This is a genomic window from Paraburkholderia sp. RL17-347-BIC-D, from assembly GCF_046027915.1.
Lineage (GTDB): Bacteria > Pseudomonadota > Gammaproteobacteria > Burkholderiales > Burkholderiaceae > Paraburkholderia.
This window is the reverse complement of the sequence record NZ_JARESS010000011.1, coordinates 115344-172856: the sequence shown is the minus strand read 5'-3', so window position 1 is coordinate 172856 and position 57513 is coordinate 115344. Positions and strand designations below refer to the sequence as shown.

49 protein-coding genes and 7 pseudogenes (2 of these 56 running past the window's edge) are annotated in these 57513 nt (G+C 62.1%); 20 read left to right on the top strand and 36 right to left on the bottom strand.

Annotation, left to right across the window (positions count from 1 at the left end):
• Positions 1 to 547: the final stretch of a cobaltochelatase CobT-related protein gene (locus P0D96_RS17495; protein WP_408314589.1), read on the top strand. It extends 1199 nt beyond the left edge of the window; the window shows 547 of its 1746 coding nt (coding positions 1200-1746); its start codon lies off the left edge, out of view; it ends in the stop codon at positions 545 to 547.
• Between the two features lie 27 nt (positions 548 to 574).
• On the opposite strand, the gene P0D96_RS17490 is transcribed toward P0D96_RS17495, so the two are convergent.
• Positions 575 to 1408, bottom strand: a complete 834-nt coding sequence (locus P0D96_RS17490; protein ID WP_408180184.1) for a class II glutamine amidotransferase — start codon at positions 1406 to 1408, stop codon at positions 575 to 577.
• Positions 1409 to 1584: 176 nt separating this feature from the next.
• The gene (locus P0D96_RS17485; protein ID WP_132377277.1) at positions 1585 to 2262 is read right to left on the bottom strand and encodes a MarC family protein; all 678 of its coding nucleotides are present in this window, start codon (positions 2260 to 2262) and stop codon (positions 1585 to 1587) included.
• Positions 2263 to 2625: 363 nt separating this feature from the next.
• On the opposite strand from P0D96_RS17485, the gene P0D96_RS17480 reads away from it, so the two are divergent.
• The 3 genes from P0D96_RS17480 (at position 2626) to P0D96_RS17470 (ending at position 4635) form a co-directional block, all read left to right on the top strand.
• Positions 2626 to 2841 (top strand): DUF3311 domain-containing protein, encoded by a 216-nt coding sequence (locus P0D96_RS17480; RefSeq protein ID WP_132377278.1) that lies wholly within the window; start codon positions 2626 to 2628, stop codon positions 2839 to 2841.
• Positions 2838 to 4310: a sodium:solute symporter family protein gene (locus P0D96_RS17475; protein ID WP_132377279.1), complete on the top strand. Its 1473-nt coding sequence runs from the start codon at positions 2838 to 2840 to the stop codon at positions 4308 to 4310. Before P0D96_RS17480 ends, P0D96_RS17475 begins: the two co-directional genes overlap by 4 nt.
• 106 nt (positions 4311 to 4416) lie before the next feature.
• On the top strand, positions 4417 to 4635 hold the full coding sequence (locus P0D96_RS17470) for a SymE family type I addiction module toxin (protein WP_408180186.1): 219 nt from the start codon (positions 4417 to 4419) through the stop codon (positions 4633 to 4635).
• A gap of 59 nt (positions 4636 to 4694) precedes the next feature.
• Here the strand turns inward: P0D96_RS17470 and P0D96_RS17465 are convergent, their stop codons facing one another.
• From P0D96_RS17465 to P0D96_RS17455, 3 genes and pseudogenes are all read right to left on the bottom strand, one after another.
• Positions 4695 to 5333: an immunity 26/phosphotriesterase HocA family protein gene (locus P0D96_RS17465; protein WP_408180187.1), complete on the bottom strand. Its 639-nt coding sequence runs from the start codon at positions 5331 to 5333 to the stop codon at positions 4695 to 4697.
• A 244-nt stretch (positions 5334 to 5577) separates the two neighbouring features.
• Positions 5578 to 5772 (bottom strand): annotated as a pseudogene (locus tag P0D96_RS17460) (RHS repeat-associated core domain-containing protein); the annotation flags it as partial.
• A gap of 204 nt (positions 5773 to 5976) precedes the next feature.
• A complete protein-coding gene (locus tag P0D96_RS17455) occupies positions 5977 to 6126 on the bottom strand; it encodes a tyrosine-type recombinase/integrase (protein WP_408285923.1) in 150 nt (49 codons plus the stop codon).
• Between P0D96_RS17455 and P0D96_RS17450 the strand changes: the two genes are divergently transcribed.
• Positions 6110 to 6331, top strand: coding sequence for a SymE family type I addiction module toxin (locus tag P0D96_RS17450; protein ID WP_408180189.1), 222 nt, complete (start codon positions 6110 to 6112; stop codon positions 6329 to 6331). The genes P0D96_RS17455 and P0D96_RS17450 overlap by 17 nt on opposite strands.
• Before the next feature lie 296 nt (positions 6332 to 6627).
• Here the strand turns inward: P0D96_RS17450 and P0D96_RS17445 are convergent.
• A pseudogene (locus tag P0D96_RS17445) lies at positions 6628 to 7167 on the bottom strand (glycohydrolase toxin TNT-related protein); the annotation flags it as partial.
• 207 nt (positions 7168 to 7374) lie between these two features.
• Positions 7375 to 7524 (bottom strand): tyrosine-type recombinase/integrase, encoded by a 150-nt coding sequence (locus P0D96_RS17440; protein WP_408285923.1) that lies wholly within the window; start codon positions 7522 to 7524, stop codon positions 7375 to 7377.
• Here P0D96_RS17440 and P0D96_RS17435 point away from each other — a divergent pair.
• Complete coding sequence (locus P0D96_RS17435) at positions 7508 to 7729, top strand: SymE family type I addiction module toxin (protein WP_408180189.1); 222 nt, start codon at positions 7508 to 7510, stop codon at positions 7727 to 7729. The genes P0D96_RS17440 and P0D96_RS17435 overlap by 17 nt on opposite strands.
• 296 nt (positions 7730 to 8025) lie before the next feature.
• Here P0D96_RS17435 and P0D96_RS17430 read toward each other — a convergent pair whose 3' ends face one another.
• The 5 genes and pseudogenes from P0D96_RS17430 to P0D96_RS17410 form a co-directional block, all read right to left on the bottom strand.
• Positions 8026 to 12174 (bottom strand): glycohydrolase toxin TNT-related protein, encoded by a 4149-nt coding sequence (locus P0D96_RS17430; protein WP_408314520.1) that lies wholly within the window; start codon positions 12172 to 12174, stop codon positions 8026 to 8028.
• 87 nt (positions 12175 to 12261) lie between these two features.
• Positions 12262 to 12693 carry a DcrB-related protein gene (locus P0D96_RS17425; protein WP_408314518.1) on the bottom strand — a complete coding sequence of 144 codons (432 nt, stop codon included), beginning with the start codon at positions 12691 to 12693 and terminating at the stop codon, positions 12262 to 12264.
• Positions 12694 to 12863: 170 nt separating this feature from the next.
• Positions 12864 to 14681: pseudogene (locus tag P0D96_RS17420) on the bottom strand (type VI secretion system Vgr family protein); the annotation flags it as partial.
• A 175-nt stretch (positions 14682 to 14856) separates the two neighbouring features.
• A pseudogene (tssF, locus tag P0D96_RS17415) lies at positions 14857 to 16744 on the bottom strand (type VI secretion system baseplate subunit TssF).
• A gap of 15 nt (positions 16745 to 16759) precedes the next feature.
• Entirely contained in the window at positions 16760 to 16927 is a 168-nt protein-coding gene (locus tag P0D96_RS17410) for a hypothetical protein (RefSeq protein WP_408314517.1), read from the bottom strand.
• A gap of 408 nt (positions 16928 to 17335) precedes the next feature.
• Between P0D96_RS17410 and glgA the strand changes: the two genes are divergently transcribed.
• Entirely contained in the window at positions 17336 to 18925 is a 1590-nt protein-coding gene (gene glgA / locus P0D96_RS17405) for a glycogen synthase GlgA (RefSeq protein WP_408314515.1), read from the top strand.
• A gap of 52 nt (positions 18926 to 18977) precedes the next feature.
• On the opposite strand, the gene P0D96_RS17400 is transcribed toward glgA, so the two are convergent.
• The gene (locus tag P0D96_RS17400) at positions 18978 to 19133 is read right to left on the bottom strand and encodes a hypothetical protein (protein WP_408314594.1); all 156 of its coding nucleotides are present in this window, start codon (positions 19131 to 19133) and stop codon (positions 18978 to 18980) included.
• On the opposite strand from P0D96_RS17400, the pseudogene P0D96_RS17395 reads away from it, so the two are divergent.
• Both P0D96_RS17395 and P0D96_RS17390 read left to right on the top strand, forming a co-directional pair.
• A pseudogene (locus P0D96_RS17395) lies at positions 19069 to 19395 on the top strand (DUF1254 domain-containing protein); the annotation flags it as partial. The gene P0D96_RS17400 and the pseudogene P0D96_RS17395 sit on opposite strands and share 65 nt — an antisense overlap.
• Positions 19396 to 19508: 113 nt before the next feature.
• Positions 19509 to 20240, top strand: a complete 732-nt coding sequence (locus P0D96_RS17390; protein WP_408180194.1) for a DUF1254 domain-containing protein — start codon at positions 19509 to 19511, stop codon at positions 20238 to 20240.
• Between the two features lie 71 nt (positions 20241 to 20311).
• Here the strand turns inward: P0D96_RS17390 and P0D96_RS17385 are convergent, their stop codons facing one another.
• Complete coding sequence (locus tag P0D96_RS17385) at positions 20312 to 21958, bottom strand: FAD-binding oxidoreductase (protein ID WP_408180195.1); 1647 nt, start codon at positions 21956 to 21958, stop codon at positions 20312 to 20314.
• 465 nt (positions 21959 to 22423) lie between these two features.
• Between P0D96_RS17385 and P0D96_RS17380 the strand changes: the two genes are divergently transcribed.
• Positions 22424 to 23086 carry a glutathione S-transferase family protein gene (locus P0D96_RS17380; RefSeq protein WP_408180196.1) on the top strand — a complete coding sequence of 221 codons (663 nt, stop codon included), beginning with the start codon at positions 22424 to 22426 and terminating at the stop codon, positions 23084 to 23086.
• Positions 23087 to 23125: 39 nt separating this feature from the next.
• On the opposite strand, the gene P0D96_RS17375 is transcribed toward P0D96_RS17380, so the two are convergent.
• On the bottom strand, positions 23126 to 23980 hold the full coding sequence (locus P0D96_RS17375; protein WP_408180197.1) for a phytochelatin synthase family protein: 855 nt from the start codon (positions 23978 to 23980) through the stop codon (positions 23126 to 23128).
• A gap of 229 nt (positions 23981 to 24209) precedes the next feature.
• Here P0D96_RS17375 and P0D96_RS17370 point away from each other — a divergent pair, with 229 nt between their 5' ends.
• Positions 24210 to 24431, top strand: a complete 222-nt coding sequence (locus P0D96_RS17370; protein WP_408180198.1) for a DUF1289 domain-containing protein — start codon at positions 24210 to 24212, stop codon at positions 24429 to 24431.
• Between the two features lie 9 nt (positions 24432 to 24440).
• Here the strand turns inward: P0D96_RS17370 and P0D96_RS17365 are convergent, their stop codons facing one another.
• The 4 genes from P0D96_RS17365 to P0D96_RS17350 form a co-directional block, all read right to left on the bottom strand.
• Complete coding sequence (locus P0D96_RS17365) at positions 24441 to 25505, bottom strand: GGDEF domain-containing protein (RefSeq protein WP_408314512.1); 1065 nt, start codon at positions 25503 to 25505, stop codon at positions 24441 to 24443.
• 40 nt (positions 25506 to 25545) lie between these two features.
• The gene (locus P0D96_RS17360) at positions 25546 to 26274 is read right to left on the bottom strand and encodes a hypothetical protein (RefSeq protein ID WP_408314510.1); all 729 of its coding nucleotides are present in this window, start codon (positions 26272 to 26274) and stop codon (positions 25546 to 25548) included.
• Between the two features lie 750 nt (positions 26275 to 27024).
• Positions 27025 to 27369 carry a cupredoxin domain-containing protein gene (locus tag P0D96_RS17355; RefSeq protein WP_132377293.1) on the bottom strand — a complete coding sequence of 115 codons (345 nt, stop codon included), beginning with the start codon at positions 27367 to 27369 and terminating at the stop codon, positions 27025 to 27027.
• 33 nt (positions 27370 to 27402) lie between these two features.
• Complete coding sequence (locus P0D96_RS17350) at positions 27403 to 28347, bottom strand: metallophosphoesterase family protein (protein WP_408314509.1); 945 nt, start codon at positions 28345 to 28347, stop codon at positions 27403 to 27405.
• A 386-nt stretch (positions 28348 to 28733) separates the two neighbouring features.
• On the opposite strand from P0D96_RS17350, the gene P0D96_RS17345 reads away from it, so the two are divergent.
• Entirely contained in the window at positions 28734 to 29480 is a 747-nt protein-coding gene (locus P0D96_RS17345; protein WP_408314507.1) for an SDR family NAD(P)-dependent oxidoreductase, read from the top strand.
• A 108-nt stretch (positions 29481 to 29588) separates the two neighbouring features.
• On the opposite strand, the gene P0D96_RS17340 is transcribed toward P0D96_RS17345, so the two are convergent.
• The 6 genes from P0D96_RS17340 to P0D96_RS17315 form a co-directional block, all read right to left on the bottom strand.
• Entirely contained in the window at positions 29589 to 31772 is a 2184-nt protein-coding gene (locus P0D96_RS17340; protein ID WP_408314505.1) for a M1 family metallopeptidase, read from the bottom strand.
• A gap of 591 nt (positions 31773 to 32363) precedes the next feature.
• On the bottom strand, positions 32364 to 33362 hold the full coding sequence (locus P0D96_RS17335) for an aldo/keto reductase (RefSeq protein ID WP_408314503.1): 999 nt from the start codon (positions 33360 to 33362) through the stop codon (positions 32364 to 32366).
• Positions 33363 to 33475: 113 nt separating this feature from the next.
• Positions 33476 to 33688 (bottom strand): hypothetical protein, encoded by a 213-nt coding sequence (locus P0D96_RS17330; protein WP_408314501.1) that lies wholly within the window; start codon positions 33686 to 33688, stop codon positions 33476 to 33478.
• A gap of 36 nt (positions 33689 to 33724) precedes the next feature.
• Entirely contained in the window at positions 33725 to 34363 is a 639-nt protein-coding gene (locus tag P0D96_RS17325; RefSeq protein WP_408314500.1) for a glutathione S-transferase family protein, read from the bottom strand.
• 39 nt (positions 34364 to 34402) lie between these two features.
• Positions 34403 to 34852, bottom strand: a complete 450-nt coding sequence (locus tag P0D96_RS17320; RefSeq protein ID WP_408314498.1) for an SRPBCC family protein — start codon at positions 34850 to 34852, stop codon at positions 34403 to 34405.
• Positions 34849 to 35184 carry an ArsR/SmtB family transcription factor gene (locus tag P0D96_RS17315; RefSeq protein WP_132377301.1) on the bottom strand — a complete coding sequence of 112 codons (336 nt, stop codon included), beginning with the start codon at positions 35182 to 35184 and terminating at the stop codon, positions 34849 to 34851. The genes P0D96_RS17320 and P0D96_RS17315 overlap by 4 nt, the downstream gene beginning before the upstream one ends.
• A 160-nt stretch (positions 35185 to 35344) precedes the next feature.
• On the opposite strand from P0D96_RS17315, the gene P0D96_RS17310 reads away from it, so the two are divergent.
• On the top strand, positions 35345 to 36250 hold the full coding sequence (locus tag P0D96_RS17310; RefSeq protein ID WP_408314497.1) for a LysR family transcriptional regulator: 906 nt from the start codon (positions 35345 to 35347) through the stop codon (positions 36248 to 36250).
• Between the two features lie 23 nt (positions 36251 to 36273).
• Here P0D96_RS17310 and P0D96_RS17305 read toward each other — a convergent pair whose 3' ends face one another.
• The 4 genes from P0D96_RS17305 to P0D96_RS17290 all read right to left on the bottom strand — a co-directional run bounded on the left by P0D96_RS17305 (position 36274) and on the right by P0D96_RS17290 (position 41018).
• Entirely contained in the window at positions 36274 to 36888 is a 615-nt protein-coding gene (locus P0D96_RS17305) for an HAD family hydrolase (RefSeq protein WP_408314496.1), read from the bottom strand.
• Between the two features lie 181 nt (positions 36889 to 37069).
• On the bottom strand, positions 37070 to 38221 hold the full coding sequence (locus P0D96_RS17300; protein WP_132377304.1) for a branched-chain amino acid ABC transporter substrate-binding protein: 1152 nt from the start codon (positions 38219 to 38221) through the stop codon (positions 37070 to 37072).
• A 137-nt stretch (positions 38222 to 38358) separates the two neighbouring features.
• Complete coding sequence (locus tag P0D96_RS17295; protein ID WP_408314587.1) at positions 38359 to 39588, bottom strand: NAD(P)/FAD-dependent oxidoreductase; 1230 nt, start codon at positions 39586 to 39588, stop codon at positions 38359 to 38361.
• On the bottom strand, positions 39588 to 41018 hold the full coding sequence (locus P0D96_RS17290) for an amino acid permease (protein ID WP_408314494.1): 1431 nt from the start codon (positions 41016 to 41018) through the stop codon (positions 39588 to 39590). The genes P0D96_RS17295 and P0D96_RS17290 overlap by 1 nt, the downstream gene beginning before the upstream one ends.
• 294 nt (positions 41019 to 41312) lie before the next feature.
• On the opposite strand from P0D96_RS17290, the gene P0D96_RS17285 reads away from it, so the two are divergent.
• Together P0D96_RS17285 and P0D96_RS17280 are read left to right on the top strand one after the other, a co-directional pair.
• Positions 41313 to 42716, top strand: a complete 1404-nt coding sequence (locus tag P0D96_RS17285; protein ID WP_408314492.1) for an aminotransferase-like domain-containing protein — start codon at positions 41313 to 41315, stop codon at positions 42714 to 42716.
• A 120-nt stretch (positions 42717 to 42836) separates the two neighbouring features.
• On the top strand, positions 42837 to 43922 hold the full coding sequence (locus P0D96_RS17280) for a TIGR03118 family protein (protein ID WP_408180943.1): 1086 nt from the start codon (positions 42837 to 42839) through the stop codon (positions 43920 to 43922).
• Positions 43923 to 43974: 52 nt separating this feature from the next.
• On the opposite strand, the gene P0D96_RS17275 is transcribed toward P0D96_RS17280, so the two are convergent.
• The 3 genes from P0D96_RS17275 to P0D96_RS17265 all read right to left on the bottom strand — a co-directional run bounded on the left by P0D96_RS17275 (position 43975) and on the right by P0D96_RS17265 (position 48186).
• Entirely contained in the window at positions 43975 to 44949 is a 975-nt protein-coding gene (locus P0D96_RS17275) for a hypothetical protein (protein WP_408314490.1), read from the bottom strand.
• A 442-nt stretch (positions 44950 to 45391) separates the two neighbouring features.
• Complete coding sequence (locus tag P0D96_RS17270; RefSeq protein WP_408314488.1) at positions 45392 to 46756, bottom strand: sigma-54 dependent transcriptional regulator; 1365 nt, start codon at positions 46754 to 46756, stop codon at positions 45392 to 45394.
• 266 nt (positions 46757 to 47022) lie between these two features.
• Complete coding sequence (locus P0D96_RS17265; protein WP_408314486.1) at positions 47023 to 48186, bottom strand: epoxide hydrolase family protein; 1164 nt, start codon at positions 48184 to 48186, stop codon at positions 47023 to 47025.
• A 152-nt stretch (positions 48187 to 48338) separates the two neighbouring features.
• Here P0D96_RS17265 and P0D96_RS17260 point away from each other — a divergent pair.
• A pseudogene (locus P0D96_RS17260) lies at positions 48339 to 48531 on the top strand (LrgB family protein); the annotation flags it as partial.
• Here P0D96_RS17260 and P0D96_RS48805 read toward each other — a convergent pair.
• Positions 48501 to 49044, bottom strand: a pseudogene (locus P0D96_RS48805) (porin); the annotation flags it as partial. The pseudogenes P0D96_RS17260 and P0D96_RS48805 overlap by 31 nt on opposite strands.
• A 134-nt stretch (positions 49045 to 49178) precedes the next feature.
• Here P0D96_RS48805 and surE point away from each other — a divergent pair.
• Entirely contained in the window at positions 49179 to 49958 is a 780-nt protein-coding gene (gene surE / locus P0D96_RS17250; protein WP_408180948.1) for a 5'/3'-nucleotidase SurE, read from the top strand.
• A 40-nt stretch (positions 49959 to 49998) separates the two neighbouring features.
• Here the strand turns inward: surE and P0D96_RS17245 are convergent, their stop codons facing one another.
• Positions 49999 to 50955 (bottom strand): DUF4148 domain-containing protein, encoded by a 957-nt coding sequence (locus tag P0D96_RS17245; protein ID WP_408314484.1) that lies wholly within the window; start codon positions 50953 to 50955, stop codon positions 49999 to 50001.
• A gap of 221 nt (positions 50956 to 51176) precedes the next feature.
• Positions 51177 to 52076 carry a DMT family transporter gene (locus P0D96_RS17240; RefSeq protein ID WP_408314482.1) on the bottom strand — a complete coding sequence of 300 codons (900 nt, stop codon included), beginning with the start codon at positions 52074 to 52076 and terminating at the stop codon, positions 51177 to 51179.
• 347 nt (positions 52077 to 52423) lie between these two features.
• Here P0D96_RS17240 and P0D96_RS17235 point away from each other — a divergent pair, with 347 nt between their 5' ends.
• The 3 genes from P0D96_RS17235 (at position 52424) to P0D96_RS17225 (ending at position 57329) form a co-directional block, all read left to right on the top strand.
• The gene (locus tag P0D96_RS17235) at positions 52424 to 54730 is read left to right on the top strand and encodes a PA14 domain-containing protein (protein ID WP_408180951.1); all 2307 of its coding nucleotides are present in this window, start codon (positions 52424 to 52426) and stop codon (positions 54728 to 54730) included.
• 213 nt (positions 54731 to 54943) lie between these two features.
• Complete coding sequence (gene treA, locus P0D96_RS17230; RefSeq protein WP_408314480.1) at positions 54944 to 56617, top strand: alpha,alpha-trehalase TreA; 1674 nt, start codon at positions 54944 to 54946, stop codon at positions 56615 to 56617.
• Between the two features lie 124 nt (positions 56618 to 56741).
• Positions 56742 to 57329, top strand: coding sequence for an alpha-ketoglutarate-dependent dioxygenase AlkB family protein (locus P0D96_RS17225; protein WP_408180953.1), 588 nt, complete (start codon positions 56742 to 56744; stop codon positions 57327 to 57329).
• Positions 57330 to 57344: 15 nt separating this feature from the next.
• Here P0D96_RS17225 and P0D96_RS17220 read toward each other — a convergent pair whose 3' ends face one another.
• A protein-coding gene (locus tag P0D96_RS17220; protein WP_408180954.1) for a carbonic anhydrase crosses the window boundary here: on the bottom strand, positions 57345 to 57513 show its 3' portion. Its footprint extends 551 nt past the window's final position; 169 of the gene's 720 nt are visible here — the last part of the coding sequence; its start codon lies beyond the right edge, outside the window; it ends in the stop codon at positions 57345 to 57347.

The following is a 57513-nucleotide window of genomic DNA, read 5'->3' as shown; positions in this document are numbered from 1 at the left end:
CGCGCGCCAGTGCGCGGCCGCCTTGTGCGATGCGCTGACGCAGTTGTCGTTCGATTGCGAAGTGCTCGGTTATTGCTCGGTCGAATCCGCGCCCATGAAGCAGCTCTACGAGCGTCAACGCGCCGCCGGCGCGGATTTACGACGCTATAACCGCTTCGTCGAACGGCTCGATCTGAAGGTCTATAAGCGCTTCGGCGCGACGGACCTGAGCGGGATCGCCGCGATCGACTGCGGCCACGAGAATCCGGACGGCGAGGCGCTGGCGTGGGCCGCGACGCGGCTTGCCGACCATCAGGCCGAACGGCGCATCCTGATGATGTTCTCCGACGGCTACCCGTCGACCGGCGACGGCGATCCGCAGGTTTTGCGCAGCGATCTGCGCGAACGCGTCGCGGCCATCGGCAAGCGCGGCATCGAGCTTGTGGGGATCGGCGTGCTGACGGACGCAGTCGAGGACTTCTATCCGCACAATGTGGTGGTCAGCCGCCTCGCCGAACTGCCGTCGACGGTGTTCTCCGTGTTGAGCTCGATGCTGCTCACGCGTTGATGCCGGCGCTCACGCGGCTCTCAGCGCTCACGCCGACTGCGGCTTGAACGGATACCGTTCGATTTCACCGCCGCGCGCCACCACCGCCGTGCTCTCCGGAATCTCCTGCCACCAGCCCGGCAGGTCGGCGAGCGGTTCGGACAGCACCAGAAACGCATTCTCGCCGGCCGCCTCGATGCGTGGATCGTCGGGATACAACGCGTGCAGTTGCTGAAACGAGCTGCTGTGAAAGAGCGAGCGCGACTGCCCTTCGCTCGAATAGCGCACTGCGACGATCTGCTCGCCGTCGGTGGCGCACACGGTCATGTTCAGCGGTTCGTCCACGCCATGCTTGCGGCCGGTGTCCTCGACGAAGGCCACCATCCGCTCGAGCGCGGTGACCGGCGCCACTTCCAGGCCGAAGGTCAGCGCGAGGAAAAACATCACCTCGGAATCGGTCGAGCCTTCAATGGACGGAAACAGATCGGGGTCGATCGCCACCATCAGATCGCGGCGCACGGCCGGATAGTTGCGTATCAGGCCGTTATGCGCGAAGAGCCAGCGGCCATAGCGGAACGGATGACAGTTGGTTTCCTGCGAAGGCGTATCCGTCGCCGCGCGTATGTGCGCGACGAACAGCGGCGCGCGGATCGCCCGCGCCGCTTCGCGCAAATTGCGGTCGCTCCACGCCGGTTGAATGCAGCGGTAGCGAAACGGAATATCGGTCGGCTGGCCGTACCAGCCGATGCCGAAGCCATCGCCGTTGGTCGTGGTCTGGCCGAGCCGCGAATGCAGGCTCTGGTCGATCAGGGAGTGTTTGGCGTTGAACAGCACCGTTTCGAGCTGAATCGGGTTACCTGTATAAGCGAGCCAGCGGCACATGAGGTTTTCTCCTGTCGACCAGAGTTGGCGCTTTAGCGCCTTACTCTGGTCCCATGCACTTGCTGCGGTCGACCAGAGTTGGCGCTTTAGCGCCTTACTCTGGTCCCATGCACTTGCTGTGGTCGACCAGAGTTGGTGCTTCAGCGCCCCGGCGCGGCGTGCCGCCGGGTACACATCTACTTCACTACCGGCTGCATCGTCGCGATCGGAATCAGGAATTCGGAGAAGCCGGTCAGCATGATCTGCACACCGATGCACAGCAGCAGAAAAGAAGATACACGCATCGCGACCTTGGTGCCCTCCACGCCGAGGTACTTCGCGAACACCACCGCGCGGCTATAGATCAGATAAACCGTCACGGCCACCGCCAGCGAGATCACCACCGACGCGATGCTCGAAATCACAAACTCGGAGAGCTTATGCGTGCGGTTCGCGGTCAGCGCGACAGCCGTGGCGATCGAGCCCGGCCCGGTGGTCAGCGGAATGGTGAATGGGAAAAACGCCTTCGACATCGCATTGTCCGCGTCCACCCGCTTGACCGCCGGCTGCTCGGCCGGTTGCGTGTCGGGCGCATTGAGCATCTGCCAGCCGCCCACCGCGACGGCGAGCCCGCCGCCGATGCGCAGCGCCTGCATGGAGATGCCGAAGAAATGCAGGATCGGCGTGCCGATGAAAAACGCCACCAGCAGCACGCACATCACGTTGATGGCGATTTTGCGGGCGAGCGCGGTGCGCTCCTCCGTGGTCAACGAAGCAGTCCGGTCCAGGAAAACGAAAGCAATGCCGATTGGGTTGATGATGCTGATCAGCCCGGTAAAGCCAAACAGAATGTCCGAGATCAGACTTTCGACCATATGCGTTCCGTGTCGAGCGGCGGCTCGGGTGGCTCCACTGCGCACCCGGCATGCTGCGCCATGTTGATGAAACCGGACTCTCTCTCCGGCGCTCCAGATGATGCTCGCGCTGCGTGGCGAGATGATATCGCGGCGCGCCAGGGAAACCGTAAAAAAGCCAGCCACCAGCGCGCGTGCCGCGGCGCGCCTCACTATGCAGCCCGTCTTGCAGCGCAGCAACCGACCCCATAAAGATGCGCCCGCAACTTTCAGAAAGCCTACACTTTTTTGACCTGCTTTACGGGACCAAAGCATCCGGCATACAGTCCCCAGCGAAGCCGCACTTTCAACGAGACGTACTTACCGGTTCGAGGAGTTGCCCCCATGTTGCTTCGTGTACTTGCCGCGCTGCCGTTCATCGGCATTCTGCTCGGTGTTCCGTTTGTGAATCGTGTCGAGCCGCTGATGCTCGGCATGCCGTTCGTGCTGGCCTGGATCGTCATGTGGGTGGTGCTCAGTTCGATCATCATGGCGATCGTCTACCGTCTGGATCCGTCCAACCGTCAGCTCGCCGCCGATGGCGAGGAGGCTAGTTCATGAGCGCACTCATCATCATTGCTGCGATTACGCTGTTTGCGCTCTACCTGGGCGTGCGCGCCAAGCGCGGCCACGACATGAGTCTCGAACAATGGACCGTGGGCGGCCGCAGCTTCGGCACCGCCTTCGTGTTCCTGTTGATGGCCGGTGAAATCTACACGACCTTCACCTTCCTCGGCGGCAGCGGCTTTGCTTATGGCAAGGGCGCGCCGGTCTATTACATCCTGGCGTACGGCACGCTTGCGTACATCCTCTCGTACTGGATGCTGCCGCCAATCTGGCGTTACGCGAAGAATCACCGCCTCGTCTCACAGCCGCACTTCTTCGCGCGCAAGTATGAAAGCCCGGCGCTCGGGACGCTTGTCGCGCTGGTCGGCGTGGCCGCGCTGATTCCCTACCTCGTGCTGCAACTAAAGGGGCTCGGCATTATCGTCGCAACGGCCTCGTACGGCGCGATTTCGTCGACGGCGGCCGTGTGGATCGGCGCCTGTGTCGTGACGGCCTACGTGATCGTCTCCGGCGTGCGCGGCTCGGCTTGGAATTCGGTGGTGAAGGATCTGCTGATTCTCGCGATCGTGCTGTTCCTCGGCATCTATCTGCCGCTGCACTACTACGGCGGCTTCAGCGACATGTTCCGCGCGATCGACGCCGCGCGCCCCGGCTTCCTGACTTTCCCGGCCAAGGGCTCGAGCGTGACCTGGTTCCAGTCGACCGTGCTGCTGACGGCGCTGGGCTTCTTCATGTGGCCGCATACCTTCGGTTCGATTTTCACCGCGAAGGACGAACGCATTTTCCGTCGCAACGCGATGGTGCTGCCGCTGTATCAGCTGATTCTGCTGTTCGTGTTCTTCGTGGGCTTCGCGGCGACGCTGAAGGTGCCGGGTCTGAAGGGCGGCGACATCGACCTGTCGCTGTTCCGCCTGTCGTTGCAGACCTTCGACCCGTGGTTTGTCGGCGTGATCGGCGCGGCCGGCATTCTGACCGCGCTCGTGCCGGGCTCGATGATCCTGACGTCCGCGTCGACGCTGCTCGCCAACGACGTGTATCGCGGCATGGTGAGCCGCAAGGCATCGGATGCCACGGTGGCGAAGCTCGCGCGATTCCTCGTGCCGGTCGTGGCGCTTGTCGCGGTCGGTTTCACGCTGCAAGGCGGCGAAACGATCGTTGCGTTGCTGCTGATGGGTTATAGCTTCGTGACCCAGCTTTTTCCGGCGGTGATCTGCAGTCTGCGTCCGCATAACCGCGCGACCAAGCAAGGCGCGTTTTGCGGGATTCTGGCCGGCGTTGCCGTGGTGGCCGTGACGACCACCATGCACTTGAGCATCGGTCAATTGATGCCGTTCCTGCCCGATGCGTTGAAGGACATCAACATCGGCTTCCTGGCGTTGGCGGTGAATATCATCGTCTTCGCGGCGGTGAGCGCGGTGACGCAGGCGCGGCCGGTCGAGCAGACGCATGCGTCGGTGAATTGAGTTGTAATTGGGGCAGGTTGTGTTGGCTCGTGATTGAGCCTTCACAGACTGATTGGCTGGATAGTGGGCTCTTTGGTCATTCAAATACGGCACGGGATAACGGCCCGTGCCGTTTGCGTTTGTTTTTTCTAAGTTGCCGGCTCGACGCCATCTACGTGAGGATCCAGATGATGCGCTACCGGCGCAACTGGCGAAGCCCACCATCCCGCCGCTTTATCCCTGGATGAAGCTCGCAGGACGATCGATCGAGCAGGCGGGATTTCAGGCTGGCCAGCGCGTAAAGATCATTGTCGAACAGGGACGGCTGACTATTACCGCTGAATAGAACAAAGGGCCGCGTCAGCGGCCCTTTGTTCTATTCAGCGACGATAACTAACCATTCTTTCAAGTTTGAGCATTATGAATCATTGCTTGGATATGGTTATCATTCTTGGGAGTGTACGGAGGATAGTTATTCTTATCTGCGGACGCGATACTTTGCACATTACCATTAATGTCCACGCGCTTGCATGAATCGCCGACACCATAAGAGAAGAAGACACCCGCATGGCCAACAGATGAATAACCATCTTGATGCCCTATAATCTGCCAATCTCCAGATATTCTCTTATCAAATAAACTATACGAATCCAGAACAACTGGAGGAAATACTAGCGCAGTCACTTCAAGCATGTCGGCGGATATATCAGGAGAGGACGATACAAAATTAAAAATCTCCGCCGTGTGTCCAATACTCACCTTTGAGATAATTCGTCCAAATCCATATTTCCCATTGTTCAACTTGAAACAAAAAATATCCCCAGAATTGATAAAGCGAATCATGGTTCGCTCTTTTTTCCCCCAACCATGAATCTTTAAGTTGACCATTTCAACAGCCTCCCTTTGCAGCGCCGGGCTTAAGCGATCTTGATTTTGAATTATAGTGCTCTTCGAAATACTGCTGCCTTGCAGCAGGCCGGGTAGAATTATTGTGATCGAAAGATGCCACTTTATTTCCCCTGTTAGTGGAAGATATCGACTCACCGATCACTCCGGTCTTTGTCCCGTAATGCTCAATGTACGCTTGCTCGTATCCACGTGCTTGCCCATACGTTACACCTTCATCAAGAGGAATCATTCCTGACTGCCCTGATAGGCGACCAGTTTCTAAGTGCCCGGCAGCTCGCCTCTCAAGATCATTGGTAATTCCGATATAGTATGGATCGCCAATTGGATTGCCATGTATATCCATATCGTAAAGACTATAAACATTATATCCTGGCGTTGTTTCACCGACCCATCCCCACGGATCGATCCAGCTAACCGGATTAGGCGCATACCGATAAAGATTCAATCCCCCCGCAAGCCCAATCGGATCCTGACTGACAAACCGCCCCGTTCCCGGATCATAGTACCGGAACGTGTTGTAATGCAGCCCGGTCTCCTCGTCAGCATACTGGCCGGCGAACCGTAGCGGCTCATCGAAGACCCTGTCATCGCGCCACTCAGCCCCTTGCTAGTGCCTTTTTCGTCACTCACTTTTTTCTGACGCGTCCTCAGCCGCTTCAGCGTCGATAGCCGCTAACAGCGAAACCGTACCGGCCACTTCGGCGTCGTCCTCAATCTCCGGCTCATGCATCACGCCATCGACCCGCGACGGGTGTGTTACCGCGTGGACCCGTTGGAGCTACTCCACCGACGCCACCGTGTAGATCTGTGTGCTTGGCAGCAACGTATGCCCCAGCATTGCCTGAATGAACCGCGTATCGGTTCCGTTGTTCAGCATGTGCGTGGCCATGTGACACGAGCCTGTCTTGTGAATGCCGGCGCCCTCCATCATCCGCATCACGATGTGCGCCAAGTACGACGCGGCAATCCAGCAGTCGCGGCGCCACCGGCGCAACGGGAGAAGTCCCACCATCCCGTCGCTTTATCCGTGGATGAAGCTCGCCAGACGATGGATCGAGCACGCCGGATTTGAAGCAGGGCAGCGCGTCCGAATTGCAGTCGAACAGGGACGGCTGACCATTACCGCCAAATGAATGGCAAGGGCTGCACACGCAGCCCTTGCCACCGAACTTGGATTCGCCAAATTGGCCAGTCACGCTCATGTGACAGCTAGTGCCCCAACATGTGCTTCAGCCTCTTAAAAAAAACCTCACATGCCTCGGCTTCATCCACATATGATTGCTCCTCAGTCCGATGACCACGCTCGCTATAAAACACTTTCCAAATAGACCCTTCGTAAATCAAACAAAGCGATTCATCTAAAACTTCATCAACCGAATAACTGTCATTCGGAAAATTGGACGATAAAAGCAATTTAACAAGCTCGTTTTTATCCACAACCTTTACCTATCCCATTTTTCACTTCGCGCAAATGACCAGAATCAAGCAGACTTTGCACAGATTCTGGCAATTTATATTGTTTCCCCAAACCAAGCTCACCAAACCATGGTGCAATCTTGCTTGATTCAACATTCTCTATTGGCTTGATCACCTCATAGATATTATACGGTTTCAAATCCGACCCTGGCGGCAAGGCTCTCATAGGGTATGGAGTTCCAACTGGAGATGTGTAGCTGCCTCCCGAATAACCGTAACGATCTATAAGCGTACCAGGTTCCAACGTAATCTTACTAACCGGACCAAATGCTCCATCATTAGGCGGCCAGTAAGAAACGATTGCGTTACTCAACCCCCACGGATCAATCCACGAGATTGGATTCGTTGCATACCGATAAAGATTCAATCCCCCCGCAAGCCCAATCGGATCCTGACTGACAAACCGCCCCGTTCCCGGATCATAGTACCGGAACGTGTTGTAATGCAGCCCGGTCTCCTCGTCAGCATACTGGCCGGCGAACCGTAGCGGCTCATCGAAGACCCTGTCATCGCGCCACTCAGCCCCTTGCTAGTGCCTTTTTCGTCACTCACTTTTTTCTGACGCGTCCTCAGCCGCTTCAGCGTCGATAGCCGCTAACAGCGAAACCGTACCGGCCACTTCGGCGTCGTCCTCAATCTCCGGCTCATGCATCACGCCATCGACCCGCGACGGGTGTGTTACCGCGTGGACCCGTTGGAGCTACTCCACCGACGCCACCGTGTAGATCTGTGTGCTTGGCAGCAACGTATGCCCCAGCATTGCCTGAATGAACCGCGTATCGGTTCCGTTGTTCAGCATGTGCGTGGCCATGTGACACGAGCCTGTCTTGTGAATGCCGGCGCCCTCCATCATCCGCATCACGATGTGCGCCAAGTACGACGCGGCAATCCAGCAGTCGCGGCGCCACCGGCGCAACGGGAGAAGTCCCACCATCCCGTCGCTTTATCCGTGGATGAAGCTCGCCAGACGATGGATCGAGCACGCCGGATTTGAAGCAGGGCAGCGCGTCCGAATTGCAGTCGAACAGGGACGGCTGACCATTACCGCCAAATGAATGGCAAGGGCTGCACACGCAGCCCTTGCCACCGAACTTGGATTCGCCAAATTGGCCAGTCACGCTCATGTGACAGCTAGTGCCCCAACATGTGCTTCAGCCTCTTAAAAAAAACCTCACATGCCTCGGCTTCATCCACATATGATTGCTCCTCAGTCCGATGACCACGCTCGCTATAAAACACTTTCCAAATAGACCCTTCGTAAATCAAACAAAGCGATTCATCTAAAACTTCATCAACCGAATAACTGTCATTCGGAAAATTGGACGATAAAAGCAATTTAACAAGCTCGTTTTTATCCACAACCTTTACCTATCCCATTTTTCACTTCGCGCAAATGACCAGAATCAAGCAGACTTTGCACAGATTCTGGCAATTTATATTGTTTCCCCAAACCAAGCTCACCAAACCATGGTGCAATCTTGCTTGATTCAACATTCTCTATTGGCTTGATCACCTCATAGATATTATACGGTTTCAAATCCGACCCTGGCGGCAAGGCTCTCATAGGGTATGGAGTTCCAACTGGAGATGTGTAGCTGCCTCCCGAATAACCGTAACGATCTATAAGCGTACCAGGTTCCAACGTAATCTTACTAACCGGACCAAATGCTCCATCATTAGGCGGCCAGTAAGAAACGATTGCGTTACTCAACCCCCACGGATCAATCCACGAGATTGGATTCGTTGCATACCGATAAAGATTCAATCCCCCCGCAAGCCCAATCGGATCCTGACTGACAAACCGCCCCGTTCCCGGATCATAGTACCGGAACGTGTTGTAATGCAGCCCGGTCTCCTCGTCAGCATACTGGCCGGCGAACCGTAGCGGCTCATCGAAGACCCTGTCATCGCGCCACTCAGTCCCTCTGAATTCCCCAAAGCCAGAGAAGCGGGGCTCCCACGCCACATCGCCGCTCCCGCTGGTGACGTCGTACACCTGACCGTCGTCGTGCGCGTGGTGATGCCAGACCATGCGCCGACCACCGGCACGACACTTTCCGTCAACGCTGACGACAGGCTGATCCACCCGCGCCATCGGCCGGTAGGGCGAATCCGGTGAGTAGACATAGGTGCGCACCGTCTCATCGCGCAGCACCTGCACCATACGCATGCCTTCCCACACAAAGCGCGTCTCGTCGGTGAGCGGGCTGCCATCCGCTGCCATGCGGCGCGTGACCTTGGCCGTTCGTCGACCGATCGCGTCATAGTGATAGGCCGTGCTGTGCCCGCCATGCCGACCCTGACCCGAAGCGCGAACCATTCGCCCCTCGTCGTCGTAGACGAAGTCCTGGACCATGCCGTCCTGCACCCGGCGCGTGAGCTGGCCAAAGCCGTCGTAACTGTAGCCGGTCCCCCGGAAACGGCCCAGCAGATCGTCCAGAATCCGGCTGGCCGTCCGGTCGCGCGTCGCGTCAATCAGGTTGTCCGCGGCGTCGTAGATGTAACTTTCGTGTAGCCCCTCCTCGTCGTGACAACCCGTCATCCGACCCATCACGTCGTACGCGTAATTCACGACGCTGCGCCCGTGCCGCCCGCCGTCATGTCGGGTCACCTGATGCAGGTTGCCGGCAAGATCGTACTCATAGGCCGACCCGCGCGGCTCGCTGCCCATCATGCCCTGCCGTCCGGACCGCTCGCTCAGCCGCGACACCGTCCGCCCGCGCGGATCGTAAGCCGTCCGGCATATGCGAGGCCCCTGCGTGCGTTGCACTTCGCGGTGCAGCGCATCGCGTTCGATATCGCTGAGCGTTTCGCCGTCCAGACTGATCTGGTGGACGTGCCCCGAGCCATAGTGCAGCATCGAGATTCTCTGGCCCAGAGGAAGATGGCGTTCGGTCACGTTGCCGAGCGCGTCATGGCGCGACTCCGAACGCTGGCCGTCCGCGGTTTCCGCCACCAACCGGCCTAGCGCATCGTACTCAAAGGTCAGCTCGCTGGCGAGGATACCCAGCGCCATGCCGGCGGCACCCGGCTGCCTGTGAACGGCCGTCACGCGATCGAGCAGGTCATGGCTGTAGCGGGTGACCGAACATCGGCCGTGTTTGGACACCAGTCGGCCAGCCGCATCCCGCTCGAGGCCGATCGACTCCGATTCGCCCTGTCGGCCCGACATCGTCTGTGCGATCGCTTCGCCATTCAGGTTGTAGTGCAATTCGCGCCGCACGCCGTTCAGCCGGACTTCATGGGTCATGCGCCCCATGGCGTCGTAAGCGAAGCTGTAACTCGCCGCGTTCGCGTTGGTCAGCCTGACCAATTGCCCGTGCGGATCGTAGCAATATTCAAGGCTGCGCCCCAACCGGTCCGTAAAACGGTCTGGTTGCCCGCGCGGGCTGTAGTCCCACCGGGACACGTGCCCCAAAGCATTACTGTGCCGGCTGATTTGCCCGAGCGCGTTGTACTCGAAAGTCTCACGGGTGCCGTCGGCATGAACGACGGTTCCGACCGCTCCGCCCGCGTTCCGTAGCAGTTGAGTCACCTGTCCGAGTGCATCGGTCTGGCGGACCAGCTCGCCCTCCTCATTCCACACGTAGCGCGTGGTCGAACCGGAGCAGTCCGTGCGGCTCAGGAGCAAACCGTAGCGCTCATCGTAGGTGAACCTGCTCGTGCCGCCGCGTTCGTCGGTGTAACTCGTGAGCAGCCCTTGCCGGTCGTGTTCGAACCGCGCGACCTGCCCCAAGGCATCGATCCGCTCAACGGGTAAGCCCTGTTCCGTATGCTTCCATTGCCAGACGCTGCCATCAGGAAGCGTGTCGCTCGCCAGTCGCAGCGTTTTCAGGTGATACGTGCTTTGCCAGACCCGTCCCGTGGCGTCCACCGTGTCGGTTACGCGACCCAGTGCGTCGTAACCCAGGCGCTGCACACGCTCATCGGGAGATTCGACGCGCACCAGTTGCTGGTGCCCGTCATACTCGAACTGGTAACACGCGCCTAGATAGTCGGTCCATTGCGTCACCAGATGATCCGCGTCGTACTTCCAAACCTGCGTACCCTGGTCTTCGCTGCTAACGCGCGCCTGCCCTGACTCAATGTCATAGGTAAAGGCGTACTGCTCACCGGAACCGGTGCTGTGTTCAACCACCCGCCACCCGTCGTCGTACTGCGCATAGCGATAATCACAGGTGAAGCCGAGCGCGTTCACATGCCGGGTCATCAATCCGTCGGTATAGGCGAACTGACGCTCCAGTTCGTCGGTCCGGCCACGCACGCGGATCAACTGCCCATTGCCGTCATAGCCGTAACGCACGAGATTGCGCCTCGCACCGTCGATCCGGTCGACACCCGTCAGACGGCCGTCGTGATGCTGCAATTCAAGAATGACATCCGCGTCGCTGCGCACTTCGACCAGCGCGCCGTGTTCATCGCGACGGAATTCGATAAAGTGTCCGAACTTGTCCTCGATGCGCTCCAGCACGTGGCGCCCTTTCAGCGGTTCCGCGCTGAATCCGTAAAAGGTATCGTCCAGGCCGTTCAGGATATAGCGGCCATCCAGCGCATGAGACAGATAGAGTTGCTCAAACGGGTTGTACTGGTACTGACCGGTCGGGAGATCGTCAAAGCCGACTTCACGCCCCTGAAATCCCACGTATTCGAGACCACGGCTACTGCGTTTCAGGTGAATGTCCCAGTTATGCTGCCAGCCACGGCCCAGCATGCCACCCGTGTCAATCGCGCTGGAATACGAGCGCGAACCGAAGAGCGGCAGCAGACCTGGCATGCTGAAATCCAGTTCGTTGGTGAGAACTTTCTGGCCGGTCGGGACGTGAACCGGGTGACCAAACAACCCGGACAGCCCCTCCATGACTTTTGAGCCAACGTAGATTCCCGCCACCTGGCCGGCGATGAATTTCAAAGCGCATGGCGCCGTTGCCTTCATGCCGTTCTTCAGCGCGCCAGCCAGCCCGCCTGCAACGCCCGCAACCATGAACAGGCCGTTTTTCAGATTGACTGCCCACGGCGGTATTTCGCTGGCAACGGCTATTTCACAAGCCTTGTCGCTGCCAAAAAATACGCTCTTCGATCCCTTTGCAATCGTCGCGCCGCATTGAATCTCGTCGCCTTTACGCGCCGCAACGTGCTGATTGATAAAGACGGTGCTGGCACCGCAGGCCACCGGTTCGTGCGGCGTATCCTGGCCGCACATGGCGACGCCTATCTGGGCGGGAACGGCCGCGCGCCCGTTGACGAACACATTGGGCGAACCCGCTGCAATCGTGCCAGTTGTACTGGCGAACATGCTTCCTATTCTGGTGGCGATATCAACAATCTGTTCGGCAATCATGCTAGCCAGAAAGCCCGCAATAAAGCCGACAAGAAATGGGCACGCGAACGTCAGCATTGCCACGGCAAAAATCAGCGCTGCCCCAAGGATCGCGCCGATCAGGAAGCCAGCCAGGGCTGACGTGTGCTGTATCTCGTCTCCAACACGTGCTGCTTCAAACATGCTCCTCCTCTTGACCCGGGTTCCGAAAACGGGGCGCCTTGCGCGGTGCGACACAGGATTGACCTGCTGAACGGCATCGACAGTCGATCAGGCCGGTATGAACGTATCGATCATTCGCCGCCAGATCGCTAACTGAGCTGAAGTGAAGGGAACCGTGTTGGTCGCGGTGAAGATAAGCGCCTTGCCATTGGCGAGGAGAATCGCGCATTGCCGCTGATAAACAGACTTGCCATTGCTGTTGTAACGGGTCTCAATCTCGATGCCGTCTGCGTCGCAACCGGCAAGCACGACTGTCTCGCGCGACTTGATAGACAAGCCCTTGATCTTCCGTTTCAGCAAGCCGATCTGGCGGTCGACATATTCATCAAGGGTTTCATCGTGCCGGGCGGTGTCACGCGCCACCTGAAGATTGGAAAGACCGTCCGTCAGCGGCTCCTGCACGAAGATATTGACCGTTCGGTCGGTGTAGCCAGCAGGCAGGGTGATACTGCCTTCATCCATCGCGTAATGCACTGTCATCGTCTGTTCGGGAGGCGGGTTGGAAGTTAGCAGTTAAGATTTATCTTGCTGCCTTTCATATTCGTCTCGCCCGTGGATTTGCTGTCGATCGTCTTTGAGATCAGACTGAGCAGCTCCGGGGTCAGGACGACGGTCGTCCCCTCGACAACCAGTTTGATCTGCGTTTTCGCGGAGATCGTCACCGTGCCTTTCTCAGACGTCACGCTGATATTCCCCTCCGTCGAGGTCTGAGAGATGTCATGCTTGATGGTCTCCGTGTGCTGTCCGTTGACGGTCTGTGTCCGGTCGCCCTTCACGGTTGTCACTTCCTGTCCTTTGACGATCTTCGTCCGGTCCGCACCGACCACATGCGTCTCGTTATTCTTGATGGTGCTGTTCATGTCCTTCTCGGCCTGCAACATGAACTCTTCCGAACCCTGCGTATCGTCAAAGCGAATACCGCTGTAATTCGATTTGCCACCCTTCATCGAGCGGCTGATGATCCCACTCTGCGTCGCACTGCCCGGCAGCGTCCACGGCGGCATGGAAGCCGCATTAAAAACCCGCCCCGTCACGATCGGCCGGTCAGGATCGCCATTCTCGAAATCGACGATCACTTCCTGACCCACGCGCGGTATGTTCACTCCGCCGAAGCTGCTCCCCGCCCACGGATACGACACGCGCACCCAGCACGATGAGTTCTGGTCGTTCACGGGCGAATGGTCCCAGTGAAACTTGAGCTTCACCCTGCCGTACTTGTCAGTCCAGATTTCCTGCCCGGGAGGTCCTGTCACGATCGCCGTTTGTGGACCCGTCGTACGCGGTTTGTCCACCGTGCGCGGCGCGCGGAACATCGTGGTCGCCGGCTGCACCTCGAACGTCGTGTTGATGCTGTATTGGCCCGCGCCGGTTTGATCGCCGGTTTCTTCCGCTATCACCTTCGCGCGGATCACGAGGTATTCGCGGTTCGCCGCCTCCTGGGGGTAACCGGCGAGCGTAAAGGTCGTGCCGCACACGACGTTGCGCAGATGGCCCTTGCCCGTAGCACGCTCGCCTTGGGCGCGGATTTCTTCCATGCGTACCCGTGCGAACCGTGCGCCCTGCATCGGGTCGGCATAGTCGCCCGGCCACTCATAAACCGTCAGCTGGTTATGCGAGGTGTCCCGCGGCAGCGCATTTTCCACCGCCAGCTTCGCACCCGGCTGCGTGAAGTCGAAATCGTCGGTGGTCCAGATGCCCGACTGGATGCTTTCGGTCGTATCGAAGTGTCCGACGTGCTCGCGATCGACCTTGTGCCCCGGTGGGTAGTACCACAGCGTCTGATACGCGACGCTCTCCACGGGTTTGTGCGCACCGAGATTGTCGACGAGCACCATCCGGTGCACCTCCCTGGAGTGCTCGTAAAACCAGTAGATGCCGTGTTCAGTCATCAGGCGCTGAATAAAGGCGAAGTCCGACTCACCGTACTGGACCTGATAGACCAGCTTCGAATACTTGCCGCCCAGACGCTTGACATAGCCGTAGAGATAATTCGCCTTGAGCACCTCGTCAATGATCTCGACTACCGTCTTATTCTGGAAAATCCGGTAATCGGTGCGCCGCTCGGCAAGCACGATCCACGGCTGCAGTTTCAACCGGTAGAGGTACTGGCGGTTCAACTGACTCACCAGACTCGCCGCCGTAACAATGCCGCTAATCTCACGTATCCCGGCACCGAGATTCGCAGCGCCGCCGCCGACGACGCCCGGCACGAATGTTCCCATGCCATCGAGCTGGATGGTGACAGTCAGCTCCTTGCCAATCATCGCCTTCAGGTCGAAGTTGGCAGCCGTGCTGTCCGGCAGCAGCGGATCGACCGGCGTGACGAGGCTCAGCTCGTATTCGTAGATTGTCGACAGGGCTTCTTCGCCCGCGATAGCGCGTAGCTGCAATGCCGGCTCGCCATCGGGCAACGTCGGCAGCGCCGCCCCGCTGACCGTCAGCGTACGTGGCGTCACAAAGTTCAGCATATGCAGCTTCCTTGCCGTGCGACCGGCTCGCCACACGCTGCGTCAGACACGTCGCCCTTACCGCACGTCATGACGCGCCTTTTCATCAATCCTTGCATTTTTGTAGCGATCCTAATTATTTTGATCCAAATCAAGACACTGCTTCTCACTGCCTATCCCTGAATTGCACGATTGTTCAGGTCACCCCACGCGTGCCCATGCGCACCGGCCACCCCGCGACGCGGCCGCGCTGCACCGAATGCAGTTCGGTCTGAGTAAACGAATGGCCCGATACGTGTCGCGCCAGATAGTGTTCAAGGATCAGGCCGAACAGATAGGGGCTGACGCCACCCAGACCGGACTCGTCAACGGTCAGCGTGCACGCGATGCCGCGCCCGAACACGAGGTCGTTGGACGGCGGAAGCTTGCGTGTCACCGGCCGGCTCCCAACTGACACCAGACTCCCGATCTGCTGCCGGTAAGCCGTGTCGTCCGCGGCGAGGAACAGTCGCAGCAGATCACGCAGGCCCGCGCCCGACGCCTCGTCAGGTTGTGCTCCCAGCGTGAGGTAGTTGAAGTTCAGTTGGCGGATCAGCGACCAGGCCGCCTCACGCTCTGCATACGGTGCGCGGGGGACACTGGGCGCGCGGATCAGGCCCACGTGCTGAACCGGTGAGGATTGCACCAGCGTGAGATCGCTAACGCCGTTGCACGGGATCAGGTTGGGCAGGTCACGGTTGGTTAGCCACGCGTCAATCGAGAGGTAACGCATGCGCAGTTCATAGGGCCGCTCGTCCTGGTCCACTAGTGAAACGAAAGCCTCCGTGCCGATGTACGGCGTGCGCGTCCCGTAACGGCGCAACGAGTCTGACGTCTGCTGGCGCTCGCGACGCAGCGTAAAAAACCGCCTGTGATTGCCCTCGTCGTTAGTCAGCGCCCGATACAGCGGACGGAACTCAAGTGGCTCCGATGTCTCGCGGACCTGACCATACAATGCCGCGACCGAGAACACTTCATAGTCCTGCGGCGCGAGCTGGTCAGGCACCAGTTGGAATTCAGCGCCTGTGCCGTGCACTTCCACCGGATCGGATCTGTTCCTGAACAGGTTGACGACCGGCGTGCAGAACAGCGCAAATTGCGAGGCATCCACCTGCTCCGCCAACGCACCGGGTGAGCGCTCCAGCAGCACGACAATTTCCGCTTCGCATCCGCGCACCTGGCGCAGGCCTGCATGGAGGCCGGTCAGTGTAAAAAAGTAGAAACGCGACGGGCATGCCGCAAACTCGTGCAGCAGGTTGTGTCCGTGAAACTTCGGCGCAACGAGTGGCAACAGCCCTTGTCCGGCATCAAGCCCCTCATGAACCACCGCCTTGTCGCTCACCGCGTGAAAGACACTGCCGGGCGTGCCGAACTGTCCTGGCTCGCCGATGATCGATGCGAGTCCAGCTGCGTGCAGCAGTTCGAACAGGTGTGACGCAGTCCGCTCGTCGCCCGCCAGATAAACCGGCAGGCGGTTCAGTCCCTGGAGGCTGGCGATCGGTATGGAATTCGTGGTGCGCAGGCGCAGCCGCAGAGCGCCCCGAACCTCGGCGCCGTGGCGCACGTAACGATCGAGCGAGGGAATGTCTGGCGGGATGCCGGTCAGCCGCGCGCCGGTGATCTCAAGCGGATACAGCGTCACGTCCTGGCTGCTGCGGAACTGGCAGGGCGTATTCTCGCCATCGAGCACACCACTGATAAACGACGCACCGCGTGCGATGTGCAAACCTTCGGCAAGATTACCTTCGTCACTGCCCGGAAACAGTCGGGCAACCGCCATGGATGGCGTGGGTGCAGCGTAGTTCGGATAGACGACTTCGAGCAGCCGTTCCGTGAGGCGGAAATTCAGCATCGAGCCGCAACTGCATGCGTGCGGACATGAAACAGAACGATTCAATCAGCCGCTCGACGTATGGGTCGCCAATCTCACCCGCCTGCATGCCCAGGCGCCGGGCAATCTTGGGATGGGCCTGTGCGAATTCGCCCGCCAGCTCACGCATGTAGAGCAGTTCACTCGTGTAGTACTCCAGCAGTCGCGGGTCCACTTTGGCTCCGTTTCATCAAGTCCGGGGGCAGGTACGCACGAGCGTTTCGCCGTGACACATTCTGCGGTCACGCCAGGCGGCACGGTTGGATATCGACGACGAGCCCACTTCGCTCTTAAGTCTCTCGCCGCTGCGATCGGCGATCTCGTCCAGAATCTTTGCCCGTCTTTTGTCGCTGTTCATTCCGCCTTTCCGTTCAAAACCCTCGCCCAGTGGCCTCATGGATATGGCCAATCCTGGTCACCTTTCCAGACCCACGTGTGCCCCGAGACAGAACAACAAGGCTAACCGATATTCATCTGATGAATTGTCAAGATGTGCAACGATGAAGCGACGCCAAGCGACGCATCCGATGCTTAACTGTGGAATGTCAAATCTACACACGGATGCAAAAACGCTTTCCAGGAGGGAAGCGTCAAGACAAAAAAATAGGCCTTCCAGGCCAAACAATCGCTCACCCGCACTGCAACACAAACCCTCCTCACTGCCCTTATAAAACCACGGACCTCAGGCACACCGCTTGCTGGAATGACGCGTCCGCGAATCCCACCGCACTGTGCAAGTGCACAAAACCCGTCCTTGGGGGCCACTTTGCCGCTTAACGTTCTTCTTGTCGCTTCCGAAGCCCTGCCGCTCGCCAAATCCGGCGGCCTCGGCGATATGGTCAGCGCATACGCCGCCGCTCTGCGCGATGCCGGCGTCGATGTCTCGATCCTGATGCCCGCTTATCCGGCCGCGCTCGAACGCGCGGCCGACGTCGCGCCGGTCGCGCGCATGACCGGCCTGCCCGGCGGCGACGCCCGGCTGCTGCGCGGCCAGATGCCCGACACCGGTGTGCCGGTGCTGCTTCTGCAGATGGATCACCTGTTCGCGCGCGAAGGCCTCTATCGCGATCCGCAAGGGCGCGACTATCTCGACAATCTCACCCGCTTCGCCTCGCTCGCGGCGGCCGCCGCGCGAGTGGCGCGCGGCGGCCGCAACGTGAAGCGCCCCGACATCGTGCATGCGCACGATTGGCATGCAGGATTGACGCCGCTCTATCTGCGGCTCGCGGGCGTCGCCGCGAAAAGCGTCTTCACGATTCACAACCTGGCGTTCCAGGGCAATCATCCGCTTGCCATGGGCGGCTGGATCGGCGTGCCGCCCGAATTGCTGGCGCCCGCGCTCTCCGATGAACGCAGCATCGAGTTCTATGGTTCGCTGAGCATGATGAAAGCGGGCATCGTCCATTCGGATCGCGTCACGACGGTGAGCCAACGCTATGCGCGCGAGATCCTGACGCCGCACTTCGGCCACGGCATGGAAGGCGTGTTGCAGGCGCAGGCCGGCAAGCTGTCGGGCATCGTCAACGGCATCGATACCGCCGCCTGGAACCCGGCCACCGACAACCAGATCGCGCGCCCCTATTCCGTCGACGACACCGCCGGCAAGCAGGCCTGCAAGCGCGAACTGCAACAGGCCTTCGGTCTGACGCGCGATCCGTTCGCACCGCTGGTCGCCATCGGCAGCCGCCTGACCGAACAGAAGCTCGCCGATGTCGTCGTGCATACGTTGCCGGCGCTGCTCGAACGGCATCCGCGGCTGCAGTTCGCGATTCTCGGCCAGGGCGAGCACGGTCTCGAACAGGCGCTGCGCGACGTCGCGGCCGCATGGCCGGGACGCGTCGGCGTGCAGATCGGCTACGACGAGCGGCGCGCGCACATGCTGCACGCGGGCGCGGACATTCTGCTGCATGGCAGCCGCTTCGAACCCTGTGGACTCACCCAGCTCTATGCGATGCGCTATGGCACGATTCCGGTGGCCTCGCGTGTCGGTGGCCTGGCCGATACGATCGTCGACTATGTGCCGCACGATCCTCGTGGTGAGCAGCGAGCGACGGGCTTCCTGTTCGACGGCGAAAGTCCGGACGACGTGATGCACGCGCTCGGCCGCGCATTGGCTGCGTTCGTGCAGCCGTCGTCGTGGCACGTGTTGCAGCGGAATGCGATGAGCCGCGATTTCGGTTGGGATGCGTCGACCAAGAACTATCTCGCGTTGTATGCGGATCTGGTCGATGCACGTCCGGCGCTGCACGATACGCGGGTTCGCAAGACCCCGGTTCGGGCGCGTACGGCGGCCTCGGCAGGTACGCGCAGGGAAGAGTTCAACGCGGGCGTCGGGGAGATGGCGCGTAGCGCGTGAAGCGCATGAGGCACTCGGGCGTGCTTTGGCGCGCTATGCTATACGGCATTCCTTACGGCACCCCGATGGTCAATTCGTACGCCGTCATGTATGCGTTTTCGGTGGACACCACCAACCCGCAATACAAAGGCCCGTTCAATTCCATCCTGAACATCTCGCGTGTCTTCACGCCGGACGACACCGCCTTCGTCACGCCCAACTCCGACACGCCCTATTCGTTCGCCGGCCTCGATCTGCGCGCGGAACCGGTGGTCATCACGGTCCCGCCGATGGACGCGAAGCGCTACTTCGTGTTCCAGTTAATGGATCTCTATACGTTCAACTTCGCCTATATCGGCAGCCGCACCACGGGCAACAACGGCGGCAAATTCCTGATCGCGGGCCCGCGCTGGAACGGCCAGACACCGAACGGCATCACTCAGGTGATCCGCTCCGAGACTGATCTCGTGAACGTGGTCGGACGCACGCAGTTGTTCAACCCCGACGACCTCGATAACGTCAAGAAAATTCAGGCGGGCTACAAGGTGCAAACGCTGTCGGCATACACCGGCAGCACGCCGGCACCGACCGCGCCGCCGGTGCAGTGGGTCAAGCCGATCGCACCGGCCGCCCGCTCGAATTCTTCAATCAACTCGCGTTCGTGTTGCAGTTCGCGCCGGTCAATCCGAGCGAGGCCGGATTGCGCAACCGCCTCGCGCAGATCGGCGTGGTGCCCGGCAAACGGTTCGATGCGAACGCGCTCTCGCCGGAGCAGAAAGCGGCATTTCAGGCCGGCATGCAGGATGGCCAGAAGGCAATCGACGACAAGCGCGCGTCGCTCGGCGGCAAGACCGATACGCTATTCGGCTCGCGCGAGTCTCTGAAGAACGACTACGTGGCGCGCGCCACCGGCACCCAGGTCGGAATCGGCGCGAACTCGCGTGAGGAAGCGCTATATCCGGTGCTCGACAAGGATTCGAGCGGACAGCCGCTCGACGGCAGCCAGCGTCGCTATGTGCTGCGCTTTCCGAAAGGACAGTTGCCGCCTGTGAATGCGTTCTGGTCGGTGACCATGTATGCGCTGCCGAGTCAGTTGCTCGTGAAGAATCCGATCGACCGGTATCTGATCAATTCGCCGATGCTGCCGCAACTGAAGAAGGATCGCGATGGCGGTTTGACGATCTACATCCAGGCGAATTCGCCAGGCAAGGCCAGGGAGGCCAACTGGCTGCCGGCGCCGGAAGGACCGTTCATGATCACCATGCGGTTCTACTGGCCAAAACCCGTGCTGCTGGATGGCAAGTGGAAGACGCCGGTGGTCAAGCGGGTGAAGTAGTTGGAATCAAGCGTGCGTGGCGTGAGCCGTGAGTGGCTCACGCTGCTGGGTCGGCCATGTCGCTATCTGGCTCAGCCAGGCCCGTTCGTCACCTTCGTCCATCCATCCGCGCTCCACGCTTCTGAATTCACACCGTGATGAACGAAGAACAGGCCATCGGGATCGTACCGGTTCTTCACGGCAGCCAGCCGCGCGTAGTTGCTGCCCCAGTACGCCTGTTGCCAGTCGTCTTCGAAGAAATCGCTTTCGGAAAAGTACGCCCCCGGCACAGCGACGATTTCGCGCAGCGTCCGCGTGGCCTGCTTGATGCGCCCAGCGTAACGCCGCCCTTTCTGCTCGTCCGGCTCGTGCCCTTCGATGCCGGGAAAAGCCGGCGGTCCCTCGGCCGCGATGATCGCGAGCGCGAAGGCGTCGAGTACCGCCGGGTTCATCGCCGTATCGCGCGTGGCGTTCAAGGCGTCGTCCGGGGCGCCCGCCAGCCCTTTGTTGAAGTGCAAGTTGACCGTCCACTGCCGCGTGCCTGCGAATAGCGTGTCGGCGAGACGGCCGCGTTGCGCCGCACCCAGCAACGCAGCCGGCAGCCATGTCGAGGTGTAGCCATAAAGATACTGGCCCGCTTCGACGACGTTATCCGCCCAGAACACATTGTCCGCCGGCGCGCCCGGACGGTCGTCCGCGACGAGCACGCCGGGCAGATGCTGCATGATGAACGCGGCGTCCCAGAAGTGGCGCGCCGCCACGGCAAGAATCTGTGGCGGGCTCGTCTCGCAGCCGTGCTCGCCGTTCGCGATCCAGTCGAAAAAAGGTTGCCAGACGCGCGACGCCTCATCGCGGCTCAGTCCCTGGTACAGCATTGAAATGCCCAACGTATTGTCGCCATGAAAGGCGACCGTTTCGCCCCAGTGTTCGTTCATCAGGTTATCGGCATAGAAGGCCATGAACTCGCCGATCAATGCGCGGAACGCCGCGTCCGACGAGGCCTTCACCGTCGCGCGCACGACGCCGACGGTGTCGGGCAATGCGTGCGTGCGCAACGTCAGCCGCGTGACGACGCCGAGACTGCCGCCACCGCCGCCCTTCAAGCCCCAGAAGAGGTCCGGGTGCCGGCACGCGTTGGCGATTCGCACCACGCCGTCGGCGGTCACGACTTCGGCTTCCAGAAGACCGGCCGCGGCGGTGCCGAACTTCTTCGAAAAGTTGCCGAAACCGCCGCCCTGCACGAGACCGGCGACGCCCACCGTCAGACAGCCGCCGCCTTGCACGTAGCGGCCGCCTCGGGTACTCACGGCGTCGTAGACATGGCCCCACAGAGAACCGGCGCCGACCGTCACCGCGGCTTCCGGCTCGACTCGTCCTTCGCAACCCGCCGGCACGAACGCATCGTGCAACGCGATGTCACGCATGGACCTGGTCCAGATCAACAGAGAGTCGGGCGCGTTGGATGTGCCCTGATAGCTGTGGCCGCCGCCCTTCACCACCAGCCGCAGACGATGCCGCCTGGCGAAGTCGACGGTCCTCGCGACGTCCTGCGCGTTGGCCGCCGCCACTACGTACACGCTCGGCGCGGATGTCCACGCGTCAAGCCATCCGGCGCTCTGCGTCAGCGCGGGCGTATCGCCGATGTAGTAGGGATTTTTCAAACGCCGGAACAGGTCGAAGCACGCGGCGCTCGTTGGAGATTCCGCGCAGGTTGCCAGCGGCGATTCAACCAGGCTCAAGCGGCCGCCTACGGCCCGGTCGAGGTCCTGCCAGGCGTTCGCCGAAGGCCACGCTGGATCGCCGGGCCGCACGCGGTGCAGTGTCGGTGTGGTCGTCGCGTCTTTGGAACTTGCTCGTGGAGGCTTTGCGTGTGCCGGCAATGCCAGGGCCGCATTCAACCATGGCGTGGCCAGCACGCCCTTGAGCAAGGTCCGACGGTCCAGTGCGCACATACGTTGCTTCGCCTCCGCAAACATGACCGCGTGCCTGAGTGCCCGCACAGGGCTCGCGCGAGCGCATCGCGCGAATAATCGCGTGCGGATCGCCGCCTCTATCAGTCGACAAAAAATGAGTGAAGGGATGTTAGTCGCGAAAACGCGAGCGCGCCACTACGAGACTGCGCGTTCCTTCGGCGTTTGCGCATGGGCATCTGTCAGCAACGGCGGTAGACTGTCCGCCGGATCGACACCGGACATCAACCCACTATGCACAGCGATTCCACACCTTACGTGCTTTACTATTCGCCCGGCGCAGCGAGCATGGCCGTTCACTGGATGCTGATAGAACTGGGCATCTCGTTCGAATCCCAGTTGATCGACATCGACGTGGGTCAGCAGCACGACCCGGCGTATCTGCGGCTCAATCCTGCGGGACGGGTGCCGACGCTGATGATCGACGGCGCGCCGCGCCACGAGTCGGCCGCGTTGCTGATGCTGCTGGCCGAGCGGCATCCCGAAGCCGCGCTCGCCCCCGAGCCGAACTCCGTCGATCGCGCCGCGTGGCTCGAAATGATGGTCTATCTCGCCAACACGATTCTGCCCGCCATGCGCGACTGGTTTTATGCGGACTCCGATGGCGCGCCCTCCGGCGCCGAAGCGGTTCGCGCGCTCGCATGCCGTCGGCTCGACGCAGCGTGGGACAAGCTCGACGCCCATCTCGGCGAAAGCCATGATTATCTGATCGGCGACAAGCTCAGCACGGCCGACTTCATGGCCGTCATGTTGATGCGCTGGACCCGCAATATGCCGCGCCCCGCGCTCGGCTGGCCGAATCTTGCGCGCTATATTCGAAAGCTACGTGCGCTGCCTTCGTTCATCGAATTGAATGCGCGCGAAGGACTGACCGAATGGCGTAACGAGGAAGATTGACCCGCGTCTGAATGTCGTGGCCGCCTCGGCAAGCAGATATCAATTCGGCCGCTTGCCGATGATCACGATGCCGCGTGAAAGCCCGCTCACGCTATCCAGCGCCAGCGCCCCCGCGTACAACTGCGCGAGCGGCACCCAGACGGCCGGATATTTGTAGCGCGCCACGTCGAGCAGCAACGCGCTGTCGCTCGCCGAGTCGTAAGCGGCGAGCGGCGACCAGTGTCCGCCGCCCGTCTCGCCGATTTCCACCCGCCTGAAATTCAACAGCACGAAGCGGTCGCTGTGGCCCGTGGTCGCGCGCACGAGGTCGCGAAACTGGCCGAGCGACAGGTCCGCGGCGTGGTATTTCCTGACATCGACCGGAAAGGCATTCAGCGCCGTGCTGAGCTGGTCGAGCGTCATGCCCTCGTGCGAGACCCGCGCGGCGTTGGCCACCTGCGGATCGATGCCGTGAAAGAAATCTTCCTGCGAGAAGAACGGGAAGTCGGGGTACTGCGTCGACTCGGGCCGGCGAATGCCCAATGCGTTGAGCGCCATGACCGAGGTCGCGACGGAGCAATAGGCTTCGTTGCGCTGGGTTTCGAAATACTGCGAGAGGGGCCAGTACGACTGGTTGGACGCGGAGCTCGTCAGCCGTTTCTGACCGGCCGGCTGCGCCAATGCGACGAGGTTCGGCGGCACCGGCAGCGGGCCGTCCGCTGGGCGTCCGGTGGCTTGGGCGTCGGCGCGGCTGGCGGGCTGAACAGCGGGCTGAATTACGGCAGGCGGAACGGCCACCTGACTGCTGGCCGGCGGCACCGGCGCACACGCGGCCAGTGCCGCAGCCACGAAGGCGACGATCCACTCAGGCTGGCTCAAGCGCCCGACGGCGCGCATCAACGAATATCTGGACATGAATCTTTCCGCTGTGGATGAACCCGGAATGACGGCCGCTGTGCCGGCGCATGAAACAGCGCTTACTGGCAAGCCTCGATTTTGTAACACGAAACAAAGTTCAGCGTGCGCGACAGTGCGCGAGCTTCGATCCGCGAAGCGCACTTCTCCCCTACAATGCTGCAGCATTTTTTAACCGACTCTCGCACATCACCGTCGAAGTCAATCCAACGGAAGCGCTGGTCTGAACATGACAATCCAGTCACCCTGCATCGACATTTGCAAACTCGACGGCAAAACCGGCTTCTGCCTCGGCTGCCTGCGTACGCGCGACGAAATTCGCGGTTGGAAGACCATGAGCGATGACGTGCGTCTCGCGGTCATCAATGAACGGCCAGGTCGGGAAGTGATGCTGAGAATAGAAACGCAAGCGCAAGCGATGCAAGCGGCACAAGAGACACAAACGTCCTGAGCGCTCCGCTCAATCAGCCTGCACCGCAAACGCGTAACCGTTCTTGCCGCCGCGCTTGACGCGATACATCGCGTCGTCCGCCGCGGCGACGAGGCGCTGGTAATCGCTGACGAGATCCGGATAGCTGGCAATGCCGATGCTCGCGCGCACCACGCCGACACCCATCTGCTCGTCGGTCTCGACCACACACGCGATGAGCCGCTGAGCAATCTCGGCGAGTTCATACGCCGTCGAATACTCTCGAACCAGCACCGCAAATTCGTCGCCGCCGATGCGCGCGACAACATCCACCTTACGCACCGACTCGCGAAATGCGTGCGACACCGCAATCAGGAATTCGTCGCCGACGCGGTGGCCGAGCGTGTCGTTGACCTGCTTGAAGCCGTCCAGATCCACATACAGCACGGCGATGTTGCGATCCGTGGGACCGGCTTGCAGATTCGCCGCCGCCTCGTCGAGCGTGGCGAACAGCTTGCGCCGGTTCGGCAAGCCGGTCATCGGATCGTGCAACGCGGCGTACTCGAACTCGTGCGACTCGCCCGCCAGTTGACGATTGCGTTTCGCGTACATGCCGAGCGCGGTGAGCAGCATGCCGAACAGCAGCGCGGCCAGCGCGATCAAGACGTTCGCGACATGGGCAATCCGCAGGCGCACGTCGGCGCCGTCGGCATCGCGCTGGGCGCGCCAATACGGCGGGATCGTGGCAAGCAACGCATCGGTTCCAGTCAGGCTGGCATCCGGCGTCAATGCCGACGCCGGCACCCGCGGCGCAGCGGACGGACTGGCATTCACCAATGCCGCGAGCGAGTTCAGACGATCGGCGAGTTCGATGCGTGCATGGCGGTAACCCTGCGTTTGCGCTTGACCGTCGTCGGCGTGTAGCTGCCACACGCCGACCATCGCGCGAGCACTTTCCGCGCGCTCCGCCGCTTCGAGCACGAGTCCGGCGTATTCCTGCTTCAACTGATCGGAGAAGATCGTCCTGATCTGCAAGGCGAGATAGAGAAGGCCGACCAGCAGACACAGCAATGACGCGCTCGCCAGCATGGCGGGAACCCGCCTGAAGCGGCTCATGAAGGCGCCTTTTGAACCGGCACGCCCGGCTCGGCGCCGCTCACGGATGGGAGTAGAGGTCTTGCCGATTTGCGTTGCCATGCTGCCGGTAACTCACACGACGAAAGAAGAGCCCCATGCGGGCGAACAGACTGTTCTTATGCCGCGCGGTCTCGGAGGCGCCGCGGCGCTCCGGCGGCGCCGCCCGGGCATCTTTACCCGGACGCGACGCGGCGAGTTGCTGAGTCGGCGGAGCGGTTGAGCCTGCCGAACGGTGGCCCGAAGTAGGCGGCGTAGCGGCAGATGCGGGCGTGTCGGGTGCCGCATCCGCAACGACGTCAGGCCGCGCCTTCGATGCCTTGACCTGGCCTGCCCAGGACGCGAACTGCCCGCCCGCTTCCGGATCCGCGCCGGCTGCCGATGCAGCGACCGTCACGCCGCTCGCGGACGTTGCTGGCGACGGTTGCGGCGACTTTGCCAGCACGGCCGCTGCCGGCAACGCCGTCACGCCCGCGCTTTTCGCCATCGCGGCAGCACTCGCCGACGCGCTGTTGCCGAGCGCTCGCCGCGCGCCGGCCATGGCTTCGGCGTAAGCCTGCTGATCGTGATTGAACCAGACGCTATACGCCACCGTACCCATCACGCCGATGGCGAGCGCGCTGGCCGCGGCCACGCACATGGCGAGGCGTCCGAACCTCGGCGGCGTGGCGGAAAATGACAGACCGCTCGTCTGGCCACCGGCATCCTGGCCATCGAGCACCGATTTGGGCGAGTCCGTATCGTCGTACATCGCAATACTCTCCGGAATCCTTACGTCTGCCCTGCGCGCCGACTTTATTCACACGATTTTGCAGGTCCATGCAAAGCCGTTCGAAGACTGAAACCCGCTCATCGCGCGAACAACCACAACACGGCAATGCTGCGCTTTAAACGTCGTCTTTGCGAGGCAGTTTTGCGCGGAAGAAACAGGTAAAACGTTCCACGCCGCGTGTAGTCGCGCGCTATGCGGGAAAGCTTCGCAGCGCAACGGGACGAGCCGTACAGGGCGTGAGCAGCGGGTATCGCGCAAGTGGCTGCAGGTGGCCGTCAGTCATGCAACAACCACGCCCGAGCACAGCAGGTTTTTCTGTGCTCGGGGCCGCGTTTTAAACGCAAGTGGCGTTCCTGGTCACCGCCCTGGCGGCGGTGCGGTTGCCCTGGAAGCGCGCTGTGCGCCGGGCGAATCGCGCAGCGCATAGCAGCATACGTGTGGCTTATTTTATCGCCCCGCCCGGCTGTCCAGAACCGCCGTTTCTCTGGCCGGATCGGCCATACTCCGGCTTGCGCGCTAGCCGTCGATTTCGGCGGCACGCAGCGACGTCTATAAACGCATGGCGTCGAGCGTCGCCGCCATGCCGCCGGGGGGGCGCTGCCGATCAAACGTCCCGGCATCAACTCCGTGTTGCGTGCGCCGAAGGCGCCACAGGCAAGACACGCAGCGATGCTGCATGCAATGCGTGAGCGCCCTGGCCGCACTCTATACATTGGTCTCCTACAACGCTCACTGCACGGTAATGGTCTCCTTCATATTCGGGTGGATGCCGCAAAACACCTTGTACACGCCCGGCTTGTCGAACTTGAACTGGTACGTGTCGTTCTGATCGAGTGCCGCGGAGCGAAACATGCCCGCGTCGTTCACGACGGTGTGCGGTTCGCCGTCCAGATTCTTCCAGGTCACGGTCGAGCCGGCTTTGACCGTGAGCTCCATAGGCGAGAACATGAAGTTCTTGATGACGACCGCGTTCGGCGTCTCCGCCCGCGCCACGGAAAACCCGGACGATGCCGCGAGCAACGCCGAACTTGCGGCCAATGCCAACCATACGCGGCGAATATTTTTAGTTTGCATAACTGATCTCCTGCGATGAAAAAGTTCTGACTATCAGACGAGCGTCGTGTCGTTGAGCGTGGCTTTCAGCGGATGCCGCGCGATCTTGATGCTGGTCACGCCAAGCATTTTCGGCAGCTGGTCGCTCGCCACCGTCAACGGTCCGGGGCCCGTGCCGTTGCCGGCGGTCGGCTGCGGATAAGCCGTCGAACGCGCCGTGTGGAAGGTGATGTTGCCCTCCACTTTCGACACGATCTGATGAATGTGGCCGTTCAGTACCGTCACCGAACCGAAGCGTTTCAGGTAGCTCATTGCCTGGCCCGCGTCTCCGGTGCCCCAGCCCCACGGCTCGTAGATCGTCCACATCGGCATGTGCGCGAACACGACGATCGGCGTGCTGGACGAGCGCCCTTTCAAATCGTTTTCGAGCCACTCGAGCTGTTCGTCGCCGAGACCGCCCAGGCCGTTCGGCTTGAAATGCATCACGTTGACCAGGCCGACGAAATGCACGCCCTGATGGTCGAAGCTGTAATAGCCCTTGTTGTCCGAGGCCTTGCCGAAGCGGCTGAAGTATTCGGTTCCGGGACCGTCTGTCACGTCGTGCTCGCCGGGAACGGTGTGCAGTTCCGTGATGTTCAGGCCGGACATCAACTGGGCCGCGAGATCGAACTCCGCGGGCTTGGACAGATGCGTGATATCGCCGGTATGGATAGTCAGCGCGGGCTTGACCGGCATCGCATTGACGTACTCGATGGTCTGCTTCAGCGTGCCCGCCACGTCCGGATTGGCTTCCTTGTTAAAGCCGATATGCGTGTCGCTGATTTGCAGGAAAAGCGGCACACCGCCCGTAGCAGCGGATGGTTTCGGGTCGGCGGCGAGTGCCAGCTCCACCGGCGTGAGAATGCCGCCGGCGAGAACGAACACGGTGCCCAAGCCACCGAATGCAAGACACTTCAGTGCGCCGCGCCGCGACGCGTCGAATGATTGATGTGACGACATGTTGACCTCACGATAAAGAGTCGCAGCCGAGCCGTGGATCATCCGGCGGCCCTCGCGAGTCGGTTCGTCAGGCATGACTGAGCCGGCGCCGGTTTTATTCCAGCTTCGATCAATCGGCAGATGAATTGTCTTGGGACGTTGGCGGATCGGCAGAGGGACTCAGGTCGCTGCCGCCGAACGGGCAGCCTGCGTCGAGCGCCTGCATTGTCAAATGCTTCTCCATGCCCGTCAGGCATGCCAGCCAGCTTATAAAGTCTTTTTACTCCGACCGGGAAGCCACTAAATTGCACTCAAGGCAATGATTTGAAGCAGATCGCAACCCGTTTAACTGTACGCCGCCTGCTTCGCTCTCATACCGCAAATACATACCCCCCCAGGAGTTAAATATGAGCCACCCCGTCATTCTGATCACCGGCGCACTCACCGGGATCGGCCGCGCCACGGCCCTTGCTTTCGCCGAAACGGGCGCCCGTCTCGTCGTCTCCGGCCGTCGCGAAGCCGAAGGCAAGGCGCTCGAAAAAGAATTGCGCGAACTCGGCGCGGACGCACACTTCATCCTGGCCGACGTGCGCCGCGACGAGGAAGTCGCGAGCCTCGTCGACCAGACGGTCGCGCGCTTCGGCCGCATCGACGCCGCCGTGAACAACGCCGGCACCGAAGGCCAACCCGGCGCCATCACCAGCCAGACCGTCGAGAGCTACACCGCGACGTTCGACACCAACGTGCTCGGCACGCTGCTCAGCATGAAGCACGAACTGCGCGTGATGTCGGCGCAAAAGAGCGGCAGCGTGGTGAACGTTTCGTCGACTTACGGTCATGAAGGCGCGGCCTTCGCGTCCGTGTACGCGGGCAGCAAGCATGCGGTGGAAGGCATGACCAAGTCGGCGGCGCTCGAAGTGGCGTCCAACGGCGTGCGGGTCAACGCCGTTGCGCCGGGGCCGACCGACACCGGCATGCTCGACCGCTTCACCGGCACGCCGGAGAACAAGGCCGCGCTCGCCGCGAAAGTGCCGCTCGGCCGTATCGGCAAGCCGGACGACGTGGCGCGCGCCATCGTGTTCCTGGCATCGGATGCGGCGTCGTTCGTCACGGGGCAGATCGTGACCGTCGACGGCGGCAAGACCGCCGGCTGATTGCGACGCCTCGCTCCACTGCGGCACGTGAAGTGCCATTGAAACAGCGGCCCGCATCACTGCATCACGATGCGGGCCGCTGAACTACCCAATACCCAACACTGCCGCTTATTGGCCTTGCTGCGCCTGCGGCTTCGCTTTGAACTTACCCTGGTAGCGGATCGTCGGACGCTGCGATTGCGTCGTCGGCGCCGTCGTCAGCAACTGACGCGCAAGCGGTGTGGCCGCCGGACTCAGCGAGCCGATGCTGGTGACGCGCGACGGGTCCGCGAGACCGTTGTTCACCAAGAGCTTCGCCTCGAGTTGCAGACTGGTCAGCAGAACCGGATCCTTCAGTGCGTTACCCTGCGCGAGCAACTGGCTCCACGCGTTGTTGCTGTAGTTGGTCACGTAGTAGTCGAGACCGCTCGGATCGGCGAGCACCGCGGAACAGCCGTTCAGACGCACCTGCGTTTGCGTGTCCTTCATCGCCAGCGTCTTGCGTGAAGTCAGACCGTCGCCGTACGCGAGCGTCAACGGAATGGTCCACTGCGTGCCCGGGTACTGATTCTGGTTCGGGAACGGCGACTGTTTCAGGGTGACCACGGTCTGATTGGTCGTCAGATCGCACTGCGTGTCGAGCGAGATCAGCGGCACGCCTGTTTGCCGCACGAAACTGTCGCCGATCGCCACCATCGGCTGGCCGCTCGCCTTCGCCAGTTCGTCCCACAGACGCTTGGGCGTTACGTTGCCGAACGAATAGTCGGCGAGATACGACTGCAGACCCTTGCGCATCACTTCTTCGCCGAGGTAGTTCTCCAGCATCTTGAGCACGTGACCTCCCTTGTCGTACGTGAAGGCGCTCGCGCTCAGCACGAAGTCGTTCGACGCCCAGCCGTTGAAGTTCGGCTGCACCGGGAACGAGGTGGACTTCAGGTCCGCATTGATCACGGCGTACTTGTTCTTCACGTCGTCGACCCAGCTGAAGCGGTCCGGGAAGAAGCGCACCTTGGTCTTGTTCTCGAAGAACGTCGCAAACGACTCGTTCAGCCAGACGTCGTCCCACCAGTCGAGCGTGACGAGATCGCCGAACCATTGGTGCGCGGCTTCGTGCGTGAGCACCGTCACGCCGTAGTCGGACATGGTCGTGCCGGGCGCCGGCAGAATGTCGTCGGCGAATTCGAGAATCGCGCCCCAGTTCTCCATGCCGCCGAAGTTCAGGTCCTTCTGCTCCTTGAACGCGTCGTTGGCCGCGATGGTGTCGAACTTGGTGAGCGGCAACGGAATGCCGGTGTAGCGGTAGTAGTAATCGAGCGCCTGCTTGGTCTGTTGCATGGCCGGCTTGGCCCAGTCACGCATGCCGGGCGGCGTGAAGATGCGCAGATGCAGCCCTTTTCCGTCGGGCAGAGGGCTCGAAAAGTCGTCTTCGAGAATGTCGAACTGACCGCCGCCGAAGAACAGCAGATACGACGGCATGGGCGGCGTCTTCTCGAACGACACGAGCTTGTAGCCGCTATCCACGTTCACCGCCGGTTTCTCGGCCGCGTTCGAGACGACGTTCCAGTTCTGCGGGACTTCCGCACTCACCTCGTAGGTGGGCCGGAAAGCCGGCTCGTCCCAGCCCGGGAACCATTGACGCGCCAGGTTCGATTCGCCTTGCGTGAGGATTGCGCCGCTGGTCGTGCCGTCGGTCGACTTCAGATCGACGCGGAACACCCCTTCGGCCGCGGAGCAGCCCGGATAGGGATCGTCGCCGCAACTACCGCCGGTCTTGGCGACCGGATCGTCATAGGTCTTGAAGTTGATGATGCCGCTCCACTCCATGTGCAGCGAGTAGTTGCCGGCGGCGATCTGCCCGCTCACGGGGCGCAGTTGATAGAAGTCGCCGTCGTCCTGCGGCGTGGCGATCAGCGGGATATTGCCCGGCTGAAGCGTAATCGTGCCGTTGGTGAACTTGACCCGGTGCCCGGCGATCGTGATCGCGTTGACGGCTTTCTGCACCTTGATCTGCACGTCGGCGCGGCCGTCGAACGAAGACAGCGCGGGGTTCGGCCGGAACCATAGCTTGTAGTTGACCGGTGTGACCGTGTCGGGCAACTCGACCGGCGGTACCGTCTTGTTGATCGATGTGTCCGCCACGACCGGCGCGGCGGGCGGGGCCAGCGCCACTTCGGAGGCGGCCGGTGCGGCCGCAGGCGCCTGCCCGGATTTGCTCGTCAAGGACGACGAGCCGTCGCTGCCGCCGCATCCCGCCAGAACCGCAATTCCGGCTAGTGCGAGGCACTGCATCTGCAATCGGAAATTTATACGCATGATTAATCCTCGACTGACAATATCGGCAAAAGAAAGTGCGTTGAGTGCTTATGCTGGTTTTCTCTTTTTTTCAGCGAAAAAGGTCTCCCGCACTAGCACCGAATTGCTAGCGAGAATATAGGGACGTGTTGGCGCCTCAGCACTTGTGGCTGATTTTAGAATTGCGACACACATTTATTACAATGCTTTCACAACGACAGCTTGGGCCATATTTTCCGGCCTTCATTCGATCGTCCGGCTGACCGGCAAAGCGGCGGCTTACCTGCGTCTCCGGGCAGGTGGATTAAACCGAGGTCAGTTTTTGACGACAGTGCGTAGCCTAGTTTGGCAAACGTTCCCGTGTCAACTTCCTTTCACAATCTTTCTTTGACTTGTGTTTTGCGTATGCAAACCGAATGGCTTCAGTAATGGGACTGAGTTAATCCTCTAGAAATCGCAATATCGTTCTCGACTACGGGAAACTTTATTTTTCTTTGCGCAGTATTGTGCTATAGCGCAATGGCGCGAGCGAATAACCGCGAGCGAGGTATTAATTTGAACTAGCTGGAGAGTTCACAAAGCAATTAGCGCGATTAATACGCAAATGATCGGCTAGCCATTCACCGCTGCCACGATTCGTGCGCACATCGCCTTGTCGGGTAATGGGCCAGAACCGGCCCGAACGTTGTCCGCCATGTATTGCGGACGCCCCGTGCCTGGAATCACCACCGTCACCGCCGGCTGCGCGAGCACGAACTTCAAAAGAATCTGCGCCCAACTCGTGCAGCCGATTTCCGCAGCCCACGCAGGCAGCGGTGTTTTGCCGACGCGTGCCAGCAGGCCGCCGCCGCCGAAGGGCTGGTTGATCACGACGCCGATGCCCAACTCCGCCGCGAGCGGCAAGATGCGCGACTCGGCGGCGCGGTCGTCGGCTGCGTAGTTGACCTGCACGAAGTCCGGCTTGTCGCTGCGCATGACGGCGGCGACTTCATCGAAAGCACTCGACGTGTAGTGCGTGATGCCGATATAGCGAATCCGGCCGCGCGCTTTCCAGTCGCGCAGCGTGGCGAGTTGCGTGCGCCAGTCGAGCAGGTTGTGAACCTGCATCAGATCGATACGCGGCTGCTGAAAGCGGCGCAGCGATTCTTCCATCTGCGCGATGCCCGCCTCGCGTCCGTCGGTCCAGACCTTGGTGGCGACGAAGGCCTTGTTGTGCGCGTTCAGTTGCGTGAGCAGCGCGCCAGCGACGGCTTCCGACGAGCCGTACATCGGCGATGAATCGATCACCGAACCACCGGCTTCGAACAGGATGCGCAGCACGTCGGCGAGTTGCGCGCGGCCGGAGGGATCGTTGCCGACATCGAAGGTCCGCCAGGTGCCGCAGCCGACCACGGGCAAGCGTTCGCCCGTGGCGGGAATCACGCGTTGCGCCATGCGCGGCAGCGGCGTGCTGGCGGATTCGGTTTGCGACTGAGACGGTGTTGGGGTTTGACCGGCCGCCAATCGCGGCAAAGCGAGCGACGCTGACAAGCCGATTGCGGTGCCGCGTGCCGTGCGCAGAAAACGGCGTCTGCCGGAAAGCCCTACAGCGGTTTTCCACGAAAGTGCCATGACGTGCCCTCGATTCGCGCGCAGTACAGTGACTCCGTACGATACGGCAAATCGGCACAGCACGTTGAAGCCACCCAGAGCGCCCTGCTTCGACGATCACACGTCACGCGCCATTAGCGGATAAAGTGCCCGCAAATCGGCATGCTGGCCAGCCGCGCGATCAACGACGATTGTTGTCCGCCACCCGCCGCCGCGAACTGATCCGCAGCCGTCGCGGACCCCGCCGCCGCGCCGATCGCGATAACCGCGATCGCGATCCCGCGCAGCCGCCCGGTGCGGCCGACGAGCGAGCCCGACACGCCGCGCCAACTGGCCAGCAAGGTCATCGATAGTGCAACTATCGCGCAGCACATGGCTCCTCCTCAGGCGTTCGCCGTGGCGCGTTCCTGCCGCGCGGGAAACGGGTCGCGCCATGCGTCGATCGCGTTCAACTGATCGTGCCAGCGCACCACTTCCGGAAACTCTTCAACCGGCATTGCCGCGCTTTTCGCATACGGCAGCGCGATGCCGACCGAGAAATCCGCCACCGACATCTCGTCACCCAGCAGCCACTTGCGCCCATTCAGATGCTGGTTGAGCACGGCAGCATGCTTGCGGAAAAAACCTTGCGCTTCGGCGACCTTCGCGGGGTCGGGCTCGCCGAGTCCGACCCACGGTTTGATCAGGTACTCGAAGTAAAGCGCCCCGGCATGCCGGAGCAGATGCTGGCTATCCCAGCTGAACCAGCGCACGATTTCGATCTGCTGCTGCGCGCCCCGCGGCCAAAGCGGGGATTCCGCGCGCTGCGCGAGATGGCACAGGATCGCGTCGGCCTCCCAGATGATCTTCTCGCCGTCGACGAGACAAGGCACCTTGCCGTTCGGATTGATCGCCAGATAGTCCGGCCGGGTTTGCTCGCCTTTGCCCAGATCGACAAAGGCGTAGTCGATTGGCAAGCCTAAATATTTGGCTAGCGCACAGGATTTTCTGGGAGACAGCGTTTCAGCATAGTAAAGCTTCATGGTCGACCTCGGTATGCGTTGACTTCGGTGGAATGTGCTTCATTCGGCTTCGTTTTCCAGCTCGGCAAGCAGTGCGTCCAGCTTCTCGAATGCACCAGTCCAGCCGCTTTGATGACCATCGCGTGCAGCTTCGTCGAAGAACTGCGCGTGATTGAAATGCAGTTCGGTGCCCTCCTCGATCGGACGAAACCGGATCGTCACCAGCGACCGGCGCTCCGGCAGCGTGACCCACTCCCACGTGAAGACGAGCTTGCGCTCCGCTTCGACCTCCTGGTACTCGCCGCGGCAGTCGTGCGTTTCGCCATCCAGTGTCTGAAACACCACACGAAAGCGGCCGCCCACGCGCGGATCGGCTTCGGCGCTCAGGACCGGCCCGGCGTCCGGTCCCCACCAGCGCGCCATCCACTCGGGCCGCGTCCATGCTGCGTAGACTCTTGCAGGTGGCGCCTTGATGCGCCGCACGATGGTCAGGCTGGGCTTTTCGTTCATTCGTCGTTCCTCTCAACAAAATCGGCGAGCCGGTCGAGACTCGCGGACCAGAAGCGTTCGTAGCGTCGCAACCACGCCATCGCTTCTTCCATCGGGCCGGCAACCAGTTCGACCGAGACGGTTCGGCCGCTTTTCGTGCGCGCCACGAGACCCGCGTCGCTCAGCACGTCGAGGTGCTTCATGACGGCGGGCAGTTTGAGCGGCAACGGACGCGCGATTTCCGTGACCGACAGACCAGGCTCACGCTCCAGACGCGCGAGGATGGCCCGCCGCGTGGGATCCACGAGGGCGGAAAACGTGCGATCGAGTTGACTGACTGGAGACTTTGCCATATGGTGAACTATAGGCCGTGAGTTCCGGGAGTCAAGGTTTTTTGCGGCCGACTCCGTGAACCCGTAGGCCGGTTTGCACTGTCCGACATCAACGCGCCGCGGCTATCATTCCAACGATTCGCGAGTAGGTCTTCGCTCAGCTTCCAGAGGACAGCACCGTATGGACCTTCTTCAAGGCATGGCAGTGTTCAAGCGCGTCGTCGACGCGTCCAGTTTCTCGAAAGCGGCCGATTCGCTGGAAATGCCACGCGCCTCCGTGTCGACGGTCGTGCAGAATCTGGAGAGCCACCTGGGCGCGCGGCTGCTGAACCGCACGACGCGCCGCGTGCAGGTCACCGACGACGGCGCGCTCTACTACGAATACTGCGCACGCATTCTCGCCGAGGTCTCCGACGCCGAGTCGGCGTTATCGAGCAAACGCCAGAGTCCGCGCGGCACGGTCCGCGTCGACACCTCCGCCACATTCGCGGCTCACGTGCTGGTTCCGGTGATGCGCGATTTCAACGCGCGCTATCCCGACATCACGGTGAAGCTGGGATTGGCGGACCGCAACGTGGATCTCGTGCAAGAAGGCGTGGATTGCGTGATCCGCATCGGCGTGCTCGACGATTCGAACCTAGTGGCACGCTCGCTCGGCAGCGTGCGCATGACGATTTGCGCCGCGCCCGCCTATCTCGAGCAGATGGGCGAGCCGGCCACGCCCGACGATCTCGACCGGCATCACGCCGTGAATTATTTTTCCGCGCGCACGGGGCGCGTCTATCCGATGGAGTTCGAAGCGGACGGCATCCTCATCAAAAGACCGATCGAGGGCAAACTCGCGGTCAACGAAGGCCTGGTCTATGTTGCGTCGGCAGTGGAAGGCTTGGGCCTGATCCAGACGCCGCGCTTCATGGTGGCGAAGGCGCTCGAATCCGGCGCGCTGCGTGAGATTTTGCGCGACTGCCATTGCGCGCCGTTGCCGCTCTCGATTCTTTATCCGCACCGTCGTTTGAGCATGTCCGTGCGGGTGTTCAGCGAGTGGGTGCACGAACTGGTGCAGCAGAATCCGGACTTCAGCGATTAGCGACTTGAAAACCGCCACAGCCGCTAAGTCACCCCGCGACGCTGCAATTCGTCCGACAAAGCGGCGACGCTGACGAACAGGTGCCCTTGCAGTCCTGCATCGACCGCGCCGTTCACGTTGGCCACCGTATCGTCGACGAAAAGCGTTTGGGCTGCGGGCACGCCGAGTTGCTCCAGACAGCGCAGATAGGTTTGCGCCGCCGGTTTCGCGGCACCAAACGCCGCCGACGAGTAAACGTGCGTGCCGAACAGCCGCGCGACAGGCGGATTCAGATAAGCGATGTGATCGGTCAACAAGCGGCAATTGTTCGTCAGCACCGCGATACGGTGCCGCTCGGCGACTTTGGCGGCAAGCGCGAGCGCTTCCTGGTTCGGCGTAATCGACGCGTGGCGCGCGGCCAACCAGTCGTCGCGGCTGACCGGGTAGTTCAGTAGCATGCCCAACTCGCGCAGATACTCGTCATCGCTGATCTGGCCTGCGTCCGCACGCGCTTCGAGGCCCGATCCCCAGATCGCGTGACGCACGATGTCTGGCGAGCACCCCGCGGTGGCCGCCAGATGATCGACCCGTGCGGCGCGGTCGTAATGGGTCAGAACACCTTCCATGTCGAACAGAACCAGCGTGATGGATGCGGTCATGCTGTCGGCCTCGCGTCGAAAGCTTTCAGAAATGAAGCAACCGCGCGGCGCGATGACGCCGAACGGTTGCCTGTTTCCATTGTGCCTCGACAAAACCGCGACTGCCGGCAACAGCCGGCGTCACGGTTTTTTCTCAGACCTCAGCCAAGCGGTGAAATATGGCTTGCTTCCAGACCTGCCATCATGCGCCGCTGCCGCCCACCGTCTTGACGCTTTTCCATTGGCCTTGCTCGACCTGGAACAAGGTGTACGGCGGCTTGATCAGATCGCCATACGGATCGAAGGTGATATTGCCGGTGACGCCCGTGACCGTGACCTTGGCGAGACTGTCGACGATCTTCGCGCGATCGAGCGAGTCGGCGGCGTGAATCGCTTTCAGCATGGCGAGCGCGGCGTCATAGGAAAACGGCGCGTACAGTTCGACATCCTGATTGAAGCGCGCCTTGTAGCGCTTGCCGAACGCCTGCGCGGCAGGCAGCTTGTCGAGCGCCGGGCCCGGTTCGAGGTCCTGCGTCCCGTTGCCCGCCGTGCCGGCGATCTGCAGGAACGCGTTGCTCTTCAGCGCGCCGGCACCGAACAGCTGCGCGGACATGCCAAGCGAGCGCATCTGCTTGACCAGCATCGCGCCTTGCTCATCCAGTCCGCCGAAGAAAATCAGGTCGACGTTCTTGCTCTTGAGCGTGGTCAGAATGGCGCGAAAATCGATCGCTTTGTCGTTGGTGAATTCCCGATCGACGATGTTGCCGTTCGCTTCCTTGACGCCCTTCTCGAACGCATCGGCCAGCCCTTGCCCGAAAGCGGTGCGATCGTCGATGATGGCAATGCGCTTCGCCTTCATCTGCTCCACCACGAAATGCCCCGCCACGACGCCGCCTATGCCGTCGTGGCCCATCGTACGAAACACGTTCTTGAAGCCTTGCTTGGTCAATTGCGGATTGGTCGAGCCCGGCGTGATCATCGCCACGTTCGCCTGGTGATACACCGTCGACGCCGGAATGCTGCAGCCCGAGTTGTAATGGCCGATCACGCCGACCACGCCGTCGTCGACCAGCTTCTGCGCGACCTGAATCGCCACGCGCGGATCGGCCTGATCGTCCTGCACGTCGAGCACGAACTTGACCGGCTTGCCGCCGATCACCGGGTTCTTTGCGTTCTCTTCATCGAGCGCAAGCTGCGCGCCGTACTGCAAGTCCTTGCCGACGCGGGCAACCGGCCCCGTCAACGGTCCGACGAAACCGATCTTGACGATCTGGGGGTCGGCGGCCCACGAAAACGGCATATACGTGGCGAGTGCACAGACAGTGGCACTCAACAGCCAATAGCGGCGATTCATGATGCGCTCCTTGCGAGATGTGACGTCGCGCGTGTGTGTGCAGGTGGGCCGATCCGATGCGCGACGCGTCGAAACCGCTCTGCGATGCTTGCTGTAAAGCCTGAATAAAACGACTCCGAACCTGTCCTCTGCGGCAATCAAAAGCGCGTGGCCGCGTAGGGCGCGAGATCGAGCGGCGGCACACGCCGTGCGATCAGATCGGCGACGATGCGTCCGCTCACGCCCGCCAGCGTCAAACCCAGATGCTGATGGCCGAATGCGTAGATCACGCGCTCGCTCGCGCGTGAGCGTGCGAGCACCGGCACGCCGTCGGGCAATGTGGGGCGAAAGCCGAGCCAGTTGCTATCCGGTGTGTCGAGTGCGGGCAACGCCCGTTTCGATGAAAACGTCAGCAGGTCGAGCAGCGAGCGGTTGCGCGTGTCGCCGAAGCCGGCGAGTTCGACCGTGCCCGCCACGCGCAAGCCGTCGCTCATCGGCGTCATGTAGAAACCGCGCTCGGCCCAGCCGACCGGCCGCGACACCAGGTGCTGCGCGCCGGGAAAGCGCACGTGATAGCCGCGCTCCGTGTCGAGCGGAACCGGGTCGCCGCACTGGCTGGCGAAATGGGCCGAACGCGCGCCGGTCGCCACCACCACGTGATCGAAACGCCGCGCCACACCGCCGACGCTCAGGCTCGCGCCGTCCGCGCCGGGTTGCACCGCATCGACAGTCGAGCGTTCGAGCTTCAGCCCCTGCGCGGCGAGTTGCTCGTAAAGCGTCTGCAGAAAGCCTTGCGGGTCGGAAAAGTGCCAGCTATTGCTGAACAGCACGCCGCGCTCGAAGATCGGCGCCAGTCCCGGTTCAAGGGCGCGAATAGCGGCGCCGTCGAGCACATCGAAAGCCACGCCCAGTTTTTTCCGCAGATCGAGCGCGGGACGCGCGGCATCGAACGAAGCCGCGTTCGAATACAGATAGAGACACTCGCGCGGCCGGACGAAACGTGCCAGCTCCGCATTGGCAAGCAGCGGCGCGTAGCCGTCCTGCGCGCAATCCAGCAGCGCGGCGAGCGCACCCGCGCTCGTTTCGTAGCGGCGCGGCAGGGAGCTCATCATGAAGCGCACGAGCCACGGCGCGAGATGCGGCAAATATCCCCAACGCAATCTGAACGGACTTTGGTTCGACAGCAGAAAACGCGGTAAGTCTCGAAACACGGTCGGGTTGTTGACCGGAATGCACGCATAGTGCGCGAAGGTGCCGGCATTGCCGAACGACGCGCCCTGCCCCACGCCGGCCGGATCGAACAGCGTGACCCGATGGCCGTCGCGCATCAAGGACGCAGCGCTCGCGAGGCCGATGAATCCCGCACCGATGATGGCAATCTCCGGCATCATTTGCGCCCTTCAAATGCTTCCTGGCCGATCTGCGACCGATAGCCCGTCGCGGTGCCGCCGCTCTGCTGGCGTTTCGCTACCAGCATATAAGCCGCCGACGCCACCGCGAGACTCGCCGCGCTCGCCATCAATTGCGGGCGCAGCGACGGATCGGAGCCCATCGCGACGAGCACGCCGACGATCGCCGCCACCACCGCATACGAGAGCCCCGGAAACAGCCACATCTTCAGCGTGAGCCGTTGCGGTTCGGTGGCCTCGATGCGCCGGCGGATGCGGATTTGCGCAAGCGCCGTCGCGAGATAGACGAACAGCATCACGGCGCCCGACGCGTTCACGAGGAACAGGAACACGCCCTGCGGCGACACAATGGCCGCAACGATCGCCACATAGCCGACGACACTGCTCAGCAGCACGGCGAGGCGCGGCACTTTGTGCGGGGTCAGCTTCAGCAGCGACTTCGGCGCGTCGCCCCGTTCGGCGAGCCGGAACAGAATCCGCGACGATACATACAAGCCCGAATTCAGCGCCGAGAGCACGGCAACCAGCACGATGGCGTTCATGATGTCCGCCGAGCCGGGAATCCGCATCGTTTCGAGCGCGGCGACGAACGGCGAGTGTCCGGTGACGATGCTGCCCCACGGCACGATGCATGCAATCAGGAACATCGACCCGACATAGAACGTGATGACTCGCAGAATCACCGAGCGCGTCATGGCCGCAACGCTTTTGGCCGGATCATCCGATTCGGCGGCGGCGATGGTGGCGATCTCCGCGCCGCCCACCGCGAAAATCACGGTCGGCACGGCCGCGAAAATCGACATGGCGCCAAACGGCATGAAGCCGCGATTGCTGCTCAGGTTCGCCACGGCGCTGCCGGCATGGCCGAAGCCGAACACATAGGCCGCGCCGATGGCGATAAAGACGATGATCGCCGCGACCTTGATCGATGCGAACCAGAACTCGAATTCGCCATACGATTTCACCGACAGCAGATTGATCAACGTCATCACCGAGAGCAGCACGAGGCCGATCATCCACACCGGTGCGGGAATCCACCGCTGCAGGATCGCCGCGCCCGCCACGGCCTCGACCGCGACGACGATCACCCAGAAGTACCAGTACAGCCAGCCGCTGGTGAAACCTGCCCAATTGCCGAGGCCGATGCGCGCGTATTCGGTGAACGAGCCGACGCCGGGCACCGCCAGCGCCATTTCGCCGAGCATGCGCATGACCATCAGCACGACGATGCCGGCCACGAGATACGACACGCACGCGGCGGGTCCGACGGTGGCGAGCGTCGCGCTGCTGCCGACGAAAAGGCCCGCGCCGATAATGCCGCCGAGCGCGATCATCGTGACGTGCCGCTGACGCAGCGCGGCGCCGAGTTTCGGCGTGGTGTCGGGTGCGGAGGACTGGGGAAAGCTCATCGGACAACTCCTGCTGACAGATTGCTGGACACAGTCCGGCGACGTCTCCTGATTCACGCCACCAGACAAAACATGACATCTAGAATCACACAATATTTTTTTGTGTGCAATTAAAACGCACATTGTGTGGCCCTGGCACTTTCCCTGGATTGCCGCGGGTCTGCTCTTTGCCAGCGCCCCGCGGCCGCGTGAGTAATCGGTTGAAGGCTTGCAGTCAGGCATGTCTGGTATAGAATCGGCAAACCTCCGCACAATTGCGGACAAAGCCGGTTTTGTATGGAGACACCTGATCTTATGGCTTCTGACAAAGACGCCGCCCGCTCCGCCTCTGGCGCCCCGGAGCAGGCGAAACGCTCCACCTATATCGAGGTGTCCAGTTCGATCGAGAACGAGATTCGCAGCGGTATCTATCCGCCCGGCAGCCGCCTGCCGCCGCAGCGGCAACTCGCCACCGAACTGGGCATCAACGTGTCGACGGTTTCGCGGGCGTACAAGGAGCTGCAGCTGCGCGGGCTGGTGATCGGCAGCAAACGGCGCGGCTCGCTCGTGACCGGCGGCGCGATGCCGAGCGTGGAGCCGGCGCAGGCCATGAGCAACGCGGCGATCGATCTGACCGTCAACCGTCCGGCCACGGGCGAGTTCCTGAACTGCCTCGCTCGCACGCTGGCCGAATTGCCGCGCGATCCGCGCTACCCGCAATTGCAGGAGTACCAGCCGCCGCAAGGGCCCGCGTGGGCACGCGTGGCCGGCGCGCGCTGGATGGCCGCGCCCGGGTTTCTGCCGTCGGCCGATCACGTGGTCGTCACGAGCGGCGCGCAGCATGGCTTGTATGCGGTGCTGAACAGCCTGATCGGCACCGACGGCGTGATTCTCGCCGATCAGCTCACTTACTACGGCCTCAAGGCGCTGGCGCCGGTGTTCCAGTTCGAGATCGTCGGTATTCCTAGCGATCGCGACGGGCTGCTGACCGACGAAGTGGAACGCGCCTGCCGGCGCATGCCGGTGAAGGCGATTTTCACGGTGCCGAATCTGCAGAACCCGACTGTCACGACCATGAGTCTCGAACGCCGCATGGCGCTCGTCGATATTGCACGCCGGCACAGCGTGGCGATCATCGAGGACGACGTGTACGGTCCGCTCGTCTCGCAACGTCTGCCGACGATCGCGAGCCTGTGTCCGGAACTCACCTTCCACCTCGCGGCGACCTCGAAAATCCTCGCCCCCGGCCTGCGGCTCGGCTATCTGCTGAGCCCGCCGGACAGCGCCGCGCTATGCGCGGAAGCCGTCCGCACGACGGCATGGATGCCCGCGCCGATGTCGATGCTGATCGCGTCGATCTGGATCGAGGACGGCACCGCGCGCCACATCATGGACGCGCAGCTCGCCGAGATTCGCGCGCGCCAGGACCTCGCGCGCGAGCTGTTGCCGCAGGAGTTGCTGCAGACCGATCCGGCCTGCATGTTCGTGTGGCTCAAGTTGCCGCCGCCGTGGCGCGCTGACGACTTCGCGGCCAATGCGAAGGCGCGTGGCGTCGTGGTGATGCCGTCGTCGGCGTTTGCCGTGGACCGGTCGGAGATCGAGCACGGGGTGCGGATCAACCTCGCCTGTGCGACCAGCCGCGATCAGCTCGTGAGCGCGCTGCGGCTGTTGACCGGCACGCTCAAGGATCGTCCGCGCGCGCTGTTCGGCACGATATGACGCGCCGCCCAACTGACCGCCCGACACGGGTCGAAAAAACATCTTTGCCGAAGGAATAAAGCCGCCACGCCACGCGTTCAATAGGCGCAATGATCATTGGTCTCTCAGAGAGGTGCGGCCATGAAATCTGTGCTTAAGTCATTGGGCATCGTCGTGGGCGGCGCAGCATTGGTGGGTCTTATCGCAGCGTGCGGCGGTTCCGATTCGGTCAATAACCAATCGTTTACGTCGACGGCACTCGTATCGGACGGCGCGGTCGCGGCGGCGCATACGGACCCGAATCTGAAAAACGCGTGGGGCGTTGCGTTCAATCCGAAGGGTTTCGTCTGGGTAGCGGACAACGCCACCTCGCTGGCGACACTCTATGACGGCAACGGCACGCCACAATCGCTTGTCGTCAGCATTCCGAATGGAGTCAACGGGCCGGCGAATCCGACCGGCATCGTGTTCAACGGCACGACGGACTTCGTCGTGACCCAAGGCGGCAAATCGGGCGTAGGCGCATTCATCTTTGCCGGCGAAGGCGGCACGATTACCGCGTGGGCGCCGGCCGTTGCGCCCACCACCGCCTTCGTCGTATTCGACAGCGGCAGCAGCGCCGCGGTCTACAAGGGCCTTGCGCTGGCCAGCAACGGCGGCGCCAACTTCCTCTACGCCACCGACTTTCACAACAACAGAGTCGACGTCTTCGACAAGAACTTCGCGAAGGTTTCAACACCGGGCAAGTTTCAGGACACGTCGCTTCCGGCAGGCTTTGCGCCGTTCGGCATTCAGGCAATCGGCGCGAAGCTCTTCGTGACCTACGCGAAACAGGATGCGGAGGCGCACGACAACGTCGACGGCGCCGGCCTCGGCTTCGTCGATGTCTTCGATACCGCGGGCAACCTCCTGCAGCGTTTTGCCTCGGGGGGCGTGCTGAATGCGCCGTGGGGCGTCACGCAGGCGCCGGCCAATTTTGGACGGTTCAGCGGCGACGTGCTGATCGGCAACTTCGGTGACGGCACGATCAACGCCTTCGATCCGGCGAGCGGCCAGTCGCTCGGCGCCATCAATCTGCCCGACAACACTTCGTTCGTGCAGGACGGCCTGTGGGGGATCGCGTTCGGCAATGGACTCAGCAATCAGCCGGTGAACACGCTGTTTTTCGCCGCAGGGCCGAATGACGAAGCGAACGGCGTCTATGGTCGTATCGACGTGAAAATGTGACGAGCGGAGGCGCGGTGCGGCGCTCACCGTAATGCGTATGTGACTGACGCGGCTAGCTCTTCACGCCGCGCAGCGCACACGCGGACAGCATCGCGAGCCGCTCCGCGCTCAGCATCCTCGCGATCCGCTTGACCGCGTGGCGCACGCGCCCACGCAGGTGCGCCACGCGCATGTGGCGCCAGAAACGATCCGGCGCGAAATCGTCGAAACGCGCTTCTCTTTCGAGCAGTGCCTTGCCGCCAGGCAAATGAACGAACGAACAGCAGCGGAACCAGCGCAAGTCGCGATAGTTGTTGCCGGGCCAATGGCGCCCTACCGCCTGATACGCGCCGACTTCGATCAGCACCTGTCCTTCGTCGCTGAGCGCATTGAGCGCGGCCGAGATGAACGCTTCGTCGCCGTGATGCCTCAGGTGCTCGCTTTCGCTGAGATAGCGCGCGTAACTGGCTCGCGCGCGCGGCACCAGACGGCGCAGCGAAGCGGGTGTCGCGAGTAGAAATTCGCCGCCGTACCAGCGCGGATTCATCAAGCGCTGGTCCGCAACGATCTCCAGATCCGCGACCACGCGTTCGCTGCCGTAGGCCGGAAACACCTGATCCGAAATATCGAATACGCCGAGGCCGGCTTGCGCGCATCGTTCGATCAGATCGTGATCGAGCGGCAGCAGCGCCACCATATCGGCGTCGAGCAACAACATCGTCGTGTCGGCGGGCAAGGTCTCCGCCACCTGGTCCATCAGATCGAGTTTGAAATGCGCGGCGTAGAACGGCGTGTTCTTCGGCAACTCGATCGTTGCGGCGAGAGGCGTCACTGCCGGACGATGCTCGGTCGGCATGCCCGTGAGCCGGCGCCCGACCAGGTCCGGCGCGTTAGTCATGATGGTCAAGGTCGGCATGCCCACGCGCCGCAAGCTGTTATTCAGGCAGATCGCCTGGCTCACATACGAGAGCGGATCGCGACTCGTCGAGTTGGGCCCCGGTTTCGCATCGACATCGACATAAACGAGAGTGCACGGAAAAAGATTCACATTGCTCCTCGGCACGCGTGAGCGACAGATCGCCTTTTGAGCGCTGCCGTTACTGTCGGAGGTGGATCCACATGTTCTTGCCTGGGGCTCGGAAGCCCCCACAAGGTGCGCGGCATTTGAAATTGCGACTCGTGCCATCGTGGCGTCACATTCGAGCCGGGCACGCTGATCTGCGGCGATGGAGTCGGATGAACCGGGGCGCAGGCATCAGGTATGGTCTATCGTTTCACGTCCTTGCATTGCCTTTCCGCCAAAACGCAGAGAGACATGACGTGGTGAGTGTCGCAGGTTCATGTGGACCATCGGCATCGCGCAATAATTGCGGATGCGTTATTAAGGCAGCGAAGAACTTACTTGTGAGCGATTCCGTCGATGTGCTGACGATTGGCAGACACGTCATTTGCGTACCCGGGCGCTCGCAACTTTACGACAGACGACAGCGTTATTCCGCCGCATCCGGTTCATCTCCGTAACGCATGCCATGTGATGTGAGCAGACGGTAAAGCGTGGTGCGTGAGATGCTGAGTTCGCGCGCGGCATCGCCGGGGCGGCCGCGATGACGTAGCAGTGCGAGTTCGATCGCCTGCCGCTCGGCGGTTTCGCGTGCCTGAGCGAGCGTCACGGGTACGGCCGTGGTATAGCTCGACAGTTCCAGGTCGTCCGCCGTAATGGTGCGTGCCTCCGACATCACGACGGCGCGCCGAACCCGGTTGATCAGTTCCCGCACGTTGCCAGGCCAGTCATAGCGATGCATCGCCGTGATCGCGTCCGGTGCAAAGCCGTAGACGCGGCGGGTCGCGTCCTTGCGGTAACGGTCGAGCGTGTATAGCGCGAGCAATTCGATGTCCTTGCCGCGCGCGCGTAGCGGCGGCTCGTCGATCCTCAGTACGCACAGGCGGTGGTACAGGTCCGCGCGAAAGCGGCCGTCTTCGATCGCCGCTTCCATATCCACGTGAGTTGCGGAGATGATGCGTACGTCCACGTCGATCGAGCCACTGCCGCCCAAACGATTGATGGTGCTCTCCTGCAGAAACCGCAGCAGGCTCGACTGACTCTCGAACGGCAGATCGCCGATTTCGTCGAGAAACAGCGTGCCGCCATTCGCCGCTTCGACGCGACCGACCCGGCGTTGATTCGCGCCGGTGAATGCGCCGCGCTCGTAGCCGAACAACTCGGACTGCAACAACTGCGCCGGAATCGCGCCGCAATTGATGGCGACGAACGGTGCGTCACGGCGCGGCGAACGCGCGTGGATCGCCGCCGCGGTCAGTTCCTTGCCGGTGCCGGATTCGCCGGAGATGAAAACCGGCGCGTTGTTCGTCGCAACTTTGCGGATCGAGCGGTACAGCGCGAACATCGCGTCGCACGTGCCAATCATCTCGCCTTCAGCGGTGGACGTGTCGACAAAGGCCGGCTCGCCGAGCGAAATCATGCCGCAGGCGTGGCCCACGGTGTCGACGATCCGCTCATTCGCAGCGGGGAGCGTCACGTAGTCGAAACAGTAGTCGCGCACCAGCCGGCGCGTGCTTGCGTCGTCGAGGTACGGGGCGGCCGCCATCGCCACCCAGCCGATGTTCGGCATGGCGAGACACGCTTGCAGCGCGACAAGCTGACGTGGTTCGAACACGCTCGACAGATCGACGAGACCGCCGGCCAGCGAGCCGTCATGCGCGATTTGCCGAACCTCGCGCACCGAACCGATGACCTCGACGTCCCACTCGCGTTCCCGAAAGCTCGCCAGCAATCCCGGCACGGGATCGCGTGTGAGATAGATGACGCGCCGCGTAATGGCCTTCGTTTTCTGCATCGTCTTTTTTGCTTGTCCCTCAGCACCTGCCCTGAACCGTATGGCGAAGAGCGCCTCGACGCTTGTTGTGCGGGTGATCCGTGCCACCGCCCAATCATACGTGCTGACGCGAAGCTGAAAACACGGCCTGACCAAATTTAATGGTTGATCGAGATGACGAACAATGCAATGTCTTGTCTCATGGCGACACGCGGACTCGCCGAGCGTCGCGCCATCGACTAGATTCCCGACGCCAAACGTCACGGCAGCGTCGTGGCCGCGTTGAACTAGCGCCGCGGCTGCCGCAGCGGCCGAAAGAACTGGCGAATTTCGGCGGCGAGCAGATCGGGCTTTTCCATCGCGGCAAAATGTCCACCGGACGGCATGTCGGTCCATTGCAAGACATCAAAGGTTCTTTCGAGCCAACTGCGCGGCGGGTGATTGATCTCCTTCGGGAAGTGCGCGAAGCCGACGGGCGGCGCGACGCGTTGTCCTTCGGCAAAACGCATCGGTTGCAAGCGGTTTTCCCAGTACATCTGGATCGCTGGGCCAATGCACTGCGTGTACCAGTAGAGCGAAATGTTGGTGAGCAGTTCGTCTTTCGAAAACACACGCTCCACGTCGCCTTCGCAATCGCTCCACGCCCGAAATTTCTCGCCGATCCATGCAGCCAATCCCACCGGCGAATCGTTGAGCGACGCCGCGAGCGTCTGCGGCTTGGTGGTGTGCATGTGCGCATAACCGCCTTCGAGCGCGGCCCACTCGTTCTTCTCCCGCAGGAAATTTTCCTCGGCCGGCGTGAGCGGTTTCTGCGCCGCGCCGATGGCCGGCTCATACGAGCTCGGCAGGAAGTTGAGATGAATGCCGTCCACGGCTTGCGGATGCCGCGCGGCGAGCGCGATCGACACACCGGCGCCGAGGTCGCCGCCTTGCGCGCCGAAGCGCTGATAACCGAGCCCTTGCATCAGCGAGGCCCAAAGATCCGCCACCTGAAACGCGGACATGCCTGGCTGCGTGGGCGCCTGCGAAAACGCGAAGCCAGGCAGCGACGGCACGACGACATCGAACGCATCGGTTGGATCGCCACCGGATGCGGCCGGGTCGCACAAGCGGTCCAGCAAAGCGTGGAACTCGAAGAACGATCCGGGCCAGCCATGCGTGATCACGAGCGGATAAGGCGCTGGGCCTACGCCACGCCGATGGACGAAATGCACGCGCTGCCCCTGTACATCGGCGAGAAATTGCGGCTGCTGATTCAAGCCGCGCTCGGCCGCGCGCCAGTCGAAATGTTCGGCCCAATACGACGCCAACTCGCGCAGCCACGCGGAATCGGCGCCCTGTTGCCAGGCCGGCGACGGCGTCGCCGGCGCCCAGCGGGTCGCGCGAATACGGCGGCGAAGATCATCGATATCGTGATCGGCAATTGCAATCTGGAACGGTTGTGTCTGCATGGCAACTTGTCCGGTACGGGGTGTTGGTTGACGTGCGCAGCTACCTCTAACGGCAAAGTCCACGCTTAGCTCAGGCAGCGAGCAAGCACAAGGCAATCCGCATGGTACACAACGGCGCATTTTCTGTTCCGCGTTCTGGAGACCGCCATGCTTCAAGCGCTCGCTGCGCTGCCCGCTGCGGCGCATCGCATCAAACGATAGCGTCGCTCGCACCCAGATCGGCGACCCGCCGATCGCGATGGCGCTCGCTTCCGAGATTGGCGGCATTCCATGCTTGACCGCCGTGCTCGTCATTTCGACGGTGTATTCGGCGCGGTAGTTGACGCCCGCGCCATAGGTGCGTTGACGTGCCGCGTTGAAGGTGGAGTCGCCGCTCGCGACCGCGCCGCTGCTGTTGGTGCTCGAACCGCCGCCGTTCATCTGCAGGTAGCCTGCCGCGACCGCGACCTTCAGGCCGCCGAACACATACGATGCGCCGATGCTATACGCGCGACTGTCCGCGAAGCTCCCCGCCGCATTCGAGAAGCCATACAGCGCGCCGACCTTGAAGCCGCCGTAATCGACGGTCTGGAACTTGACGGCGTTGTTGATACGCACCGAGTTGTTCAGGTTGTCGTTGTCGTACGGATACGAGGCGAGCGTGCCGCCGTATTGCGTGCCGTTCAGCGCGAGCGGGCCGAGATAGTCGACCACGCTGTCGTACTGGCGGCCGAGCGTGACCGCGCCTTACTGGTCGTTCGACAGGCCGACGAATGCCTGGCGGCCGAACTCGCGGCTGTTCTGACCCAGCTTGCCGGTCGAGAGGTTGAAGCCGTTCTCGAGGACGAAGATCGCCTTCAGTCCGCTGCCCGGATCCTTCCGAGCCGCGCAGCGCGCAAAGCAAATTGATTCCGGCCTGAAAGGCGCTGCTCTGATTGCATCGAGGCACGCGAGAGCCGATGACTGGATAATGAGGCTTCCCTTCCCTTACCCACCGAGAGGAGTTTGCCGCGATGTCTGCCTATGAATCCAAAGTGCCGCGCGTACTGTTGACGAACGACGACGGTATCGACGCGCCCGGCCTCGCCGTGCTCGAAGCCGTTGCCGCCGAGCTCGCGCACGAAGTCTGGGTGGTCGCGCCCGAGCACGATCAGAGCGGCACGTCGCATTCGATCAGCCTGCATTCGCCGCTGCGCGTGAGCCGCCAGGGCGAGCGGCGTTTCGGCGTGGCCGGCACGCCCGGCGATTGCGTCGTGATGGGCGTGCGCCACCTGATGCGCGACACGCCGCCCACGCTGATTCTTTCCGGCATCAATCGCGGCGGCAATCTCGGCGTGGAAACGATGTTTTCGGGCACCGTCGGCGCCGCCATGACGGGCCTGTTGCTCGGCTTGCCGTCGTTCGCGCTGAGCCAGACTTTCAGCAACCGCGACAACGTGCGCTGGGACACCGCGCGTGCGCTCGCGCCGGGCGTGATCCGCCAGTTGCTCGCCATCGAGCGTGCCGCGCCCACCTGTCTGAACATCAACTTTCCCAATGTCGATGCGGCGCTTGCCGGTCCGCTCACGCCGACCCGCCAGGGCGTTGGACTCGTCGAAGATATCGACGTGTTGCCGCAAGTCGATCCGCGCGGCATGGCCTATCACTGGTTGCGCTTTCAACGCGGCACACGCGCGAACGATCCCGATAGCGAAACAGCCGTGGTGGCTTCGGGGCGCGTGTCAGTCACGCCGCTCGCCTTCGATCGCACCGACGAACCTACCTTCGCGCGGCTCGCGGCTTCGCTGAGTTAAGCCTCTGGTCAGCCTTTGCCGATCGCCAGTTTGCGCAGCCTCACGGACGCGGCGCGCCGGTGAGGCTCGGCGCCCCGCCTGGCCCCGCGGGATCGGGATTGCCGAACGCGGGAAGGCCGCCGGTCTCCCGGGCGCGGGCGAGCTCCGCGCGCACCTGCGAGCGTGTCTTCGGGCCGTCGTCCGTTTTCACCCCCGTGGCGGCGGACGGCGTGGACTGAACCAACGGCGGTGACGGCAGCGTGGCTTGCGTGGTCAGGTCGGCTTGCGGCAGCGCTGGCACTATTGATACCGCTGGCGGTTTTTGCTCCCGCTGTTGGACCGGCGGTGCCGGCACGCCGACGGGCGCGCTGCTCGTGCTCTGCATCACCTTGAGCCCGGTCTGAATCGACGCCGGTTGACTTGCCATAGCAGGTCCACCGGTAGCTGGCGTTCTCACGTCCGGCACGCTATTGCTGTCGAGGCGTGCCACCAGCTTGTCCAACGCCGCCTGACTCTTCGCATAACTCGATGAACGGTGCGTGCGCTCGCGGCCCTCACGCGACCGCGCATGTTTCGTCGAAGACATCCGTGCTGGCTTCGCGGCAGGTTGCGGCGTCTTCTCGACTTGCGCCGCGTTCACTGCACGCTGCTCGTTATCCGTGCGCGTCTGCACTTCCTTTTGCAGCGCGCGAACCTGATCGTCATCCTGATGGGCCGAATGGACCGCGTCCAATTGCGCCTGTGCGGCGGCAAGATCGTTGCGTTGCAGGCTATTGCGCGCCGCCTGCAGGCTGCCGGCCATCGCACTGCTCGAATCGCTGCGAGCGGTGACCGGACCGGATATGACCGCACCGCTGATGGTGTCGCCGCGCGTGCGGTAAGCCGGCGTGTCACCGCGCGCCGAGCCGAATTCGTCCGTCGACGTCCAGGGTTTGCTGGCGTGCGAAACATACGCGGCGATTGCAACAGCACTGACGACGAGGCCCGTGAGAACGATCTTCCTGGGTTCGCTATGCATGACGTCTCCCCCTTCCAGCCGTGGTACGTGCGCGTCCGCGGAATCAAGTCACGTACGATGTCGCACGCGAACTGGATGCGCCCATTTTCTATTTATATTCTTCAGGCGTCGAATCGTCCGATTGTGCCTGCCTCGTTGGCCGAAAAAGCCAGCTCCGAGGCACGCTTTCCGTTGGCGACTATTTGGAACTGCGAAGCAGTGCCGGAGCGCAGCGCGCACGCCTAGACGAGCGGCCCCTCTTCCTGCTTCCCACGCATCGCAACGGCAATCGAACTGCCGACAATCAACGCAATGCCGAGCAGCGACATGGCGCCGATCGTCTCGCCCCATGCCACATAGCCGAACAGTGCCGCCCACACGATGCTCGTGTAGTTGTACGGCGCGAGCGCGCCGGCGTCGGCCTGGCGAAACGCCATGGTCATCAGCAATTGTCCGGCGGTGGCGAAGCCACCCAGCAAGGCCATCACCGCAAGCGCATGGAGCGAAGGCGTGCGCCATGCGAAAAACAGCGACGCGCCGGTGACGATCGTGCCGATCACCGTGAAATACAGCACCGTGGTGCCCGAATCGTCGGAGGCGCGAATGCGCTTGATCTGAATGATCGATAGCGCGCCGAAGAAGGCGCTCGACATCAGCAGGACCGGACCGAGCCAGCTCGAATGCGAGCCGTCGGGGCGCACCACGAACAGCACGCCGACAAAGCCGACTGCCGCGGCCACGGCATCGCGCGGCTTCAGCGCCTCCTTCAGCAACAGCGGCGCGAGCACGATCACCAGCAAAGTTTCCGAGTAGACGATCGCCACCGCTTCGCTAAGCGGCATGTACGGCAAACCGGCGAAGAAGAGACCCGAGGCGCCGAGCAACGTCAGCGCGCGAATGGTCTGCCCGCGCACGTCCATATGCCTGATCCGCTCGACGATCGGCTTGCCGCGCAGGCACACCGCCACGGCGGGCAGCAGGCCAAACAGCATGCGGAAGAACGTCACCTCGTTAGCCGGATAAGCAAGCGCCACGGATTTGGCGAGCGCATCGACCAGCGCGAAACAGAACATCGACACGAGGATCAGCGCAACGCTGCGCAAGGGCGCGGCGCTCGTGCGGACAGCGGTGATGGGCGGCATGGAGTGTCCTGGGAGCGAGCAAAACGACGCTTCGCCCCGGTTTTGCGTGCCGGCTACGCGGCTCGCAATGTTGGAAAAACGGATTATGCCTGCGGCTCCGTGAAGGATCGACGGGCGCGCAAGACATTGACCCGGTCCGCCTCGCATTCGCCACCGGTTTCCACTTCGCCTAGCGCAATCTTTGCCGTTCAACAATTCGGGGTAAGTACGGATACAGGTCCGTCAAACTAATAATATTATTCATATCTATTTCCATATTCATAAGGCTACGACTCACTGCCTCTAGCCCTATGCAGAATTAATAATAATTATGACCATCAATTAAGCGGGGACATCAGGAGATACAGGTGCGCAATTACCTTGTGCTTGCGGCGCTCGCCATGCTGGGCGCTTGCGGTGGCAATGACGGTTCGCCGAACGCGTCAGCGTCGGCGGACAAGCAGGTGGCCGCAGTCGATTCCTCTGCCGCTTCGGCAGCTTTGGCGGCCTCGGCGGCCGACACGGCCAACGTCGAAAGCGAATTCAAGGCCGCGAAGGCCATTCCGGTCGGCATGAAGACGACGACCCCGCCGCTCGTGATCGCCGACCCCACCCTCAACCTTCCGCCCTACACACCGCCGGCGCCCCCCGCGCCGGTCTCCACTACCACCCTTTCGTTCGGCGACCTCACGAACTACCTCGCGCCGGGATCGACCCAGGGCTGGGCGCCGGGCGCCACCAATTCCACCATCACCATTCCCGCACCGGCCACCAACGGCACCGGCGCGGGCGACAAAACGGTGGCGCTCGCCAGCACCTACGCGAGCGCGTCGTATGAAGCGGACGTGACGGTCAGCGCGCCGGTCGGCAGCGGCGCCGCGAACGCGGGCTTTATCGTGCGCGTCACGAACCCGACGGCCGGCGGCCCCGACAGCCTGACCGGCTACTTCATCGGCCTCGACACGGGTACGCATTCGTTGGTGGTCGGCCGTCAGAACAACAGTTGGACCAACTTCATCTCGTATCCGGTCAGCACGATCGTCGGCGGCAGCACGCACCATCTGAAGGTCACGACGAGCGGCACGGCCATCACCGTCGACCTCGACCAGCAGCGCGTGATCAGCGTGAACGACGCCACCAACGCCCTGCCCGCCGCCTTCCAGTCGGGCAGCTTCGGGCTGCGGCGCTTCGGCGTCGGCGCGACCTTCAGCAACATCACGATCCGCACGTATCCGACCGTGACATCGCCGAGCTACGATTTCTCGAAGGTGGTCGGCGCGGTCTACACGCCTTCCAACGCGGTGAACGCGATCGACTTCTGGGAGAACTACGATCCGGAGATCGTCAATCGCGAACTGACGTACGCGCAGACCTACGGCATGAACACAATCGCGGTCTATCTGCATTACCTGGTGTGGGCGAACGATCGTGTGGCATTCCTGAGCAAGTTCGAGAACCTGCTGAAAATCGCCGCGCGCCACGGCATCAAGGTCTCGCCGATCTTCTACGACGACTGCTGGAACCCGACGCCGCAATTCGGCCCGCAGCCGGCGCCGGTCTGGGGCGTGCACAACAGCCGGTGGGTGCAGTCGCCGGGTACGCCGGTGGAACAGGCGTATTTCCAGCCGACCGCGTCCAATTCCGCCATCACGTATAAGGCGAGTCTCGCGAGCTACATCACCGACTTCGTCGCGCCACACCGCAAGGACCCGCGCATCATCTTCTGGGAAACGATGAACGAACCCGGTTGCAGCGGCAATGGTGCATTGCAGGAAACCCGCGCGGCGCTGATGAACGATGCGCGCATCGCCATCCTGAACGCGGGCGCGACGCAGCCGATCAACGCGCCGCAAGTGCAGGAGGACGAAGGCACGTACTTCTCCGACTTCTATGCGTTCCATCCGTACGGCAACCCGTACACGGGTCCGGCGAACGGCAGCAATGTCAGCGCGCTGAATTCCGAAACGCTGCAACGCGGCTTCCCCGGCACCACGGGTCAAACCATGCCGGGCATCGTGTCGAACTACGGCGGCACGACGGGGTTCATCGTGTGGGAGCTGATGATCGGCCGCACCAACACGCGCTTCCACTGGGGCCAGGTGCCGGGCGCGCCCGCCACGATCGAACCGGCGACGCCCTTCCAGGGGACGATCTATCCGGACGGCCATCCGTGGCAGACCTCGGAGACGCAGGCGCTGACGGGTGGCTTCAACGTGAAGCTGCCGGTGCTGCAAGTCGGGTACTACAACGATCCGACGTTCGCGAGCGCGCCCGTCAAGACTTCGATTACGCCGTTGATCGACTTCGATCTGAACACCGAGCGCGGCACCGATTCGCCTGACGCCTCCGCGGGCATCAACGCGACTCACTACGGTGTGCGCTGGACCGGGGCGATCCAGGCGGCGCAGGACGGCCTCTATACGTTCTCGATCGACAGCGACAACGTTGCGCGCCTGTGGATCAACGGCGTTAAGATCATCGACAAAAAGACCTCGACGCAATCCACCGTAAGCGGCAAGACCTGGCTCGCCGCGAAGCAACGCGCGTCGATCAAGGTCGAGTATGTGCACGGCACCGGTGCGGCCAGCATGCATCTGCTGTGGTCGAACCCGGCGGCGAGCAATCCGAACACGCTGCGGATCGTGCCGTCCGATTCGCTCGTGACGTCGAACTAGAGGAAGTCGAACTCAGCGGGCCGGCAGCAAAAGTAAAACCGCCGGCGCGGCTGGTTGTGCAGTGCAGCGGCATGCGCATCTCGCGCATGCCGTTTGCATAGCCGTTTGTAACGCCCTGTAATTTGTGCGATGCTAGCCACGCCCTGGTCATCCCAAGAAGAAACCGTGGGCGCGAGGCAGACCAATCCTGTTGTCCATTCCTCTGGAGGAGACATGATTGAGTCATCGCAATTGCGCAGCTTCGGGCGCGCCGACATCGCATCTCGCACCTCTTTCCGCACCACTGAATCCATCAGGCTGCACCGCATAGCGGCCGCTTCAAGCTTCGTTTTCCTGATCAGTCTCGCCGGCGTCTGCCACGCCGACACCCAGGTCGGCGGCACGCTTCCGCCCGCGCCCGACAAACTCTACGGCGACCTCTTCGTGGCCGTGCAAACCGCGCAGATCTATCCGGACCAGAAGACCTTCGTCGATGCAACGCCGAACGCCGATCCCGCCACGATCGTGCAGTTGTACGAGCAACAGAAGAACACTGCCGGTTTTTCGCTGGCGAACTTCGTCAACCAGTACTTCACGCCGCCGAGCGAGCCGGTCATCACGCCGCCCGCCAACCAGACGCTGCGTGAACACATCAACTGGCTATGGCCCGCACTGACCCGCACCACCACGAGCGCGCCACCCAACAGCTCGTTGATCCCGTTGCCGAAACCGTATGTGGTGCCGGGCGGCCGGTTCCGCGAAGGCTACTACTGGGATACCTATTTCACGATGCTGGGGCTGCAGGAATCAGGCAACGAAAATCTCGTCGACGACATGCTCGACAACTTCGCGTACGAGATCAAAACCTTCGGCCACATTCCAAACGGCAATCGCACGTACTACCTCGACCGTTCACAGCCGCCGTTTTTCTCGCACATGGTGGAACTCGCCGCGAAGGTGGAAGGCCACGGCGTCTACCAGAAGTACCTGCCCGCGTTGCGCAAGGAATACGCGTACTGGATGCAGGGCGAGAACACCACGCAACCCGGCTCGGCCACGCGCAATGTCGTCGTGATGCCGGATCGCACGGTGCTCAACCGCTACTGGGATGAGCTCGACACGCCGCGCGACGAATCATATCTGGAGGACATCCAGACCGCGAAACAGGCGAGCGGCCGCAATCCGAACGATGTCTACCGCGAATTGCGGGCGACCGCCGAAAGCGGCTGGGATTTCAGCTCGCGCTGGTTCGGCGACAACATGACGCTCGCGACGGTGCGCACCACGTCGATCATTCCGGTCGACCTGAACAGCCTGATGTTCCACCTCGAGATCACCATCGCCAAGGGTTGCGGCGAGACGCGGGATTTCCGCTGCGTCGGCGAATTCGCGCAACGCGCCGCGAAGCGTGCGCTCGGCATCAACCGCTATCTGTGGAATCCCAACGGCTATTACGGCGACTATGACTGGCAGCTCGCCAAACCGCGCGACAACAAGACCGCGGCGATGGTGTTTCCGCTGTTCGTCGGCGCGGCGTGGCCGGATCGCGCGCTGAAGACGGCGAAACAGGTGCAGTCGACCTTGCTGCAACCCGGCGGCCTCGTCACGACGACCTACAACACGACGCAGCAATGGGACGCGCCGAACGGCTGGGCGCCGCTGCACTGGGCGGCGCTTCAGGGCTTGAAGCGTTATGGCCAGGACGCGCTCGCCCAACAGATCGGCACGCGCTTTCTCACCGACGTCAAAGGCGTCTATGCGTCCGATCAGAAACTGGTCGAGAAATACGTGGTGGAAGGCGCGGGAACGGGCGGCGGCGGCGGTGGCGAATATCCGTTGCAGGATGGCTTCGGCTGGACCAATGGCGTGACGCTCAAGCTGCTCGACCTGTATAGCCCAGGCGAGTGAAGCTGCACGAAGGGCGGTCGTGCGGTCGTGGCAGGTCATGAATACTGTATAAAAACACAGTATAATGATTTGCCCGAGCCGCCCTTCGTTTTCTGACCGGCGGCGCCCAGCCCACGTCGGAATCATGGTGTCCCAGCAAGCCCTCTTCGCGCCCGAGCCCGTCGCTCTCCTCCATGACGAGGAAGGCGGCATCCGCTATCTACCCGAGTCGATCCCGGCCGACACGGCCCAGGCGTGGTTCGAGGCGGCGCTGCGCAATGTCGGCTGGCTCAGTCAGCAGCGCATGATGTACGAGCGCGAGGTCGCCGTGCCGCGTCTGCTCGCCACCTTCGCGCGCGAAGCAGACGATCTGCCCGCGCCGTTGGGCGAAGCATTCGAAGCCGTGCGCGCGCTCGTGGGCGCGCCGTTCAATCGCGTCGGTCTCAATCTCTATCGCGACGGCAGCGACAGCGTCGCGCTTCACAGCGACAAGACAGAGAAGCTGGTGCCCGCCCAGCCGATTGCCATCGTCTCGCTCGGCGCGACCCGGCGCATGTCGATCCGGCCCAAGGCTGGCGCCGGTGCCGGACGAATCGTGCATGTCGAACTGGAGCCCGGCAGTTGTCTTGTCATGAGCTACGCGTCGCAATTTACCCATGAGCACGGCATTCCCAAACTTGCGGGCATGACGGAGCCGCGCATCAGCCTCGCGTTTCGATGCTTCAGCGGCTGACGAGCGAGAAGCGAGTCAGAGCAGCGTGACCTTGCCCGTCGCCAGATCGTAAACGCCGCCGACAATCTTGACCCTGCCGCTCTTCACGTATGGCCCGATGAGCGGTCTGGATACGATCAGCCGGTTGGTATTCAACTTGACGTTTTCGATCGTGGCTTGCTCGACGAGATCCTCGCCGTGGCCC

Coding starts and splice junctions, on each gene's coding strand:
- P0D96_RS17310 (WP_408314497.1), top strand. CDS start 35,345: ATGGACCTTCTTCAAGGCATGGCAGTGTTCAAGCGCGTCGTCGACGCG.
- P0D96_RS17290 (WP_408314494.1), bottom strand. CDS start 41,018: ATGAGCTTTCCCCAGTCCTCCGCACCCGACACCACGCCGAAACTCGGC.
- P0D96_RS17435 (WP_408180189.1), top strand. CDS start 7,508: ATGCCGGCGCCCTCCATCATCCGCATCACGATGTGCGCCAAGTACGAC.
- P0D96_RS17330 (WP_408314501.1), bottom strand. CDS start 33,688: ATGACCTTGCTGGCCAGTTGGCGCGGCGTGTCGGGCTCGCTCGTCGGC.
- P0D96_RS17285 (WP_408314492.1), top strand. CDS start 41,313: ATGGCTTCTGACAAAGACGCCGCCCGCTCCGCCTCTGGCGCCCCGGAG.
- P0D96_RS17225 (WP_408180953.1), top strand. CDS start 56,742: ATGGTGTCCCAGCAAGCCCTCTTCGCGCCCGAGCCCGTCGCTCTCCTC.
- P0D96_RS17440 (WP_408285923.1), bottom strand. CDS start 7,524: ATGGAGGGCGCCGGCATTCACAAGACAGGCTCGTGTCACATGGCCACG.
- P0D96_RS17455 (WP_408285923.1), bottom strand. CDS start 6,126: ATGGAGGGCGCCGGCATTCACAAGACAGGCTCGTGTCACATGGCCACG.
- P0D96_RS17295 (WP_408314587.1), bottom strand. CDS start 39,588: ATGCCGGAGATTGCCATCATCGGTGCGGGATTCATCGGCCTCGCGAGC.
- P0D96_RS17315 (WP_132377301.1), bottom strand. CDS start 35,184: ATGGCAAAGTCTCCAGTCAGTCAACTCGATCGCACGTTTTCCGCCCTC.
- P0D96_RS17485 (WP_132377277.1), bottom strand. CDS start 2,262: ATGGTCGAAAGTCTGATCTCGGACATTCTGTTTGGCTTTACCGGGCTG.
- P0D96_RS17320 (WP_408314498.1), bottom strand. CDS start 34,852: ATGAACGAAAAGCCCAGCCTGACCATCGTGCGGCGCATCAAGGCGCCA.
- P0D96_RS17450 (WP_408180189.1), top strand. CDS start 6,110: ATGCCGGCGCCCTCCATCATCCGCATCACGATGTGCGCCAAGTACGAC.
- P0D96_RS17280 (WP_408180943.1), top strand. CDS start 42,837: ATGAAATCTGTGCTTAAGTCATTGGGCATCGTCGTGGGCGGCGCAGCA.
- P0D96_RS17340 (WP_408314505.1), bottom strand. CDS start 31,772: ATGCGTATAAATTTCCGATTGCAGATGCAGTGCCTCGCACTAGCCGGA.
- P0D96_RS17325 (WP_408314500.1), bottom strand. CDS start 34,363: ATGAAGCTTTACTATGCTGAAACGCTGTCTCCCAGAAAATCCTGTGCG.
- P0D96_RS17335 (WP_408314503.1), bottom strand. CDS start 33,362: ATGGCACTTTCGTGGAAAACCGCTGTAGGGCTTTCCGGCAGACGCCGT.
- P0D96_RS17490 (WP_408180184.1), bottom strand. CDS start 1,408: ATGTGCCGCTGGCTCGCTTATACAGGTAACCCGATTCAGCTCGAAACG.
- P0D96_RS17475 (WP_132377279.1), top strand. CDS start 2,838: ATGAGCGCACTCATCATCATTGCTGCGATTACGCTGTTTGCGCTCTAC.
- P0D96_RS17305 (WP_408314496.1), bottom strand. CDS start 36,888: ATGACCGCATCCATCACGCTGGTTCTGTTCGACATGGAAGGTGTTCTG.
- P0D96_RS17240 (WP_408314482.1), bottom strand. CDS start 52,076: ATGCCGCCCATCACCGCTGTCCGCACGAGCGCCGCGCCCTTGCGCAGC.
- P0D96_RS17375 (WP_408180197.1), bottom strand. CDS start 23,980: ATGTCCAGATATTCGTTGATGCGCGCCGTCGGGCGCTTGAGCCAGCCT.
- P0D96_RS17355 (WP_132377293.1), bottom strand. CDS start 27,369: ATGCAAACTAAAAATATTCGCCGCGTATGGTTGGCATTGGCCGCAAGT.
- P0D96_RS17425 (WP_408314518.1), bottom strand. CDS start 12,693: ATGACAGTGCATTACGCGATGGATGAAGGCAGTATCACCCTGCCTGCT.
- treA (WP_408314480.1), top strand. CDS start 54,944: ATGATTGAGTCATCGCAATTGCGCAGCTTCGGGCGCGCCGACATCGCA.
- P0D96_RS17410 (WP_408314517.1), bottom strand. CDS start 16,927: ATGAACAGCGACAAAAGACGGGCAAAGATTCTGGACGAGATCGCCGAT.
- P0D96_RS17430 (WP_408314520.1), bottom strand. CDS start 12,174: ATGTTTGAAGCAGCACGTGTTGGAGACGAGATACAGCACACGTCAGCC.
- P0D96_RS17270 (WP_408314488.1), bottom strand. CDS start 46,756: ATGCAGAAAACGAAGGCCATTACGCGGCGCGTCATCTATCTCACACGC.
- P0D96_RS17350 (WP_408314509.1), bottom strand. CDS start 28,347: ATGTCGTCACATCAATCATTCGACGCGTCGCGGCGCGGCGCACTGAAG.
- surE (WP_408180948.1), top strand. CDS start 49,179: ATGTCTGCCTATGAATCCAAAGTGCCGCGCGTACTGTTGACGAACGAC.
- P0D96_RS17360 (WP_408314510.1), bottom strand. CDS start 26,274: ATGTACGACGATACGGACTCGCCCAAATCGGTGCTCGATGGCCAGGAT.
- P0D96_RS17245 (WP_408314484.1), bottom strand. CDS start 50,955: ATGCATAGCGAACCCAGGAAGATCGTTCTCACGGGCCTCGTCGTCAGT.
- P0D96_RS17300 (WP_132377304.1), bottom strand. CDS start 38,221: ATGAATCGCCGCTATTGGCTGTTGAGTGCCACTGTCTGTGCACTCGCC.
- P0D96_RS17265 (WP_408314486.1), bottom strand. CDS start 48,186: ATGCAGACACAACCGTTCCAGATTGCAATTGCCGATCACGATATCGAT.
- P0D96_RS17480 (WP_132377278.1), top strand. CDS start 2,626: ATGTTGCTTCGTGTACTTGCCGCGCTGCCGTTCATCGGCATTCTGCTC.
- P0D96_RS17345 (WP_408314507.1), top strand. CDS start 28,734: ATGAGCCACCCCGTCATTCTGATCACCGGCGCACTCACCGGGATCGGC.
- P0D96_RS17365 (WP_408314512.1), bottom strand. CDS start 25,505: ATGAGCCGCTTCAGGCGGGTTCCCGCCATGCTGGCGAGCGCGTCATTG.
- P0D96_RS17370 (WP_408180198.1), top strand. CDS start 24,210: ATGACAATCCAGTCACCCTGCATCGACATTTGCAAACTCGACGGCAAA.
- P0D96_RS17380 (WP_408180196.1), top strand. CDS start 22,424: ATGCACAGCGATTCCACACCTTACGTGCTTTACTATTCGCCCGGCGCA.